Annotated in this window: 57 protein-coding genes (2 of these 57 running past the window's edge); 26 read left to right on the top strand and 31 right to left on the bottom strand. The window is 60.1% G+C overall.

Annotated elements, in window-relative coordinates; all coding sequences use genetic code 11:
* A protein-coding gene (locus tag EQV96_RS00810; RefSeq protein ID WP_095018516.1) for a LysR family transcriptional regulator crosses the window boundary here: on the bottom strand, positions 1-825 show its 5' portion. The gene continues 69 nt to the left of window position 1, outside the view; 825 of the gene's 894 nt are visible here — the first part of the coding sequence; its start codon is at positions 823-825; its stop codon lies off the left edge, out of view.
* A gap of 129 nt (positions 826-954) precedes the next feature.
* Between EQV96_RS00810 and EQV96_RS00805 the strand changes: the two genes are divergently transcribed.
* Genes EQV96_RS00805 through EQV96_RS00790 form a run of 4 tightly spaced genes read left to right on the top strand, consistent with a single transcriptional unit; the run spans position 955 to position 4,122 of the window.
* A complete protein-coding gene (locus EQV96_RS00805) occupies positions 955-1,611 on the top strand; it encodes an RraA family protein (RefSeq protein WP_240881050.1) in 657 nt (218 codons plus the stop codon).
* On the top strand, positions 1,611-2,273 hold the full coding sequence (locus EQV96_RS00800) for an RraA family protein (RefSeq protein WP_095000123.1): 663 nt from the start codon (positions 1,611-1,613) through the stop codon (positions 2,271-2,273). The genes EQV96_RS00805 and EQV96_RS00800 overlap by 1 nt, the downstream gene beginning before the upstream one ends.
* Positions 2,273-2,911, top strand: a complete 639-nt coding sequence (locus EQV96_RS00795; protein ID WP_095000122.1) for an RraA family protein — start codon at positions 2,273-2,275, stop codon at positions 2,909-2,911. The genes EQV96_RS00800 and EQV96_RS00795 overlap by 1 nt, the downstream gene beginning before the upstream one ends.
* Positions 2,908-4,122 (top strand): pyridoxal phosphate-dependent aminotransferase, encoded by a 1,215-nt coding sequence (locus EQV96_RS00790; protein WP_095024632.1) that lies wholly within the window; start codon positions 2,908-2,910, stop codon positions 4,120-4,122. Before EQV96_RS00795 ends, EQV96_RS00790 begins: the two co-directional genes overlap by 4 nt.
* Before the next feature lie 144 nt (positions 4,123-4,266).
* On the opposite strand, the gene EQV96_RS00785 is transcribed toward EQV96_RS00790, so the two are convergent.
* From EQV96_RS00785 to EQV96_RS00740, 10 genes are all read right to left on the bottom strand, one after another.
* Positions 4,267-5,736, bottom strand: a complete 1,470-nt coding sequence (locus tag EQV96_RS00785; RefSeq protein WP_240881048.1) for a TolC family protein — start codon at positions 5,734-5,736, stop codon at positions 4,267-4,269.
* Between the two features lie 31 nt (positions 5,737-5,767).
* Positions 5,768-7,810 (bottom strand): MacB family efflux pump subunit, encoded by a 2,043-nt coding sequence (locus tag EQV96_RS00780; RefSeq protein ID WP_269779718.1) that lies wholly within the window; start codon positions 7,808-7,810, stop codon positions 5,768-5,770.
* A 58-nt stretch (positions 7,811-7,868) separates the two neighbouring features.
* Positions 7,869-8,996, bottom strand: a complete 1,128-nt coding sequence (locus tag EQV96_RS00775) for an efflux RND transporter periplasmic adaptor subunit (RefSeq protein WP_240881045.1) — start codon at positions 8,994-8,996, stop codon at positions 7,869-7,871.
* Positions 8,997-9,401: 405 nt separating this feature from the next.
* A complete protein-coding gene (gene umuC, locus EQV96_RS00770; protein WP_095018511.1) occupies positions 9,402-10,682 on the bottom strand; it encodes a translesion error-prone DNA polymerase V subunit UmuC in 1,281 nt (426 codons plus the stop codon).
* Entirely contained in the window at positions 10,672-11,100 is a 429-nt protein-coding gene (umuD, locus tag EQV96_RS00765) for a translesion error-prone DNA polymerase V autoproteolytic subunit (RefSeq protein WP_095000117.1), read from the bottom strand. Before umuD ends, umuC begins: the two co-directional genes overlap by 11 nt.
* A 105-nt stretch (positions 11,101-11,205) precedes the next feature.
* Positions 11,206-11,700 (bottom strand): GNAT family N-acetyltransferase, encoded by a 495-nt coding sequence (locus EQV96_RS00760; RefSeq protein WP_176464967.1) that lies wholly within the window; start codon positions 11,698-11,700, stop codon positions 11,206-11,208.
* A gap of 11 nt (positions 11,701-11,711) precedes the next feature.
* Entirely contained in the window at positions 11,712-12,149 is a 438-nt protein-coding gene (locus EQV96_RS00755) for a GNAT family N-acetyltransferase (protein ID WP_095018509.1), read from the bottom strand.
* Between the two features lie 4 nt (positions 12,150-12,153).
* The gene (locus tag EQV96_RS00750; protein ID WP_240881043.1) at positions 12,154-12,417 is read right to left on the bottom strand and encodes a hypothetical protein; all 264 of its coding nucleotides are present in this window, start codon (positions 12,415-12,417) and stop codon (positions 12,154-12,156) included.
* Positions 12,418-12,462: 45 nt separating this feature from the next.
* Positions 12,463-12,858 carry a GFA family protein gene (locus tag EQV96_RS00745; protein ID WP_095000114.1) on the bottom strand — a complete coding sequence of 132 codons (396 nt, stop codon included), beginning with the start codon at positions 12,856-12,858 and terminating at the stop codon, positions 12,463-12,465.
* Entirely contained in the window at positions 12,858-13,505 is a 648-nt protein-coding gene (locus tag EQV96_RS00740) for a class I SAM-dependent methyltransferase (RefSeq protein ID WP_240881041.1), read from the bottom strand. The genes EQV96_RS00745 and EQV96_RS00740 overlap by 1 nt, the downstream gene beginning before the upstream one ends.
* A gap of 146 nt (positions 13,506-13,651) precedes the next feature.
* On the opposite strand from EQV96_RS00740, the gene EQV96_RS00735 reads away from it, so the two are divergent.
* The 3 genes from EQV96_RS00735 to EQV96_RS00725 are packed head-to-tail and all read left to right on the top strand — an operon-like array spanning position 13,652 to position 17,437.
* Positions 13,652-15,070 carry an FAD-linked oxidase C-terminal domain-containing protein gene (locus EQV96_RS00735; RefSeq protein ID WP_095018507.1) on the top strand — a complete coding sequence of 473 codons (1,419 nt, stop codon included), beginning with the start codon at positions 13,652-13,654 and terminating at the stop codon, positions 15,068-15,070.
* 52 nt (positions 15,071-15,122) lie between these two features.
* Positions 15,123-16,061 (top strand): LysR family transcriptional regulator, encoded by a 939-nt coding sequence (locus tag EQV96_RS00730; RefSeq protein WP_095000111.1) that lies wholly within the window; start codon positions 15,123-15,125, stop codon positions 16,059-16,061.
* Positions 16,062-16,108: 47 nt separating this feature from the next.
* Positions 16,109-17,437, top strand: coding sequence for an MFS transporter (locus EQV96_RS00725; RefSeq protein ID WP_095023344.1), 1,329 nt, complete (start codon positions 16,109-16,111; stop codon positions 17,435-17,437).
* Between the two features lie 9 nt (positions 17,438-17,446).
* Here the strand turns inward: EQV96_RS00725 and EQV96_RS00720 are convergent, their stop codons facing one another.
* Together EQV96_RS00720 and EQV96_RS00715 are read right to left on the bottom strand one after the other, a co-directional pair.
* Positions 17,447-18,475 carry an LLM class oxidoreductase gene (locus tag EQV96_RS00720; RefSeq protein WP_095023343.1) on the bottom strand — a complete coding sequence of 343 codons (1,029 nt, stop codon included), beginning with the start codon at positions 18,473-18,475 and terminating at the stop codon, positions 17,447-17,449.
* 14 nt (positions 18,476-18,489) lie between these two features.
* Positions 18,490-19,113 carry a glutathione S-transferase family protein gene (locus EQV96_RS00715; RefSeq protein WP_346769606.1) on the bottom strand — a complete coding sequence of 208 codons (624 nt, stop codon included), beginning with the start codon at positions 19,111-19,113 and terminating at the stop codon, positions 18,490-18,492.
* Positions 19,114-19,252: 139 nt separating this feature from the next.
* On the opposite strand from EQV96_RS00715, the gene EQV96_RS00710 reads away from it, so the two are divergent.
* Positions 19,253-20,140 carry a LysR substrate-binding domain-containing protein gene (locus EQV96_RS00710; protein WP_095024626.1) on the top strand — a complete coding sequence of 296 codons (888 nt, stop codon included), beginning with the start codon at positions 19,253-19,255 and terminating at the stop codon, positions 20,138-20,140.
* On the opposite strand, the gene EQV96_RS00705 is transcribed toward EQV96_RS00710, so the two are convergent.
* From EQV96_RS00705 to EQV96_RS00695, 3 genes are all read right to left on the bottom strand, one after another.
* The gene (locus tag EQV96_RS00705; protein WP_095000106.1) at positions 20,115-20,609 is read right to left on the bottom strand and encodes an ATP-binding protein; all 495 of its coding nucleotides are present in this window, start codon (positions 20,607-20,609) and stop codon (positions 20,115-20,117) included. The two genes, EQV96_RS00710 and EQV96_RS00705, sit on opposite strands and share 26 nt — an antisense overlap.
* A 159-nt stretch (positions 20,610-20,768) precedes the next feature.
* Entirely contained in the window at positions 20,769-21,959 is a 1,191-nt protein-coding gene (locus EQV96_RS00700; RefSeq protein WP_240881037.1) for a collagen-like triple helix repeat-containing protein, read from the bottom strand.
* Between the two features lie 280 nt (positions 21,960-22,239).
* Positions 22,240-23,085 (bottom strand): SDR family oxidoreductase, encoded by an 846-nt coding sequence (locus tag EQV96_RS00695; RefSeq protein WP_150628863.1) that lies wholly within the window; start codon positions 23,083-23,085, stop codon positions 22,240-22,242.
* Between the two features lie 155 nt (positions 23,086-23,240).
* Here EQV96_RS00695 and EQV96_RS00690 point away from each other — a divergent pair, with 155 nt between their 5' ends.
* On the top strand, positions 23,241-24,146 hold the full coding sequence (locus tag EQV96_RS00690) for a LysR family transcriptional regulator (protein WP_095000103.1): 906 nt from the start codon (positions 23,241-23,243) through the stop codon (positions 24,144-24,146).
* A 62-nt stretch (positions 24,147-24,208) separates the two neighbouring features.
* Here the strand turns inward: EQV96_RS00690 and EQV96_RS00685 are convergent, their stop codons facing one another.
* The gene (locus tag EQV96_RS00685) at positions 24,209-24,904 is read right to left on the bottom strand and encodes a tRNA (adenine(22)-N(1))-methyltransferase TrmK (protein ID WP_095020067.1); all 696 of its coding nucleotides are present in this window, start codon (positions 24,902-24,904) and stop codon (positions 24,209-24,211) included.
* Positions 24,905-25,142: 238 nt separating this feature from the next.
* Between EQV96_RS00685 and EQV96_RS00680 the strand changes: the two genes are divergently transcribed.
* The 4 genes from EQV96_RS00680 to arsH are packed head-to-tail and all read left to right on the top strand — an operon-like array spanning position 25,143 to position 27,983.
* Positions 25,143-25,490 (top strand): metalloregulator ArsR/SmtB family transcription factor, encoded by a 348-nt coding sequence (locus tag EQV96_RS00680; protein WP_095000102.1) that lies wholly within the window; start codon positions 25,143-25,145, stop codon positions 25,488-25,490.
* Positions 25,491-25,498: 8 nt separating this feature from the next.
* On the top strand, positions 25,499-26,782 hold the full coding sequence (locus EQV96_RS00675; protein ID WP_095023340.1) for an arsenic transporter: 1,284 nt from the start codon (positions 25,499-25,501) through the stop codon (positions 26,780-26,782).
* Between the two features lie 23 nt (positions 26,783-26,805).
* The gene (locus EQV96_RS00670) at positions 26,806-27,276 is read left to right on the top strand and encodes an arsenate reductase ArsC (protein WP_095024624.1); all 471 of its coding nucleotides are present in this window, start codon (positions 26,806-26,808) and stop codon (positions 27,274-27,276) included.
* An 11-nt stretch (positions 27,277-27,287) separates the two neighbouring features.
* Positions 27,288-27,983: an arsenical resistance protein ArsH gene (arsH, locus tag EQV96_RS00665; RefSeq protein WP_095000099.1), complete on the top strand. Its 696-nt coding sequence runs from the start codon at positions 27,288-27,290 to the stop codon at positions 27,981-27,983.
* A gap of 56 nt (positions 27,984-28,039) precedes the next feature.
* Here the strand turns inward: arsH and EQV96_RS00660 are convergent, their stop codons facing one another.
* The 3 genes from EQV96_RS00660 to EQV96_RS00650 form a co-directional block, all read right to left on the bottom strand.
* Positions 28,040-28,348, bottom strand: coding sequence for an AzlD domain-containing protein (locus EQV96_RS00660; RefSeq protein WP_095000098.1), 309 nt, complete (start codon positions 28,346-28,348; stop codon positions 28,040-28,042).
* Complete coding sequence (locus EQV96_RS00655; protein WP_095000613.1) at positions 28,345-29,055, bottom strand: AzlC family ABC transporter permease; 711 nt, start codon at positions 29,053-29,055, stop codon at positions 28,345-28,347. Before EQV96_RS00655 ends, EQV96_RS00660 begins: the two co-directional genes overlap by 4 nt.
* A gap of 102 nt (positions 29,056-29,157) precedes the next feature.
* Positions 29,158-29,508, bottom strand: coding sequence for a DUF2834 domain-containing protein (locus tag EQV96_RS00650; RefSeq protein WP_095018497.1), 351 nt, complete (start codon positions 29,506-29,508; stop codon positions 29,158-29,160).
* 114 nt (positions 29,509-29,622) lie between these two features.
* Between EQV96_RS00650 and EQV96_RS00645 the strand changes: the two genes are divergently transcribed.
* Positions 29,623-30,429 carry a helix-turn-helix domain-containing protein gene (locus EQV96_RS00645; RefSeq protein ID WP_240043282.1) on the top strand — a complete coding sequence of 269 codons (807 nt, stop codon included), beginning with the start codon at positions 29,623-29,625 and terminating at the stop codon, positions 30,427-30,429.
* A 7-nt stretch (positions 30,430-30,436) separates the two neighbouring features.
* Here the strand turns inward: EQV96_RS00645 and EQV96_RS00640 are convergent, their stop codons facing one another.
* Positions 30,437-30,967 carry a glyoxalase superfamily protein gene (locus EQV96_RS00640; RefSeq protein WP_095000095.1) on the bottom strand — a complete coding sequence of 177 codons (531 nt, stop codon included), beginning with the start codon at positions 30,965-30,967 and terminating at the stop codon, positions 30,437-30,439.
* A 226-nt stretch (positions 30,968-31,193) separates the two neighbouring features.
* Between EQV96_RS00640 and EQV96_RS00635 the strand changes: the two genes are divergently transcribed.
* The 5 genes from EQV96_RS00635 (at position 31,194) to EQV96_RS00615 (ending at position 37,185) form a co-directional block, all read left to right on the top strand.
* Entirely contained in the window at positions 31,194-31,634 is a 441-nt protein-coding gene (locus tag EQV96_RS00635) for an EamA family transporter (RefSeq protein WP_095000612.1), read from the top strand.
* A 128-nt stretch (positions 31,635-31,762) separates the two neighbouring features.
* Complete coding sequence (gene alr / locus EQV96_RS00630) at positions 31,763-32,992, top strand: alanine racemase (protein ID WP_095018494.1); 1,230 nt, start codon at positions 31,763-31,765, stop codon at positions 32,990-32,992.
* Positions 32,993-33,181: 189 nt separating this feature from the next.
* Complete coding sequence (locus EQV96_RS00625; RefSeq protein WP_095000093.1) at positions 33,182-33,694, top strand: sigma-70 family RNA polymerase sigma factor; 513 nt, start codon at positions 33,182-33,184, stop codon at positions 33,692-33,694.
* Positions 33,691-34,662, top strand: a complete 972-nt coding sequence (locus tag EQV96_RS00620) for a DUF4880 domain-containing protein (protein WP_240881035.1) — start codon at positions 33,691-33,693, stop codon at positions 34,660-34,662. Before EQV96_RS00625 ends, EQV96_RS00620 begins: the two co-directional genes overlap by 4 nt.
* 111 nt (positions 34,663-34,773) lie before the next feature.
* Positions 34,774-37,185 carry a TonB-dependent siderophore receptor gene (locus EQV96_RS00615; RefSeq protein ID WP_095038890.1) on the top strand — a complete coding sequence of 804 codons (2,412 nt, stop codon included), beginning with the start codon at positions 34,774-34,776 and terminating at the stop codon, positions 37,183-37,185.
* Between the two features lie 45 nt (positions 37,186-37,230).
* On the opposite strand, the gene nikR is transcribed toward EQV96_RS00615, so the two are convergent.
* Positions 37,231-37,638 (bottom strand): nickel-responsive transcriptional regulator NikR, encoded by a 408-nt coding sequence (gene nikR, locus EQV96_RS00610; RefSeq protein ID WP_095000090.1) that lies wholly within the window; start codon positions 37,636-37,638, stop codon positions 37,231-37,233.
* Between the two features lie 90 nt (positions 37,639-37,728).
* On the opposite strand from nikR, the gene nikA reads away from it, so the two are divergent.
* From nikA to EQV96_RS00585, 5 genes are read left to right on the top strand one after another with little or no spacing between them, the layout of a single operon-like run.
* Positions 37,729-39,303, top strand: a complete 1,575-nt coding sequence (nikA, locus tag EQV96_RS00605) for a nickel ABC transporter substrate-binding protein (RefSeq protein ID WP_095000089.1) — start codon at positions 37,729-37,731, stop codon at positions 39,301-39,303.
* Positions 39,304-39,306: 3 nt separating this feature from the next.
* The gene (nikB, locus tag EQV96_RS00600) at positions 39,307-40,248 is read left to right on the top strand and encodes a nickel ABC transporter permease subunit NikB (RefSeq protein ID WP_095000088.1); all 942 of its coding nucleotides are present in this window, start codon (positions 39,307-39,309) and stop codon (positions 40,246-40,248) included.
* Positions 40,245-41,090 (top strand): nickel ABC transporter permease subunit NikC, encoded by an 846-nt coding sequence (nikC, locus tag EQV96_RS00595; protein WP_240881031.1) that lies wholly within the window; start codon positions 40,245-40,247, stop codon positions 41,088-41,090. Before nikB ends, nikC begins: the two co-directional genes overlap by 4 nt.
* Positions 41,087-41,860, top strand: coding sequence for an ATP-binding cassette domain-containing protein (locus EQV96_RS00590; RefSeq protein WP_095024618.1), 774 nt, complete (start codon positions 41,087-41,089; stop codon positions 41,858-41,860). Before nikC ends, EQV96_RS00590 begins: the two co-directional genes overlap by 4 nt.
* On the top strand, positions 41,857-42,642 hold the full coding sequence (locus EQV96_RS00585) for an ATP-binding cassette domain-containing protein (RefSeq protein WP_095000085.1): 786 nt from the start codon (positions 41,857-41,859) through the stop codon (positions 42,640-42,642). Before EQV96_RS00590 ends, EQV96_RS00585 begins: the two co-directional genes overlap by 4 nt.
* Before the next feature lie 162 nt (positions 42,643-42,804).
* Here EQV96_RS00585 and EQV96_RS00580 read toward each other — a convergent pair whose 3' ends face one another.
* On the bottom strand, positions 42,805-43,899 hold the full coding sequence (locus EQV96_RS00580) for a polyamine ABC transporter substrate-binding protein (RefSeq protein ID WP_240881029.1): 1,095 nt from the start codon (positions 43,897-43,899) through the stop codon (positions 42,805-42,807).
* The gene (locus EQV96_RS00575; protein WP_095018489.1) at positions 43,896-44,720 is read right to left on the bottom strand and encodes a carbon-nitrogen hydrolase family protein; all 825 of its coding nucleotides are present in this window, start codon (positions 44,718-44,720) and stop codon (positions 43,896-43,898) included. Before EQV96_RS00575 ends, EQV96_RS00580 begins: the two co-directional genes overlap by 4 nt.
* Before the next feature lie 93 nt (positions 44,721-44,813).
* On the opposite strand from EQV96_RS00575, the gene EQV96_RS00570 reads away from it, so the two are divergent.
* Positions 44,814-45,596 carry a helix-turn-helix transcriptional regulator gene (locus EQV96_RS00570; RefSeq protein ID WP_095000082.1) on the top strand — a complete coding sequence of 261 codons (783 nt, stop codon included), beginning with the start codon at positions 44,814-44,816 and terminating at the stop codon, positions 45,594-45,596.
* Between the two features lie 103 nt (positions 45,597-45,699).
* Entirely contained in the window at positions 45,700-47,439 is a 1,740-nt protein-coding gene (locus EQV96_RS00565; RefSeq protein WP_240881027.1) for a dipeptidase, read from the top strand.
* Positions 47,440-47,516: 77 nt separating this feature from the next.
* Here the strand turns inward: EQV96_RS00565 and EQV96_RS00560 are convergent, their stop codons facing one another.
* The 7 genes from EQV96_RS00560 to EQV96_RS00530 form a co-directional block, all read right to left on the bottom strand.
* On the bottom strand, positions 47,517-48,617 hold the full coding sequence (locus tag EQV96_RS00560; protein WP_240881025.1) for a P1 family peptidase: 1,101 nt from the start codon (positions 48,615-48,617) through the stop codon (positions 47,517-47,519).
* A gap of 88 nt (positions 48,618-48,705) precedes the next feature.
* A complete protein-coding gene (locus EQV96_RS00555) occupies positions 48,706-49,806 on the bottom strand; it encodes a polyamine ABC transporter substrate-binding protein (protein ID WP_095000079.1) in 1,101 nt (366 codons plus the stop codon).
* Positions 49,807-50,075: 269 nt separating this feature from the next.
* Positions 50,076-51,662 carry a FadD3 family acyl-CoA ligase gene (locus EQV96_RS00550; protein WP_095019854.1) on the bottom strand — a complete coding sequence of 529 codons (1,587 nt, stop codon included), beginning with the start codon at positions 51,660-51,662 and terminating at the stop codon, positions 50,076-50,078.
* Between the two features lie 19 nt (positions 51,663-51,681).
* The gene (locus EQV96_RS00545) at positions 51,682-52,713 is read right to left on the bottom strand and encodes a ferredoxin--NADP reductase (RefSeq protein WP_095018485.1); all 1,032 of its coding nucleotides are present in this window, start codon (positions 52,711-52,713) and stop codon (positions 51,682-51,684) included.
* 1 nt (position 52,714) lies between these two features.
* Entirely contained in the window at positions 52,715-53,476 is a 762-nt protein-coding gene (locus EQV96_RS00540; protein ID WP_095032527.1) for an SDR family oxidoreductase, read from the bottom strand.
* Positions 53,473-55,194, bottom strand: a complete 1,722-nt coding sequence (locus EQV96_RS00535; RefSeq protein ID WP_240881024.1) for an FAD-binding protein — start codon at positions 55,192-55,194, stop codon at positions 53,473-53,475. The genes EQV96_RS00540 and EQV96_RS00535 overlap by 4 nt, the downstream gene beginning before the upstream one ends.
* A protein-coding gene (locus EQV96_RS00530) for an FAD-binding protein (protein ID WP_095019852.1) crosses the window boundary here: on the bottom strand, positions 55,191-56,016 show its final stretch. It continues 920 nt past the right edge of the window; only the last 826 of its 1,746 coding nucleotides appear in the window; the start codon falls outside the window, past its right edge — the gene reads right to left on this strand; its stop codon occupies positions 55,191-55,193. Before EQV96_RS00530 ends, EQV96_RS00535 begins: the two co-directional genes overlap by 4 nt.

Raw genomic sequence — 56,016 nt, 5'->3', positions numbered from 1 at the left:
CACGGCAGTGGTCACCACGTTGAGCTTTTCGCTCAGTGCACGGAATACCACATTGGCGGGAGCCAGCTTTTTCAAGGACGCAGGCACCAGCGCAATGCCCTGGCCATAGCTGACAAAGGCGATTTGCGAGGCCACGGAACGCACTTCGTGCAACACCCGCGGGGAAAAACCGCTTGCCCGGCAGGTGGCAATCAGATTGTCGAAATACACCGGGCTGACCTTGCGCGAAAACATCACCAGAGGCTCATTGGACAGGCTGGCCAGGCTGATGCGCGTGCGCGCTGCCAGCGGGTGATCACTGGGCAGGGCCAGCATCAGGCGGTCCTCCAGCAGCGGCAGTGACTGGATTGAGTCCCCCAGATCACCGTCCAGACGGGCAAACGCCAGATCAATATCCCCCGCCTCCAGCGCCGGCACCGCTTCGACGCTGTCAATTTCCCGCACCGAGACGGTCAAGTGCGGGTAATCCTCCTTCAACCGCTCGATCAGGCCCGGCAGTACATCAAACATGGCCGTGGAAATTGCGCCAATGGTCAGCATCCCCGACTGCCCCGCCAGCGCTTCATCCACGGCCAGCTCCAGACGCTCCAACTGCTCGGCGAACTTGCGTACGGCCGGCAGAATTGCCGCCCCCACCGGCGTCAGCTTGGCACCGCGCCGCGAGCGCTCGAACAGTTTGACCTTGAGCGCTTGCTCCAGCACCTGGATCTGCTCGCTCAGCGGCGGCTGGGACATGCCTAGGCGCTTGGCGGCGCGGCCGAAGTTCTGCTCTTCGGCGACGGCCAGAAAGAGCCAGAGGTGACGGATCAGACGGAAATTGATCATGGTTTTTCCATAGGTTTAACGTATCCAAAGCTTACGTGAACAGGAATATACCTATCAAACAGCCTCGCCGACACTGAGCACCTACACCACCACTGAGGCTGCGCGATGACGCTCAAAAGCACGACCGACATGACTGTACTCCAGCGTCTGGCGGCACTGGACAGTAATACCGTGTCCGATGCGCTGGATTTTCTTGGTCTGGCAGGGGCCACTGTGGGGCTGCGGCCGCTGTGGAACTGCCCGCCGATCGTTGGCCGTGCCAGTACCGTACTGTTGGCCGCAAAGACCGACACGGTGCCCAGCGCCCACCTGATCACCCCGGTGGTCGAACACATCAACACGGATGATCGGGTGCTGGTGATCGCCGGCGGTATCGAGGGCATCTCTTGCTGGGGCGATATCCTTGCCAATGCGGCGCTCGCCAAACAGGTGCGAGGCACCATCATTGACGGTTGCAGCCGCGATATTGATGGCAGTGCGGCAATCGGTTATCCGGTTTACGGCCGTGGCGTCACCATGATCAGTGCGCGCAATCGCGTGATGCAGATAGCGGCCGCCGTGACCATCGAAGTCGCCGGGGTCAATGTCAGCGAAGACGACTATGTGATCGCCGACAACTGCGGCACGGTGTTTGTGCCCCAGGCCCATATCGCTCAGGTCGTCGATCTTGGCGAACGTATCGCCCGGCGTCAGCAAGTCATGCTCGACGCAGTACGCAGCGGTCGCTCCGTAGCCGAAGTCATGCATGACAGCCAGTTTGAAGCCATCCGCACGGAGCACGTCTGATGAACCCTGAAGATCAAGCACTGGTCGCCCTGTTTGAGGGCCTGGACACGCCGGGGGTTTCCGATGCCCTGGACAAGCTCGGCCTGCCCGGCCAATGCCTGGGCGTGATGCCGCTGGGCAACTACAGCACGGTTATTGTCGGGCCGGCATTCACAGTGCAGTACGTCCCGGCCAGCGTGCCTGCCGGGACCGTGGGCGACTTTATCGAGCAAGTTCTGCCCGGTGACGTAGTGGTGATCGACAATGCCGGGCGCACCGACTGCACCGTATGGGGCGACATCATGACCCAGTACGCCGGCAGCCGAAACATCGCTGCCACGGTTATCGACGGTGTTTGCCGTGACGTGAACAAGGCGCTGGGAGACGGTTATCCGATCTTCAGCAAGGGCCGCTTTATGCGCACCGGCAAGGACCGTGTCCAGGTGCAGTCGATCAACCAGCCCGTTTCCATTGGCACCGCCCGCGTCTGTGCCCGTGACATCGTGGTGGCCGACGCCAATGGCGTAGTGATCGTACCCCGCGCCCATGCCGCACAAGTGGCCGCCTGTGCGCGGCAGATTGAAACCGTCGAAGCGCAAATCCGTACCTTGATCAGTCAAGGCCAGACCCTTGCAAGCGCCCGCGCTGCACTGGGCTACCACAGCCTGCAGAGGAAAGCCTGATGAGCACACTCGCCCTGCCCCTGAACTACCACGAACGGGCCAGAATCCTCGGCAGTTCGACCCTGTATGAGGCATCGCACCTGGCCTGTGCCGTGGACAGCGGCATCCGCCCGATCTGGGATGGCGCCTTTATCGCCGCGCCGGCGTACCCGCTGCAATGCGCTCCTGGCGATAACCTGGCCCTGCACCTGGCCCTTGAACAAGTGCCCCGCGGCAGTGTGCTGGTAGTGGGTACCGGTAATTTTATTGCCGGTTACTGGGGCGAAGTCCTTACCGTTGCGGCACAGGCAGCCGGTGTGGTCGGCCTGGTCATCGACGGCGGGGTACGTGATATCGCGGCCTTGAAGGCGCGCCGGTTTCCGGTATTTGCCCGCGGCATCTCGGTCAGAGGCACCGTCAAGGCCAGCGCCACCTCGGTAGGTCAGGCTTTCAATTTCAACGGCGCAGAGGTGGCGCCGGGGGATCTGCTGGTGGCTGACGATGATGGTGTGATCATCATCCCCAAGGCACATGCCGCACGTACCTTCGCCGAAGGCGAATCCCGTGCCGACAAGGAAGCTCATATGATGCAGGCTCTGACTGAAGGCCGCTCCACGCTCGAACTGATGAACCTGACTCACTGGAGACACCGCCCATGAGCAGCGATATCCAGCGGCTCAACCGGCACCTGGCAAGCGCCCTGCCCTCGGCCACCTATCGGATCATCGACCGTGTTGCAGAGCGCCGCGCCCAAGGCGCCACGATCATTTCACTGTGCGCTGGCGAACCGGACTTCGATACGCCCGAGCCTGTGCGCGACGCTGCAATCCGCGCCATAGGCCAGGGCCACACCCGCTACACCCAGGTCGCTGGCGCACGTTCACTGCGAGAAGCGGTGGCGGCCAAATTCCGTGGTGAAAACGGCCTGGATGTCGGCTGGCAGGACACCCTGGTCTGCAACGGTGGCAAACAGGTGATCTACAATGCCCTGGCCGCGACCCTCAATGAGGGAGATCAGGTCATCATACCGGCGCCTTACTGGGTCAGTTATCCCGAGATGGTTCAGTTATGCGGCGCACAAAGCTGCTTCGTGACCTGCCACGCAGCGTCCGGTTTCAAGCTGACCGCAGCGGCACTGGCAGCGGCAATCACCCCGCAAACGCGCTGGCTGATCCTCAACTCGCCCTCCAACCCGACGGGGGCGGTGTACAGCCGCGACGAACTGGCGGCACTGGCCGATGTGCTGCTGGCCCATCCTCATGTATTGATCCTGGCGGATGATATCTACGAACACCTGATCTTCGATGGTCAGCTGTTCCATACCCTGGCCCAGGTTGAACCACGCCTGGCAGCGCGCACCCTGACCATGAACGGCGTGTCCAAGGCCTACGCCATGACCGGCTGGCGTATCGGTTTTGCCACAGGCCCGCGCTGGCTGTTGCAAGCCATGGAAACATTGCAAGGCCAGCAGACTTCGGGAGCCGGCTCAATCTCGCAGCAGGCCGCTCTCGCCGCTCTGGAAGGCCCCAAGGACTTTATCCACAGCAGCCGTATCGCGTTCCAGAAGCGCCGCGATCTGATGGTCGACCAGCTCAATAGCATACCGGGCCTTGAATGCACCAGCCCGGCAGGCGCCTTCTACGCGTTCGCCTGCTGCGCCGGACTGATCGGCCGCACCTCGCCCGCAGGCAGGGTGCTGTCCACCGATGAAGACGTGGCCCTGGCCCTGCTCGACGAAGCCGGTGTAGCCGTGGTGCATGGCAGCGCCTTTGGCCTGGGGCCCTATATCCGTATTGCCTATGCCCTGGATGACGCCGTGTTGCGCCGGGCCTGCGAGGCGATCAGGAGGTTTTGCATGGCTGTGCGTTGACGTGCAGCAGGATTGGCCGGCCCCGGAAAACATTAAATTCAATTAAACGCATGGCTTGATTTGAAACTCACACATCAACCAGGCCTGCGAGCACTTAACGCACACAGCCGGCAAATAAACCTGAAGCACCTGACCAGGTACCTTTCATCGCAAGGCATCAGCGCATCCATCACCGCAGCCGCCACCGATAGACTGATGAAACTTGACCATGGCAATCAACCGATCAGTGCGACTCTTACCCAGTCGCAGTTCGATACTGCGCTTCGCATCCTGTTGATCCAGCCATTCTTTTATATTCGACTGCCCAAGGCGATAGCGTATTTCAGCAATGCGCTCTGCCCGGGATGAAGATTCATGGGCACGGGCCAGGTAGAGCCCCTCATCGGTGAGCTGTTTATAGGCCGACAGTGCGTTCTCAACATCCTGCAGCGCATCAAGCAACTGTTTTTTGTATAACTCGATACTCTCCTGGTACGTTGCTTCGGCGATTTCAACTTGCAACTTGCCTTTATTGAACTCAAAAAACGGAAGCAGTAAATCTGCCGTAAAAAAACCCACCGGATTTCGCAGAATATTTGACAGTTCGCGTGTCCCTCCTCCAGTGATACCTGCCGTAAGATTCACTGCCGGATAGAGGTTTCTTTGCTGGATCTCAATATTGCTGAAATGAGCGCGCAACCTGAGTTCAGCAGCCCTCATGTCGGGTCGCTGGCTCAGAATGTGGGCAGGTATCTCCGACCGTAGCGCTGTAGACGGTTGAGTCGGAACTGGACGAATCTTGATCGTGTCATCCCATCCCATAGGCGACGCCAATAAAACCAACAAGGCATTGCGGCTTTCTTCACGCTGTTGAAGCCGCCCTGTTTTATCGGCCAGCAGTACACTTAACTGTTGCTCTGCCTGAATCGACTGAAGACGCCCCTCCTGCCCAACGGATTCACCCAGGCGTGCCAGCTCAAGGATTGAACGGGCGCTGGCAATGCTGGTGTCGTTAATTTCAATGCTTTCATTCAAAAACGCTAATCGCCAGTACAGCTCCATTGTTGTACCGATCAGTTGCATCGCGATGTGCTCACGATCCTCCCGGGTCGCCATGGCTTCCCAGGCCGAGATATCGCGAGCCTTTGCAAGACGCCCCCATAAATCCAGCTCGTAGCTCAAGGAGAATGTGCTGGTAAAAGCCTTTTGTTCCGAACTTCCTCTGTTCAGTTCCTTGCTACTGCTCAGTTTGAATCCACTTGATACACCTGGTGTTAAATTCGTCCTGACAATACCCGCTTGTGCCTCTGCCTTTTTGACCCTGTATGCAGCCGCTGCCAGGTTATTATTATTGCGCAGTACACGTTCCACCAGAGCGTCCAGGTCAGGGTCCTGAAATGAGCGCCACCAATGCTGTGTCTGCTTTATATCTTTACCCTCAGGTAATGCATTACGCCATTTTGCAGGCAGCGCCAGTTGTGATTTGACAGCGTTCACATCGGGCAGATGAGTGCTACAACCTGCCAACAGCATCACGCTACAAAACACAGCAGGGTAATATCTAGTAATCACAATGATATTCTCAAGAACATTGGAGCGCAGTGTTGACTGCGTCCAGCAAGGCATCGACTTCATGTTGAATGATTACGATGGCAAACCCATTGACTTACGCCCGGGACAAAGCCTCGACAGGATCCAGCCTGGCGGCATTTCGAGCAGGTATATAACCAAATACAAGACCAATAACGGTAGAACTTGCAAACGCTACCATGAACGACCAATAAGAAAATTTAAGCGGAAAATCAGTTTGTAATCCGCCTAAAATTTCCCCGGCAAGCAGGGCTAGCAAAAACCCAAAACCACCGCCAAATATGCACAGCAAACAGGATTCGCTGAGAAACTGCTGCATGATATCTCGTCGACGGGCACCGAACGCCATACGAACGCCTACTTCATAGGTTCGCTCTGCTACTGAGTAAAGCATCATATTCATCAAGCCAATTCCTCCAACCAGGAGAGAAATCGATGCGACCGATATGCTCAGCACGTTCAAGACTCTGGTAGCACTGGTCACCGACCGGAGTATTGAGTCTGCAGAACTTGTGAAAAAGTCTTTGCTGCCGCGTTTGAGTTCCAAAAGACGATTGATATTACTTTCGGCCAGTTCGTTTGAAATCCCGTCAGCCACGCGCACTACAATGCTCTCAAGAAATGGCTGGCCCGAAATACGTGACATCAACGTGGTATAAGGCATATACATCTGCAGAACAGGCGCCTCACCAAATGAAGACGGTGTATTCTTGATAACCGCTATGACGATTGCCGGCATCGGGCCTACCAATATGACTTTTCCAATCGGGTCCTCCCAGCTCGGGAAAAGTCTTTTGCGCATATTTTCATCAATGACTGCAACTTGCGCCTGCCGTTTAACATCATCACTGGAAAAAAAAGTACCTTGCGCAAATACCTCGCCTCTCACCCTGGCAAACGCTTCACCGACACCCAATACCTGAGCTGAAAGGTTGGCGTTTTTTGATGTAATGGTGGCTGTCGCAGAGGTGACCGGGGAGATGCTGTCAACGTAGGGAAGTGATCGCAGATAGTCCACATCAGATTCACTCAGCGCTTTGTTTGAACCCTTGTAGATATCACCCCAGTCCTTTCCGGAGTAAATATCGATGGTGTCAGCACCCAGGGCGCTGATCTCTTGAACTATACGGTCGCGCGCCCCCTCACCCAGGGCAATAACCGATGAAACCGCAGCAATGCCGATGACGATTCCCAGTACCGTCAATCCCGCATGCAAGGGCTTTCTGACCAGCCACGAAAAAGCAATTTTAATTGCCTCCACCCAGCCTGACAGCATGTTTATCGAGGAGCCCTGTGCAGGTTTCAACCCGGGCCCCCCTCGCGGCCCTGCCGTTGACGAGGCAGGGTGATTGCCTGTATCCGAAGAGATGCATCCATCCTGAATATGAATCAGCCGCTGCGCATATGAAGCGATGTCATTATTGTGCGTAACAATAATGACGGTATGCCCTTTTGCATTCAGTTCACATAAGGCGGCCATCACCTCCTCACCGCTCTTGGTATCCAGCGCACCGGTCGGCTCATCGGCCAATATGATGTCGCCGCCATTCATCAGTGCACGCGCAATGCTGACACGCTGTTGCTGCCCACCTGACAACTGTCCCGGAAAGAAGTGCAAGCGGTCACTCAACCCAAGACTGCTCAACAGCATTTGCGCGCGTGCACGCAGTGTTTTCTTCTCCCCTTCGACATAAAGGCCTGGAGACAAAACGTTTTCTTCAGCATTCAGGTGGCCCAGCAAATGGTAGCGCTGGAATACGAATCCGAAAGTGCCTCTGCGCAAATCTGCCAACTCATTATTCGTCAGACGGGTCACACTCCGCCCGTGCAGGATGTATTGCCCTTGCGAAGGCGGGACAAGGCACCCCAGAATATTGAGAAGGGTCGACTTTCCCGAGCCCGATGTCCCGACAATTGCAACCATCTCACCTGCACGGATATTCAGGTTGACGTCTCGTAAAGCCTCTGTAGATGAATGACCATTGAAATAGCTCCTGCTGACATTTATCAATTGGATTAATGGCGCGGATAAGCTCAGGTTTTCCTCTGGCAGGTTGCCAGGCTTTACGGCATCCTTCGTGGGCCGAGTTCGAAACTTTATTTTCCTGAGACATTCCATACACTACCCGACAAATAAATATTAACAATGACTCCCACAGCACAACATCAATCAACGCCTATTCGATAATGACATTGTCGCCTAGCTCAAGCCCCGACTTAACCTGCACATGCGTATTGTTTCGCAGACCGATCGCAATGGATCTTGCAACCACTTCTTTCTGCTCCGTCAATATACGCACTTCATAAAGATTGCCCGCAGACTGCTTTTTTCCGAGAGCGGCCAAAGGAATTGCCATCACCTGGCCAACGCTTTCCTGAGTGATTTTAACGTTGGCTGTCATCAAAGGCTTGAGCAGACGATCAGGGTTATCAACTTCAAACGTAGCATTGTAGTAAACAGGAACATTGGACGTTGCATTGGGCTTTGAGAGTTCTTTGCTGTCAGTAACGACGGACTCCGGCAGAAGTTCAACGGCAAGAATGTTCGATTCGAAAGACAGCTCCGGTGCACCGGTCACGGTAAAAACAACCTTTTGCCCCTCCTGCACTCGTACAATATCCGACTCGGATATTCTGGCCTTGACTGTCATCCTGTCCATATTGCCCATAATCAGAATGGTCGGTGATGTCTGGGCGGACACAATTGTCTGGCCCTCCTTAGTCACAATAGCGATGATTTCGCCATCGGCAGGCGCCTTGATTTTCGTATACCCGAGATTAGCCACTGCGCTATCCATCTCGATTTGAGCCAAATGAATCTGGCTTTTTAGAACGAAGACTTCAGCCCGGGCATTTTCCAGCTCCACCTCGGCTTGCTCAAGGTCTCTTTTTGCGCTGGCATCTGCCTGGTACAGCGCTTGCTGGCGGGTAAATACCCTCTCTGCGCGCTGGCGCGCTTTTTCCCTGGCCTTTTGCTGTGCCAGTACAAGATCGCGGCTGGCTTTCGCCTTGCTCAAGGCATTTTCCTGAAGCTCCGGATCAATCTCCACTAATACCTGGCCTTTTTTGACCTTGTCACCCAGTCGCACATGGATTGTTTTAACTTGACCATTAACCTGCGCGCCGACATCGACCAAGCCCGTTGCGACTATCGGGCCTGTTGCCAAAACCAGACTTTCCATGTCGATTTTCGTTACTGGCGCAACGATATGGCTCACTTCATCAGACCGATCAAACAACCCATAAAATGCAAAAGAAGATAATGCGACCAGCCCGACAACAAAAACAATCCATTTAAATCGCATAAGTGAGCAACCAATACAATGCAACTGTGTTTATCATCTTTAATCCTGACCTTGCCTGATAGCAGGCACGTACCGGCATCTGCTTTTTTGACTTTTCTTGATAGTCTTGATAGCCCGCCACTCTTGCAATTAAAACCAGTGCCTGTTCGGCAATGGGTATAACAGGGCAACACCATTAGTACAGCATCAGTACTAACATTCAACTGCCAGGAGCAAGCGCAAGAATAACCCCACTATTAATTCAGGGTTTTCCTACCTTGATTTTTTTGAGTCTTCAACAAGCAAACCAGCAGCACACGACAGCCCAGTGTTCTGAGCAGGCCATATGTTTGAACTTCACACACCGGATCTCCACTTTGCGCGTACAGTTCATTGCCCACAGTTCTGCACAATCAACGGCCGTATTTATCGGCACGAAACCTGCCAAAGCTGATCCACCCGCGTCGTATAACTCTGGCTCATCATCTCCCGGCGCATCCCCCAGTCGGGTTTGCCCGGCACGCTGGCGGCCCGTAACGTGCCCCTGCCCCAGCGGCCATTGATGGCATCCAGTACCGCCATCACCCGTGAAGCTTCTGCCGGTTGATTGACGGCAAACAGATCGTCGGAAAACTCCCCCGGCTGGCGCAGGTCGAGCAACAACACTTCGGCCTTGCTGTATCTGAAACCGGGCTGAAACACATGCTCCAGAGCATCCACCGCTGCTCTGGTGAGTAACCGCACATCATCGGTAGGATAGGGCAAGGTCACCACCACGCCCTTGGCGTACTTCGCCTCGTCCGGGTTGAACATGCCGGTACGAATGCTGACCCGGACTTTTTGGCAGTACGACTTTTGTGCCCTGAGTTTTTCCGAGGCACGCATCATATAGGTGGCTACGGCCTCCTTGATCGGTGCCAGCTCGGTCAGGCGCTTGCCAAACATACGGCTGCAGCAGATCTCCTGCTTGGGCGGGTCGGGCTCGTCCAGGGCCAGGCAGGATGTACCGTTCAATTCACGGGCCGTTTTTTCGATCACCACGCTGAATTTTTTGCGCAGCGACCACGGGTCCGCTTTGGCCAGATCCATCGCTGTGCGAATCCCCATACCTTCAAGATGCGCGGTCATGCGTCGGCCAACGCCCCAGACCTCCGACACCGCGGTATTGCGCAGTACCCAGTCACGTTCATGATCGCCACACAGGTTCACCACGCCCCCCGTGTGGGCCTGCAAGCGCTTGGCGGTGTGATTCGCCAGCTTGGCCAGGGTCTTGGTATGCGCGATGCCGACCCCCACCGGAATGCCCGTGCATTGCAGGATGCGACTGCGCAACTGACGGCCCATGGCGGTGGCGTCAACGATACCGCTCAGGTCGGCAAAGGACTCGTCGATGCTGTAGACCTCGACAGCCGGCAACATCGCCTCGATCAGGCTCATGACACGCTCGCTCATGTCGCCATACAACGCATAGTTGGACGAGAACGCCACAATCCCCAGTTGCTCGAGCCGATCCTTGATCTGGAAATACGGCTCGCCCATTTTCACGTGAGGCTTGGCGTCATAACTGCGGGCGATCACGCAGCCGTCGTTGTTGCTCAGCACCACAATGGGCACCTTGGCCAGGTCGGGCCTGAACACACGCTCACAGCTGGCGTAAAAACTGTTGCAATCGATCAGGGCAAAAACCGGCGCAGGCTTAGTGGCCATGGCTGCGCACGGTATAGGTAATCACGCCCCAGACTGTCAGTTCATCACCTTCGAGTACATACCGGTCCGGATACTTCGGGTTTTCGGATTGCAGCACAACACTCTTGCCACGCAGGCACAGGCGTTTGCATATCGGCTCGTTATTGAGCAGCGCCACCACCACATGGCCATGCCCGGGCTCGATAGCACGGTCCACCACCGCCAGATCCCCGGAAAAAATCCCCACTCCCTGCATGCTGTCGCCGTCGATGCGCACCAGATACACATGGGGCGCACGGATACCGAGCAGTTCATCGAGGGAAATTTCCTTCTCGATATGATCCGCCGCCGGTGACGGAAACCCCGCGGGGACTTTGAAGGAGCAAAGTGGCAGGCGAACGCCATCTTCAGCAATGGGACCCAGGGAAGTGAAGCTCATGACGCACGCCTTACGATAACTGTATGAACATACAGTAAACTGCGTAGGATCATTCTGGTCAATTTTTCTGACAGATATTTCGACGAGAGGAGTGTGTAGCCGATTTCAGGGGCTGTCTGGAGTCACAACCCAGCACATCGTCTGCAACCTGATAGAGGGATGACTTGCCAAGGGTTCCCATTCATCCCTGAACCTGAACCCTTGCTTCAGGTAGAAGCTGGCAGCTCTTGCGTTGTCCGGGGCTACCTCGAGATAAACGTACTCATGCCCACCCTGCAGCGCCCGGGCCTTGACTGCGCCAACCAGCCGGGCGGCCACATCGGCGCCGCGCACGCCGGGCTCGACCCACATGCCGATCAAGTTATAGCGCCGGTTTTCGCTCACCCCGGCACCGATCATGCCCACCGCCTTGCTGTCCTCGATGGCCAGCCAGAATTGCGTCCCCGCCCCTGAATCAGCGCGCTCTTGCCACTGCTCGTCGGTGTAACTGGCCGCCGTTTGATAGCTCACGCCAAATGCCGTCGGGGCCTCCAGAAGCGCTGCCAGGCGAACCTGCTTCAACAGCATCCAGTCACTGGCTTGCGTCAATCGAATGTGCATACCCTTCCCTGCTACGTCCGTGATTTTTCAAAACGAACATCACCTTCAGGCAAATTCGCCACCGCCTGCCAGCCAAGGTGCCGATAAAAACCGCTGGCACGGCTGTTTTCAGCGGTCTCCAGCCAAATCGTGGGGTGATGCTGAAACAGAAACGCCTCGGCCTTCGCCATCAGTCTGCGACCCAGCCCGAGCCCCTCGAATTCGGCCAGGACAAATGCGGCAAAGACACAGCCATCCTCGGCATCGGCCATGGCAAACCCCACCGTAACACCCTCGACCTCGGCCACCCAGATACAGGGAGCGGCTTCCATCGCCTGACCTATGGCGTCGGGGGTAATGCCCATTTCAGTTAACTGTTGGTGAGAAAGAGGGTTCTCCCTGACGCGGGTACGGATGACAAAAATTGTCGGGATATCTGCCTGATTGGCAAGTCTTATGGCTATGTTCATAAATTCAGGGCTCCATCCCTTGCAGCTTGCGCTTCAGGCGCTTGAGGTAGCTGTTGACAATAAGTTTGTGCGCCGGCCCCACCGGCAGCAATAACGAAGAAATCCCGTCTCGGGTTCGAAACGCCAGGCGCATCAGCGGCCCCTGCCCGGCCGTCATCAGGTTCCAGGCTTGCAGCGCCGTGATCTGCACAGGCAGCAGCACCGATCTGCTGTCATGGTAATCAAGCTCGGGCAGCGGACGCAGGGTATGAACAGATGCACGGGTCACTAACGGTTATCTCCCTGATAAAAGTTAAATAATGCCACTGAAGCCCTAGCGCCCCGGCTGCCATTGCGGGTAGACCGCAAGGTCTTCATGTTCAAGCCATGGGACATCATGCTCAGCCCAGATATGGTATTGCGGGCGATCGCCCGGGTCCTCGTCCAGGGTCGCAACACGAACAATCACAGCCGCGGCTGTGTCACGTTCAGCCACAAGGTGACAACCGCACAGCGAGCAAAAGCGCCGCAGCTTGCCGGGGGAAGACTCGTAGTTGCTGAGCTTTTCCTGCCCCCTCGTCCAATGGAAGTGCTCACGCAAAACACCGGCCGTGGTGACAAACGCAGCAGCATGGGTTTTGCGGCACGACTGGCAATGACAATGGCTTACAGGCAGGTCGATACGATCAATTTCATAGCCAACGGCACCGCAGGCGCAACTTCCCTTCATCACAGGCTCCTTTGTTCAGTACGGTATTTATCGTCGCCTTGCGGCTTGCTGGCAATGATATCGAAGCGGTGCCAGGCGATGTCCCCCTGCAAACTGGCACCCGGTTGCTCGAATTCGCGCAACAGATGCAGCTCAAGATTACCGCACAGCAAGCGCGCCTGCGCTTCGGTCTGAAAGGTCATATGGGCAAGTGCCGCCCAGCCGTGCCGCTCGCCAAACAGATGGCCGACAAATACACCACCCGGTTCAAGCGCCGCAGTAACAAGCCGCCAAAGGGTTTCAAAATATTCTGGCCGACAGAACGGCAAGGCGAGACCGGCATGGATCAATCTGGATGCAGGTAACTGCGTCAGCTGTTCAAAATCGCAGGCCAGGGTCGCCAGCCGCCCACCGCTGAAACCTTGTGACAATGCAGATGTTCGCGCAATGGCGCCGGCTTCGCGGTCAATGGCCAGTACGTCCCAGCCTGCGGCCAGCAATTGCCGGGTTTCCATTCCGGCCCCACAACCCAGGTCCACGGCCTGACGTGAACCCTCATTCGCGCTGATCAGGTTCAAGGCCCTACTCAGCAAGGGCGATTGCCCGCGCTGTTCACTTGCCTGGTAATAGGCTTCCCAGTCACTCAACTCAAGTTCCTTCTTGATCATTACGCCTGTCACAGGCCATCTCAAAAACAGATGGATCCATCTGAATTCAGCACTACGAGTGTGTACCCAAGGCTGCCTAAGATAAGTCATAACTCCCTGATAATGCCGCCCGTTTTACGCGGTGCACAACAACCGGAGATTGTCTGATGACCCATCCTGCTGCCTGCGAACACCCGCCCCTGGCCGAATCCTTGCGCGAGGAGCTGGGCCAATTGCTCGGCACCCGCTTCTCCACCTCGGCCAGCGTGCGCGAGCACCACGGCAGCGATATTTCCGCACTAGACCCCATGCCGCCGGATGCCGTGGCCTATGCCAACAGCCTTGAGGATATCGTCAGTATCAGCAGCGCCTGTTATCGCCACGATACGCCGATGATCGCCTATGGCAGCGGCACCTCGCTGGAAGGCTGGCTGCAAGCCTCCCACGGTGGCGTCAGCATTGATGTCTCGGGCATGAACCAGGTGCTTGCCATTCGCGTTGACGATATGGACGCCACTGTACAACCGGGGGTGACCCGCAAACAGTTGAATGCGGCGTTGCACGGCACCGGGCTGTTTTTCCCTATCGACCCCGGGGCCGATGCGTCACTGGGCGGCATGGCGGCGACCCGTGCTTCCGGGACCAACGCCGTGCGCTACGGCACCATGCGCGAAAACGTACTGGCCATGACGGCAGTGTTGGCCGACGGCCGGGTGATCAACACCGGCGGGCGGGCGCGCAAGTCTTCCGCCGGCTATGACTTGACCCATTTACTGGTCGGCTCGGGCGGGACGCTGGCGACCATCGCCGAACTGACCGTCAAGTTGCACCCGATTCCTGAAGCCATTTCAGCTGCCGTGTGCCGCTTTCCCAGCGTGGATCTGGCCGTACGCGCCGTGATCCAGATCATCCAGCTCGGTGTGCCGGTCGCCCGCATTGAACTGCTCGATGCCTTGACCATGCGCGCCCTCAACGCCTACAGCAGCACGCAGTTGCGCGAGGCGCCGTCGCTGCTCTTTGAACTGCATGGCTCTGAAGCCGGCGTGAAAGAACAGATCGAGACCGTGCGCATGGTTGCCGATGAACATCAGGGCATGGACTTCGAGTGGGCTGTGCATCCGGAGGATCGCAGCCGTCTGTGGCAGGCCCGGCATGACGGCTACTTCGCCGCCCTCGCCCTGCGCCCCGGTTGCCGCGCCCTGACCACCGATGCCGTAGTACCGATTTCACGACTGGCCGAGTGCATTGAAGCGACGGCAGCGGACCTTGCGCAAAACGGCTTTCTCGCACCGATTTTCGGTCATGTGGGCGATGGTAACTTCCATGCCGTGATCCTGGTCGACCCGCACAACCCCGACGAAATCGAACGCGCCGAAGGCGTGGCCCATCGCCTGGCCGAGCGGGCCATTGCCCTGCAGGGCAGTTGCACCGGCGAGCACGGCATCGGCTTGACCAAACAGCACTTCATGGCCGTTGAACACGGGCAAAACGCCGTGGACGTCATGCAGTCGATCAAGGCGGCGCTCGACCCGAAACAGCTGATGAACCCCGGCAAGATATTCCCTCGAGGGCGCTCTGCAGGCTGACCCGCGGTACCATCACCGGCCCGCATATCCGAGTCCTGCAGGAAGCACCGCAATGGAAATCCGCCAGATCAAATACTTTGTCGCCGTGATCGATTGCGGCAGCCTGTCCAAAGCCGCCCGCCAGGTGCATGTGGCGCAATCGGCCTTGAGCAAGCAGATGTCGGCGCTGGAGGACGATCTGGGGGTTCAGCTGTTCCATCGCAGCCACAACGGCGTAGTCGCCAGCGAGGCCGGCAAGGTCTTCTACGAATACGCCCAGGGCATGCTCAAGCATCTGAGCGATGCCCGGGCTGCCGTCAGCAGCAGCCCCGACTCGGTCAGTGGCTCGATTATCGTGGCGCTGCCGCAAAGCGTCGCCACCCTCCTTGCCATGCCGCTGATGCGCGCCGTGGCCGCCCGTTACCCGCAGGTGGCATTCCATCTCAACGAAGAGCTGACCGGCAACGTCATGGACCAGTTACTGCACGGGCGCATTGACCTGGCCCTGTTCAGCGCCATCGACCTGCCCCCGCAAGTGTTGTTCAGCGCATTGATCGAAGAAGATTTTTACCTGATCCACCGTGCCGATGCCGCCGACGCCCCCGCTGCCGGTGAAGTTTGCCTGGCGCAGGCGCTGGCCCGGCCGCTGGTATTTCCCAGTCAGGCCCACGGTCACTGCACCCGCACGCTGGTCGAGCACGCGGTAAAACAGCACGGGCTGGCCGTGGGCGAAATCGTCATGGAGGTCAACTCCGTGCATATCCTCAAAAGCGCGGTCGAGGCCGGTATCGGTCACACCATCATGCCGTTGAACCTGGCCGTGCGTGAAATCGATGACGGTCGGCTGGTGGCCCACCGCATTGCCGCTGACGGCTTGACCCGAACCCTGGGTATCTGCAGTTGCGCTTCGATGCCCGCCAGCCATCTTAAAACCCTGATCAGTGAGTTGATCCGCGAAGTCGTGCACGCCATGTGCGCGTGCGGCGAATGGCCGGGAGGCCGTGCGCGCTGATCGGTGATTGCACACCTGCCCCTACAACAACAAAAAAGAGGCTCCAGATGAACACCCTACCGCCACCCCCTGCTGACATGCCGGACCATGCACTGCATTCGGCCTACCGCAAAACCGCCTGGCGAGTCATTCCGTTGCTGATGGTCTGTTATCTGGTCGCCTACCTGGACCGGGTCAATGTGGGCTTTGCCAAACTGCAGATGCTTGATGACCTCAAGTTCAGCGAGGCGGTGTACGGGCTCGGTGCCGGGGTGTTTTTTGTCGGCTACCTGATGTTCGAAATCCCCAGCAATATCGCCCTGCACAGGTTTGGCGCCCGGCGCTGGATCGCGCGGATCATGATGACCTGGGGCCTGTTGTCAGCGGCCATGATGTTTGTCGAAACCCCCATGAGCTTCTACCTGCTGCGCTTTTTGATCGGCATTGCCGAAGCAGGCTTTTTCCCGGGGATTATTTTCTATCTCACCACCTGGTTTCCGAGCCATCGCCGGGGCGTGATGATTTCACTGTTTATCGCCGCCCTGCCGATCTCCAGCATGCTGGGCTCGCTGATTTCCGGCTTGATCATGCAGACCCTCGATGGCGTGGCAGGGTACGCCGGCTGGCAATGGCTGTTCGTGATCGAAGGCTTGCCGGCGGTGGCCCTGGGCGCCGCCGTGTTCTTTCTGCTGCGCGACCGGATTGCCGACGCCCGCTGGCTCAGCGCCGAAGAAAAACGCGGCATGCAGGCGGCGCTGGATCGCGAAACCCGTGCCAAATCCCACCACTCCGTACGCGATGGTCTGCTCAACCCGAAAATCTGGCTGCTGGGGGCGGTGTACTTTTGCCTGGTGCTGGGCCAGTACGTGATCAGTTTCTGGATGCCGACCATTATCCGCAACAGCGGTGTCGCCGAACCCTGGGCCATTGGCGTGTTGAGTGCTATTCCCTATTCCGTGGCCGCGGTGAGCATGGTGCTGGTAGGACGCAGCAGCGACCGTGTTCGCGAGTATCGCTGGCACCTGGCAATCTGCGCCTTTATCGGCGCTGGCGGGGTGGTATTTGGCACCCTGTTCGGCGCCAGCCTGTGGCTGTCAATGATCGGCCTGACCGTCGGCACAGCAGCTATGATCAGCAGCTTGCCGGTGTTCTGGGGCATGCCTACCGCGGTGGTGGGCGGTGCAGCCGCCGCTGCGGGGATCGCGCTGATCAACTCCCTGGGCAATGTCGCCGGATTTTTCAGCACCATTGTGGTCGGCTGGTTGACGCAGTTGACCGGCAACACCCAGGCGGCAATGTACTTTATGGCCGCCGCGCTGGTGCTCGGCGGGCTGCTGGGCCTGAGTGTGTCACGCACGCGCAGTGACCCGGTTGTTGAGATCAAGGCAGTGGCCTGACAGGTGCCTTCACCATGCTGGCCCGACACGGCCCGGCCCCTGATGGGAAGGAAAATGCGGCAACACGTGCTCTGCCAGCTCCTGTATGACCTCTGCCGCAGGCCGCGCCGAAAACTGGATACCCAGGGCCGCATGGTTGACCCCTGCTGCTTGCCATTCACCCAGCAGGTCAATCAGGCCATTGCGCCCGGTGCGCAACACATAACCGCCCTGTAAAGAGGTGCGGGGATAATCGGGGTCATCAACCAGGTCGAGCCATTCATTGGTCATGTGCGGCCTGAACCCGCCGTCCGGGATCAACTGGCGCCAGGCCCGGATCTTTTCGCCCAGGCGTTGCGGCCCTGCGCGGTCGTGGGTCGATTCGGGAAAGGTCAGCCAGCCATCGGCATGCTCGCCAATCCAGGCCAGTGACTGACGGGATGAACCGGTGACCATCAGGGGGATGGCTCCCGCCACGGGCCGGGGCAGAAATTCGGCTCCGGCCATGTGCCCCAGTGCCGAATCGATAACCGGCGCACGGGCCTGCATCAGTTGGCGGAAATACGTCACGCTCTGGGCAAACCGCTCACCCCGCCGGGCGTGCTCCAGACCATAGGCGGGAAACTCAATGGCCCGGTCTCCCGAGGCGATACCCATGACCAGGCGCCCGTTCGACAACTGATCGATGGTGGCGCTGGCCTTGGCCAGATCAATGGGATGGCGCAACGAAAAGATTGCACTGCCGGTTGCCAGCGCAATTGAGCGGGTGTGAGCCGCCAGAAACGCCAGGTAGGTAAAGGGATCGAATACTTGCCCCGCATCACCGAAGGCAGGATCGAACAGCGGTACGTCGCGCACCCAGACTGCGGCAAAACCATATCGGTCGATGTCGCGAACCCGCTCGCCCTGCCCGGCCAGTACCGCCATGTCGCCCTTGTAAAAGCGCAATGGCAGAAATATCCCGAGGGTCAGCTGATTGGCCGCGAACATGCGCCGATAACCGCGGTGGCTGGCAAATGCGGGCGACGACTGGCCTGTGGCCTGATCTGTAGTGTTCATATTGATCCCCTGGTTCAAGCGCCGGTGGCGCGAGTAGGCAGAGCGATGCCGCGCTGCACGGCGGGTCTGGCGCAAATGCGCTGGTACCAGGCGCTCAGGTGCTTATAGGCGCTGAAATCGAAGTCGATGACCTGCGCAATATGGGTCCAGCCAAACTGGGCAATATCGGCAATCGAGTACTCGTCACCGGCCAGATAGGGGTGCTCGGCCAGGCGGTTGTCCAGGGTGGTAAAGGCTTCATCCATCAAGCGCCGATAGCGCGAAATGGCCTGGGGAATTTTGTCTGCGGCAAACAGCTCGAAGTGAACGCGCTGGCCCATCACAGGCCCCACGCTGGCAGCATGAAACATCAGCCACTGGATGGCTTCCCAGCGTTTGGCGGGTTCTACAGGCAAGAGCTGACCACTGATATCAGCCAGATACAGGAGGATGGCTGCCGATTCAAACAGCGTGATGCCGTTGCTTTCGTCGACCAGCACCGGGATACGCCCGTGCGGGTTGAGGCGCAAAAACGCCGGGCTGCGGTTCTCGCCCTGGTCAATGTTTACGTGCCGCAGGTGGTAGGTTAAACCGAGTTCCTCCAGGGCAATGGTGATCTTGAAACCATTGGGCGAGCTGTCGGTATACAACGTGATCATGGGGTTCATGCAGGGCGTCCGGTTAGATATAGTTTTACTAAACTTGCACAGCATCTCTAAACTCGGAACATCATCGCTTTCGCTGTGTGTCAGCGGAAACGATCATTTCTGCACACCAGATTCAGGAAAACTAAAGCCTATGGCAGCTTCACTGCCCCTTCTCGCCTTGCGAGCATTTGTCGAAGTAGGCCAGCAAGGCAGCATCAAGGCGGCCGCGCAAACGCTGAATGTCACCTCAGGTGCCGTCAGCCAGCAGATCCGCCTGCTGGAAGACCGGGTCGGCATGCCGCTGTTTACCCGCGAACGCAGCGGCTTGCGGCTTACAGAGGCTGGCGCAGCTGTGCACCCCACCCTGCAGCAAGCCTTCGGGGCAATCGAAAAAGCCATGCAGTCACTGCACGAAAGTACGACTCGCCAGACCCTGACGATCAGCACGGTGGCAACCTTTGCCGCCTCATGGCTGGTACCGCGCCTGGGACGATTCAACCGCCTGCATCCGGATATCGAGGTGCGGGTGGAGGCCACTTCCACGCTGGTGGACATGCACCGCGGGCGTGTCGATATTGCCTTGCGCCATGGGCTTGGGGTCTATCCCGGCCTGCACGTGACCCGTTTGATGGCGCCTGTGCTGATCCCCGTCGCCAGCCCCGCCCTGCTGGCTGGCAACCCGGGGCCGGCACAGCCGCAGGACTGCCTCGACTTCCCCCTGCTGCATGACGCTGACCGTGCCGACTGGCTGTTGTGGCTCAGCGCCCATGGCGTGGGCAAAGACCCGCGCGCCGAACGCGGGACAGCTTTTGAGGACGATTTTTTATTGATCCGCGCAGCCGAAGCAGGCCAGGGGCTGGCCTTGGTGCCCCAGGAGTACGCAACCGAAGAAATCGCTGCAGGCCGCCTGGTACAAGTCATGGACAAGCCCTGGCCGGCGCGCTTTGCCTACTACGCCGTAACGCGGGTGGAGGCAATGCAACGGGATGAGGTCAGGGCATTTATGCACTGGATCATGCAAGAGGCCGGGGGTAAGTAACAATCACCAGCCCCTCGTCTGCATCCGGGGAACGAAAGTAGGTGGTGATCAGATCAAACTCGGCATCCGATGCGGCAAAGTCATGCTCGGCAAGCTGGTTGCGTACATGCAGGCGCGCACGGCAGGTGTCGTCGTCCACAGCGAGATAATGCAGGCAGTGCGGCACACGCGCGGTTTCTGCCAGGCCGAGCAACCATTCACGGCCGGCAATGGTATTGGCAGGAAAATCCAGCACCACATCCACACCGGACTCCAGCAGGTCGATCACCAGAGGCCCCAGCACACCGCGAATCCTCAGGCTGTAGGCTGCGTAATCGGTTACCGAATTGATCGCACCGGGATAAAGCGATGAGAGCCATTTATCTTCGCTCAGCAATATCGCGCTGTGCTCCACCGCAAGCGTTCTGGCCAGGGTTGATTTGCCTGATGCGATCTTGCCGCACATCAGATGCAGTGTCGCAGTGACCATGGGACGCTTCCTTGAGTGCGGACATTGGATGATGCCCAGCGCTGGCAGTGAACGCAATTGCCAATAAAACCAGCCAAGGGTGAACGAAAAACAGCCCGGTCTGCACCTGAACTTCAGGGGTACAGACCGAACCGTACAACAGCGTCCGCGCGCGGCCAGTCAGTTTTTGTTTAGCAGGCCGCCAAGCAGACCACCCAGCCCGCCGGAAGCACTTGCGCCACCCGAGGTGCCGGTGTTTGTCTGGGTACCGGTCGTGCCGCCCAGGCTGCCAAGCAAGCCAGTACTGCCACCCAGTAAACCACCTGTGCCGCCGGTGTTTGTCTGAGTACCGGTTGAACCTGTGGCCGTGCCCAGCCCGCCCAGCAAACCGCCCAGCCCGCCGGTAGTTGTGCTTGTGCCGGTGCCGGTGGTTGTCGTCGGGTTCAGGTAACCGCCGGATTTATCCAGTGCCCCACCCACACCGCCTAGCACACCGCCCACCACATTGGTGAGCGGATTCTTGCCGGTATCGACTACCTTGTCACCCAGCCCGCCGACCACGCCGCCAACCTTCGTCAACAACCCGTCCACCGGCTGCCCCAACCCGGTGGTGGTGCCTACCTTGCCTGTGACGTTTTCCACCATTGAGATCACGGGGACCACGACCTTGTCATTCAAACCACCGGTAGCCTTGCCCAATTGCCCGCTGGTCACATTGGTGGTCAGTGTGTTGCCAAGCATGGTGACGGTGGTGCCGACCTTGTCCACCAGCCCGCCCGCGGTGCCGGTGACCTTGCCCACTACGCCGCCTACCAGCGGGATCTGACTGATCGGTGTGTTGTCGACCAGAGCGCTGACACCTGTGCCGAGAGACGAAACGCCTTTACCCACATCGCTGACGCCATTGGTAACACCAGCCACGGTAATGCCCAGCGAGTTTTTGTCAGTGCCCAGCGAGCCCAGGCCATTGGTCACGCCATCGGTAATGGAAGTTACGGCATTACCGGTGTTGACCACCAACCCGCCTGCTGCGCCGACCACAGGAACGGTGGTCAGGGTGGTGCCCACGCCGCTGACCAGGGTGCCGACACCGCCCAGTCCGGTGCCGACTTCACCGGCGACCTGCCCCGTGACCAGAGGCGGGGTAACTGCCGGGTTAGGCGGATTGGTTGGATTGGTTGGATCAGTCGGATCAGTTGGATCTGTCGGTGTAGTGGGATCAGTTGGCGTGGTCGGATTGGTCGGCGGCGTCGGCGTGCTTGCGCTGTCACTGCTGTGATGCCCGCCACCACCACTGTGGCAGCCCGCCAGGCTGGCGCTCATGACCAACAACAGGGCCGTGCTTGTTTTCAACCAGAGTTGGGTGTTCATAATCAGCTCCCTTGAATCTGTCATGCCTGAGTTCGAAAGCTCCCAGCACTCGCATCAGAGGGAGTTTCCATCCTGGGGAACATGACAACGCCACGGGCTCGAACCCACAACTCACTCCTTGGTATTAATACTCTCTATAAGGCTGCCGCGACTCGACTTAAGGACTAATGCTCAGGTTATAAAAAGCGCTGCATATCAACTTGCACAGGGCTTTTTCACGCAATGGCCGCAGCGCACCCTACTTAAGTGGTAAGCACAATTAACAAGACCGACCCCAGCATCAGCATTCCTTGATCTGCTCCCACAGGCGGGCGACCTGCTCGGCGCTGTCGGCCCTGATTCGGGCCAGATCCAGGGGGTAGTCCACCCCGGGATTCTCGACAAACCGCGTTGCCGTGAACTGACCATTGCTGGCCCGCAGAATATAGCCGCTGTCCTGGCACTGAGCCGAGGCCAGAAAGATCACACCGGGGGTCACCCACTGGGGCTTGAGGTTGTCCGGTTCGCCGTTAACGCCCCACATCCGGGTCTTGGCCACCGGCGCTACTGCGTTTACCAGGATGCCATCGGCGGCACCCTCCCTGCTCAGGGCATTCATGATGCCCAATTGTGCCATCTTGCCGGCGGCGTAGGCGGTCAGGCCCGGCTGGGCATAGGGCTGGTACATGGCCCGGTCCGAAGAGGTCAGCACCACCCGCGCCGCCGATGATTGGCGCAAGTGCGGCCAGGCATGTTTGCACAGCCAGATCGGGCTATACACATTGATCCCCAGCGCGCGCTCGACAAACTCAGGCTGCGCTTCTTCAATAGCCTGGTAACCGACCCAGCCCGCGTTGTGGATCACAATATCCAGCCGCCCGAACGCTTCGACGGCCGTTTCGACCAACTGCCGGCAACCCGTCTCGCTGACCAACTCACCGTGATGACCGATCACACTGTAGCCCTGGGCTGCCAGCGCTTGCGCGGCGTCATGGGCAACGGATGCATCTGCTGCTGCGCCTTGCCTGTCTGCGCCAATATCACTGATCAGCACATGGGCGCCCAGCCGTGCCAGCTCCCTGGCATAACTCAAGCCCAGGCCCCGGCCAGCACCCGTTACAATTGCGGTTTTGCCGTTAAAGTCCATAAGGATGCCCTCTTGATTGATACTTCACCGTAACAATCAAAAGGCGCGTTGTTTAATACCGTTCAACAGGCCCGTTGATACCCGCTGCCTATCAGCCCCTCTGTGAGAGCGGCGGTGTTCGCAGATAACCCCGTTCAAAGGAAGGAACACTGCACATGATCGAAACCCGACTGCTCCGTCAGTTCATCGCGGTGGCTGAGGAACTGCATTTCCACAAGGCCGCCGTGCGCCTGCACATGGCCCAGCCACCCCTGAGCCAGGCGATCAGCCGACTGGAAGACAAGCTGGGGTTAGCCCTGTTCACCCGCAGCAGGCGCGAGGTCAAGCTGACGCCCGCAGGCCAGGCCTTTTTGCAGGCGGCCTGTCGCACACTCAAGGAACTGGAACAGGGGGTGGAGTACGCCCGCCAGGTGGCGCAAGGGGTAGCCGGTGTGCTCACTGTCAGCGCGGTGTCTATCGCGTACTACGAGCCGTTGCTCAACAGCCTCAGGCAGTTTCGCCAAACCTTTCCCCAGGTCCAGCTGGTGATCAAGGAAATGCCTTCCTCCAGCCAGGCCGAGGCGCTGCTGGCTGCCGAGACCGATATCGCCTTTATGCGCAAACTGCCCTTCATCGCAGCCGACATCGAATCGCGCCTGTTGCTCGACGAGGCCATTGTCATGGCCCTGCCCCTGGATCATCCCAAGGCGCAGTCAGGGCCCATCGAGCTGCGCGATTTTGCTGACGAAGACTTTGTCTTTACTCCACAAGCCCTGGGCAGCGGCTATCACGGCCAGTTGATCGGCCTGTGCGAAAACGCCGGGTTCTACCCCAGGGTGGTTCAGGAGGCCGCACAGCTGCATACCCTGATCGGCCTGGTAAGTTGCGGTTTTGGCGTGGCCCTGGTGCCGCAATCCCTCGCCGGCTCGACGCTGCGCGACAAGGTAGCGTTCCGCCCGATCCGGCCGCTGACAGGCGCTGCCAACCCGACCATCGGCCTGTACATGAACTGGCATGCCCATAACCCGTCACCGCTGATACAGCACTTTATTGCCATGCTCGATGGCAACACTCAACCCTGAACAGGCTCAGCGAACCCCTTCAAGTACACTTGCTGGCATGACTGCGCCGCATGAGTCGAGACTCAAGCCAGCAGTTCGCTGATCCATCTGACCTGTCGGGCAATTTCCTCCACCCGGGCTTCGGGCACGGCCTGGCGCGCCAGGGCAAGATTGCTCAGAACCTTGCGTTTTTCACCCAGCATACGTTGCCACTTACCCAGAAACAGCGGGCTGCGCGCCTGCATCTGGAAGGGGCCAAAGTACAATTGCTCGGCGGTATAGCTCACCGGTCCGATGCGTTCGGCGACGATGATTTCGTAGTAAAAACGGTTTTCCCGCAGCAGTTCTTCGCAAAGGATGTGGTAGTGGTTTTCCATCAGCCATTGCCGTAAAGGCTGCTCGCCGCCGTTGGGTTGCAGGATCAGGCGCTCCCGTCCGCTCAGGTGTGCCTTGCCACTTGCAAGAATATCGCGGATGGTCTCGCCGCCCATGCCGCAGATGCTGATCGCCGTAATCTCGTCCTGCGGCCTGATCGCTGCCAGGCCACTGGCATGGCGCACGCTAATGTGTTGCTCGAAGCCGTTTTCGCGCACGGTACGCCGGGCCGCCTGAAAGGGCGTCAGGGCCACCTCGCCCGCCACGGCGGCGGCAATGGCCCCCCGACGCAGCAACGCCACCGGCAGGTAGCCGTGGTCCGAGCCGATATCGGCCAGCCGCGCACCTGCCGGCATATGGGCTGCCACGCGCTCCAGACGCATGGACAATGTGTGTTCGTTCAACTGCTGTTCCTTTTCACCACGGATGCCCGCCAGTGTGGGGGGCGGCACATGATGCGCGGTGAGCAGGCCCGGGTAAAGCACCGGCACACGCTGCCCCTGTGGGAGCGGGCTTGCTCGCGATACCGCCGGCAAGCCCGGCTCCCAGCTTTACCGGGCACGTCTTGCGGGGGATCAAGGTTGATATTACATATGGATATCCGTATATTCGAATTTCCATATGTATAGACAGAGAGTCACCATGCTCAGTCCCGCCGCACTGTTCAAATGCCTGTCCGATGAAACCCGCGCCAGGGCCACCTTGCTGATCGCCCGTGAGGGCGAGCTCTGTGTATGCGAACTGGTCTGTGCCCTGGATGAAAGCCAACCGAAAGTTTCCCGCCATCTGGCCCAGCTTCGAGGCTGCGGGTTGCTGCTCGACCGCCGCCAGGGGCAGTGGGTGTATTACCGTCTCAACCCGCAACTGCCGGACTGGGTGCGCAGCGTTCTTGAAACCACCCTGCTGGCCAACACCGAGTGGCTTGCGCACGACAGTGCCCGGCTCACTGCCATGGGCGAACGCCCGCTCAACACCACTGCCTGCTGCTGAGACGTCCGATGCTTATCGCCTTCGCAATTTTTTTGGTCACTCTGGTTCTGGTCATCTGGCAGCCCAAGGGCCTGGGGGTGGGCTGGAGTGCCTCACTGGGTGCGGTTGTGGCACTGCTTGCGGGGGCGGTATCACTGCACGATATTGCCCAAGTGTGGGCCATTGTATGGAATGCCACGGCCACTTTTATCGCCGTGATCATCATCAGCCTGTTGCTCGACGAAGCAGGTTTCTTTCAGTGGGCGGCCCTGCATGTGGCCCGCTGGGCCAAGGGTGATGGCCGGCGCCTGTTTGTGTTTACCGTGCTGCTGGGGGCCGGTGTATCGGCACTGTTTGCCAATGACGGCGCGGCACTGATCCTGACCCCCATCGTGATCTCGATACTGCTCGCCTTGCGCTTTTCTGCCGCCTCAACCCTGGCGTTTGTCATGGCCGCAGGCTTTATTGCCGATACTGCCAGCCTGCCGCTGGTGGTGTCGAACCTGGTCAATATTGTCTCGGCCGACTACTTCGGCCTGGGTTTCAGCGCCTATGCCGCGGTCATGGTACCGGTCAACTGCGTTGCAGTCGCCGCCACGCTGCTGGTGTTGTACGGGTTTTTCCGCCGCGATATTCCACGCCACTATTGTCTTGATGAGCTGCCCGAACCACGAAAGGCCATACGCGACCCGTTGACGTTTGCTGTCGGCTGGGGGGTTCTGGTCTTGCTGCTCACAGGCCTGTTTGCACTGGAACCACTGGGCATTCCAGTCAGCGCGATTGCTGCAGTGTGCGCCGCCCTGCTATTCGCTGTGGCTGCGCGCAGCCACGTCATTTCAACGCGACGGGTGTTGCGCGAAGCTCCCTGGCAGGTGGTGACGTTCTCACTGGGCATGTACCTGGTGGTGTACGGGCTGAAAAATGCCGGGCTGACCCACCACCTGACGCTGGTTCTCAATCAGTTGGCCGAGTCCGGCCTTTGGGCCGCCACCCTGGGCACCGGGGTGCTCGCCGCACTGCTGTCTTCGGTGATGAACAATATGCCCGGGGTCTTGCTCGGCGCGCTGTCAATCCAGGCCAGTGATGCCAGCGGGGTGATCCGCGAGGCGATGATCTACGCCAATGTCATCGGCTCCGACCTGGGCCCGAAAATCACCCCCATCGGCAGTCTGGCCACCCTTCTGTGGTTGCATGTGCTGGCACGCAAGGGCATTCGCATCACCTGGGGTTACTACTTCAAGGTGGGGCTGATCCTGACCCTGCCGATTCTGCTTGTCACCCTGTCTGCCCTGGCTTTGCGCCTGAGCCTTTAATACCACCGCAAAGAGCAACTACCATGCGTGTTCTGTTTATGTGTACCGCCAATAGCTGTCGCAGCATTCTGTCCGAAGCCATGTTCAACCATCTGGCGCCGCCAGGGTTCCAGGCCATCAGTGCGGGCAGTTTTCCCCGGGGGCAGGTGTTGCCCCGCAGCCTGCTCACCCTGCAAGAAGCCGGTATCGGCATAGACGGCCTGAGCAGCAAGGGCAATGACGCCTACGAAGACAACCCGCCGGATATTGTCATCACCGTCTGCGACAAGGCCGCCGCTGAGGCGTGCCCGGTGTATTTCGGCCCGGCCATCAAAGCCCACTGGGGGTTGGCAGACCCTTCAGAGGTCAAGGGTGACGAGGCGACCGTAACCGCCGCGTTCCACGCCACCCTGGCGCATATCGAAACGCGCTGCCGGGCCTTTTTCGCCCTGCCCTTTACCCGGCTTGAGCCCGCGGCACTTAAACGCGAACTCGACCGTATCAGCACCCTGTAACCGGAGCCACCATGAGCGACACACTGCCCAATCTCGACACCACATTGATTTCTGCCAAAACCGTGCAACCCGCTAGCCCGCACAAACCACGCATCCTGTTGTTATACGGTTCGACGCGGGAACGCTCGTTCAGCCGCCTGCTGGTAGAGGAAGCGGCCAGATTGCTCGAACACTTTGGCGCCCAGACTCGGATCTTCAATCCCTCGGGCCTGCCGCTGCCCGATGACGCCCCGAATGATCACCCCAAAGTCCAGGAACTGCTGGAACTGATGCAGTGGTCTGAAGGGCAAGTGTGGTGCTCGCCGGAACGGCATGGCGCGATGTCAGCTGTGTTCAAGGCGCAAATCGACTGGGTGCCTCTGGCATTGGGCGCGGTACGCCCGACTCAGGGCAAAACCCTCGCGGTGATGCAGGTGTGCGGCGGCTCCCAGTCATTTAATGTGGTCAACCAGTTACGCGTGCTGGGTCGCTGGATGCGCATGTTCACCATCCCCAACCAATCTTCGGTGCCCAAGGCCTATCTGGAGTTTGACCAGCACAACCGCATGAAACCGTCTGCGCTGTATGACCGCGTGGTCGATGTCATGGAGGAACTGGTGAAGTTCACCGTATTGCTGCGCGATCGCCCGGACCTGGTTGACCGGTATTCCGAACGCAAGGAGTCGGCGCAAGAACTGAGCCAGCGGGTCAATCAGCGCTCAATTTGAACAGTGGCTGTTGTTGAAGAAGTCGACGCGCGCCTCGACTTCTTCAACCTGGTCATTTACAGATGCCTGAACACCGCAGCCGCGATCACCCCTGCGGCAATTGCCGGCAGCGGCTTCTTGAGCAGCAGCATCACTGCTGCGGTGGTCAGCAAGGCCAGCCGTGCGCCGTTATCGCCGTTGAGGGCCAGGGGCGCGAGCAAGGCGACCAGCACCGAGCCCGACATGGCGCTGATAAATTGCTGCACCCGGTAGTTGATGGGCACGAAGGACATCACGAAAACGCCCCCCAAACGCGTAATCAACGTGACCACAGCCATAATCAGAACAATGATGAAGGTGCCGTAACCGGCGGTATCGATGCTCATTTTTTCTTCTCCATCCACACCGCACCCAACACCCCGCCCGCCAATGCGCCGACCACCACATGGCTGTTTTCAGGCAAATAGCGGTACGCCAACAGCGACGAGGCGCCCGCCACGCACCAGATAATCAGCATGCGCAGGTTTTTTTGCCCGCCGATTACCATCGCCAGCAGAAAACAGCCCATCACCATGTCCAGGCCCAGGCTGACCGGGTCCTCAATTGCGCTGCCGAAGTACACGCCCAGCCAACTGCCCAGCACCCAGGCCGCCCACAGGGCTATGCCACCGCCCAGGATCAGGCCGATGCCCGATTTGCCGCTGTTGAATGCCTGCATCGACATTGCCCAGTTGGCATCCGAGATCACCATCATCACCCCGTAGCGCTTGGCCGCAGGCAGCTCGCGCAGCCAGGGATACAAGGTCGCACCCATCAGCAGATGGCGGGCATTGATGGCAAACACCGTGACGATCAGGGGCACAACCGGGACCTGCGCCCCCCAGAGATCAAGGGCACCAAACTGCGAGGCCCCGGCAAATACCAAAGCGCTCATCAACAAACTGGCGCTGTTGTCCAGACCGGTCTGCGCGGCAGCCAGACCGAAGGCCACACCGAACACCACCACAAACATGGAAATGGGCAACAGCTGCTTGAAACCATCCCCTACCTCGGCCCAGTTCAGCTCGACCACGCTTTTATCACTGCTCGACAACACACCACCCCTTCTGCGCTACGCCACACTGTTTTTATGCCCGCATTATGCGGGGCTGAATCTAATGCACAACAGTGCGCAGGTGTGAAAGGTGTCGCAATGTCAGGGTTGGCGCGGCGTTTTCAGACAGGCCCGGCTATTTGTGCCCGGGTTGCGTACGAACCCCTCGACCACGATATACAGCAGCGGGCCGATGGCGACGAAGACCGCGGTCAGCAGCAGGTACGGCAGCACACTGGCCAGCGAGCGGCCTTTACCGCGTGCATCGCGGTACATCCACACGCAAGCCAGCGCCGCCATCAGGTACAGGTCGATCACCACTTGAGCCGTGTCCGGGCTGGCCATCAGTTCCAGTCCGAAAGCTGCAAGGGACTGGTGGGCGGTCAACATCGTGAAGATTGTGTAAGCAGAGAACCCGAGCAACGCGGCAAGGGCGAGACAGGATTTTTTCATTAGCATTTCCGAATCGACGAAGTGGACAAGGCTCCAGTTAGTGATACTTTTCCCCCACCGGCAATGACCTCACAGGTCATGGACTCAGCCTTTTGCCCCTGCCAGAGTTTATGGATGAACAACCTGACCTTTCCCCGCATCAACACCCCGACAACCGCTGGCCCGCAGCTGCGTCTGCTGCGCCGTCAGGCCGGTATGAGCCAGCTGGAGCTGGCCTTGATCACGGGTATTTCCCAACGCCATTTGAGCTGCATCGAAACCGGGCGCGCCAAACCCGGCCCCGGCACCTTGCATAACCTGCTGATGGCCCTCGAGGTACCGCTGGAGCAGTGCAACAGCCTGTTTCTGGCCTCGGGTTATGCGCCGCGCTACGAGACAACGCCGCTCTCTTCGCCGGCCATGGAGGCCGTACGTGAGGCCATCAGCCATGTGTTGCACGCCAACAACCCCGCCCCGGCGATTGTGTTGGGCAGCCACTGGCAGGTGCTGGATGCCAACGCCAGCACCGCAGCCCTGTTCAGCCTGGTCGGACTGCCCGCAGACGCGGCCCGGGACTTGAACCTGCTGACCACACTGCTGCAACCCGGCGGCCTGGGTGATTACCTGATCAACCCCGAAGAAATAAGAACCCTGGCCTGGCAACGGGCGACACGCGAGGCCCTGTCCAACCCCGTACTGGCCAGTCTTATGCAAACCCTCAGCGCCCCGGACACCCTCGCGGCCCTGCCCCGGGAACTGCCGCCACTGGTCTTGACCCGCATTGCCTGCGCCCATGGCGAGCTGAACTTCATGTCCACCTTCACCACATTCGGCATGCCGCTCGATATCACCGTAACCTCAATGCGTATCGAGCATCTGATCCCGGCGGATGCACAAACCTGGCAGATCATGACAGCGGCTTATGAGCGCTCACGGGGCTGAAAATCCGTCAGTCCTGGCAAAAACGGATGCGGTTGCCAAACGGGTCATGAACCTCCAGCACCCGCCCCCAGCCCTGCTGGACAATTTGCGGGCGGCCATAACCATAGCGCTTGGCCATTAGCTCATCGTGCAGCAGCTCGATATTGTCCATGGGTACGAATACCGTGGAGCCGGGGCTGGCATCGCCATGATGCTCGGAAAGATGCAGTTGCAAGCCGCTGCGGCTGATGCCCAGATAGAGCGGCAAACCTGCTTCGAAGCGGTGCTCGAACTCAACGCTGAAACCCAGGAAATCCAGATAGAACTCCCGGGCCTTGGCCTCATCAAACATCCGCAATATCGGAATCGGCCTGTCGAAGCTAATTGCCGGCGCAGCACTCTGCACAGGCAGCCGTGCGCTGGCCGTATTCCAGTCCTTGTAACCCAGTTGCCTGGCAACCAGTTCAAGGGCGATGGCATGGGTGACTTCCAGATTGCGCGCCTGCAGCGAGGTTCGCAGGCTCTTGGCCATCTGTTTGGCTTGCTCGATTGACAGCATCAGTGCTCCCGGGGGCGAAGGCTTTTGGTGCTCGCGTTGCCAAACCTCGACCGTCAAGAGAGAGGGGAAAAGGCAGATAATCATGCTTTCACCTTCCCATGGGGAGCGAGCGGCGGGCAGCATCGGCCAGTGCCGATAGTACACAAGCCCTGCACCGGGTTACAGCCTCAACGCCCCTGCATGACATATGCTTGAAAGCACCTTTAGCGATCACTCAGGCAAACCCATGGGCTCGACTTTCTATTCAAGCTGGACATTCTGGGCATTACTTTCGGCGGTGTTCGCTGCCATGACGGCGATTTTCGGCAAAATTGGCATTACCGGCATCAACTCCGATTTCGCCACCTTACTGCGTACCGTCGTCGTGCTGGTGAGCCTGGCACTGATCCTCTACGCAACCGGCCAGTATCAGTCGCTGGGCTCGATTTCGGCGCGCAGCTATGTGTTTCTGGTGCTCTCGGGGCTGGCCACCGGGGCCTCGTGGATCTGCTATTACCGAGCCCTGCAACTGGGCCAGGCGTCACTGGTGGCGCCGGTGGACAAACTCAGCGTGGTGATCGTGGCCGTGCTGGGCGTGACGCTGCTGGGTGAAAAGCTCGATATTCGCCAATGGGCGGGGATCAGCCTGATTACCGTGGGTGTGGTGTTGCTGGCGTGGCGGCGATAGGTGCCCTTTGGCACCACGACACTTTCAGACAGATACGCGGCCCGGGGAGTGACTTTTCCTGCAAGCCAATCCTAGTATTGCCGCGCGTCACCCTGCCGCAAAAAAAATAACGTATGGAAACTCAGCAAATGCCCTTCACCCGTACCCTTCTTGCCCTGTCTTTGGGCATGGCTTTAATGCACAACCCGGCCTTCGCCGCCCCGCCGCTGTCGATGGTCGATGGCGTTGCCCAGGTCAATACACAGGACAGCAACGCCTGGGTCGAGATCAACAGAGCCGCGTTCGTCCACAACATTGGCGTGTTGCAAGCGACTGTGGGCGACAAATCGAAAATCTGCGCCGTGCTCAAGGCCGATGCCTACGGCCACGGCATCGGCCTGCTGATGCCTTCAATCATCGCTACCGGTGTGCCTTGCGTTGGCGTGGCGAGCAATGAAGAGGCTCGCGTGGTACGTGAAAGCGGCTTCAAGGGCCAACTGATCCGTGTGCGTACGGCAGCACTCAGCGAGCTGGAAGCGGCGCTGCCGTACAATATGGAAGAGTTGGTAGGCAACCTTGATTTCGCCGTCAAGGCCAGCCTGATTGCCGAAAAACACGGCCGTCCGCTGGTGGTGCACCTGGGCCTGAACTCCAGCGGCATGAGCCGCAACGGCGTGGAAATGACCACCGCCGAGGGCCGCCGCGACGCGGTCGCCATCACCAAGGTGCCGAACCTGGAAGTGCGCGCGATCATGACCCACTTCGCGGTAGAAGACGCCGACGATGTGCGTGCAGGGCTCAAGGCGTTCAACGAGCAGGCGCAATGGCTGATCAATGTTGCAGAACTCGATCGCAGCAAAATCACCCTGCATGCGGCCAACTCGTTCGCCACCCTGGAAGTGCCGGAATCGCATCTGGACATGGTTCGCCCGGGCGGTGCGTTGTTCGGCGACACGGTGCCGTCGCACACCGACTACAAGCGCGTGATGCAATTCAAGTCCCATGTCGCCTCGGTCAACAGCTACCCCAAGGGCAACACCGTGGGCTATGACCGCACCTGGACGCTGGGGCGCGACTCGAAACTGGCCAATGTCACCGTGGGTTACTCCGACGGTTACCGCCGTGCCTTTACCAACAAGGGTATCGTGCTGATCAACGGCCATCGCGTGCCGGTGGTGGGCAAGGTGTCGATGAATACGCTGATGGTCGATGTTACTGACGCGCCGGATGTCAAAAGCGGCGACGAAGTGGTGTTGTTCGGGCAACAGGGCAAGGCCGAAATCAGCCAGGCGGAAGTTGAAGACATCAACGGTGCATTGCTGGCCGACCTGTATACGGTGTGGGGCAACTCCAACCCGAAGGTCCTGGTCGAGAAGTAGGGCCTGCATAGAGCTTGTAGAGACTCTGTTGCAGGTCAAGCCCTAGTGTGGGAGCGAGCCTGCTCGCGAACGACTTCGCGAGCAGGCTCGCTCCCACATCTGACACAGCGCGAAACATTCCCGAGCATACGTTAATGAGAAGCGCTATCATTGCGATCCTTGTCAGTGTCTGCTCCGGGATTGCAATCGATGCTCACGTCCTCCCCTTCCTCACGCCGTGCCGTGGGTGAACTCTATGTTCAGCATCACGGCTGGGTGGTGCAGTTGCTGCGCCGCAAGCTGGGCAATCAGGAGCAGGCTCTGGATCTGGCCCAGGACACGTTTGTGCGCATGCTGCGTACCGACACACCCGCGCCGCTGCGCGAACCCCGGGCCTATCTCACCACCATTGCCAGCCGCCTGTGCGGCCAATACTTCCGTCGTCAGGCGCTGGAGCGGGCCTATATGGAGTCCCTGGCGCTCCTGGAGCCGCAGCTTGTGCCCTCCCCGGAATCTCGCCTGCTGGTGTTGGAGGCACTGGACGCCGTCGGCCAGGTGCTCGATGGCCTGGGCGCAAAAGTGCGGGAGATTTTTTTACTGTCGCAACTGGACGGCCTGACCTACCCGCAGATCGCCGAACGCATGGGCCTGACCGTCAACGTGGTGCAAAAAGCCATGCTCAAGGCTTACCGACACTGCTACAGCGCGGTCTACACCGGGTGAGTCTGTTCGAGCCCACCAACACCCAGCGCCTCGACCAGGATGTGGTCGAGCAAGCCTTGCAGTGGATGGTCACCGTGCAATCGGGCGTCAGCACCGAGGCCGAGCTTCTGGCCTGCCAGCATTGGCGCGCGCAATCCGCGCAACATGAACTGGCCTGGCAGCGCCTCACCGGGCTTAATACCGACATTCGCGACAGCACCCGCATGCTGCCTGCCGCCGGTGCCCGGACGTTGCTGCGCTCGCGCAATGCCCCGGGCAGACGCACGCTGCTCAAGGGCTTTGCCGGCCTGGGCGTGATGCTGGCCACCGGCTATGGGGTGCGGGAACGGGTGCTGCTGCCAGAGCTGTTCAGTGACTATCGCACCGCCACCGGCGAGCGGCGCCAGTTAACTCTGGCAGAGGGTGTCGACCTGACCCTCGACACCCACACCGCCCTCGATACCCGCACCACCGCCGCTGGCACGGAACTGTTCCTGAGCCTGGGCCGCGTGCTGGTCAGCGCTGGCGATATCAGGCTCAGCACCGCCAATGGCCAGGTGCTGCCCGCGCCCCGCTCACGCCTGGTGATCAGCCACAACCTGCCGTGGCAGGCAGGCACCCAGGTCCAGGTGCTGAGCGGCAGTGCATCGATCAAGCTGGCACGGGGCGACAGCTTGAGTCTGGATGCCGGCCAGCAGGTAACGTTCGACAGCCAGACAGACAGCACACCGCGCCCGGTCACGGTCGGTGCCGATGCCTGGGTCAACGGCCTGCTGATCGCCGAACGCATGCCACTGGGCCAGGTGATTGCCCAGCTCAACCTCTACCGCCGTGGCGTGGTGCGCTGCGACCCGCAAGTCGCGGCATTGCGGGTGTCGGGATCGTTCTCCATCGACCGCCCCGATGCCAGCCTCGACCTGCTCACGCGGGTGCTGCCAATCCGCGTGCAGCGAGTGTTTGGCTACTGGGCCAACGTGGTCGCGGCCTGAAAATAATTATTTTCAATACCGCCGGCAGTTTTTCTTATCTGGTGCATCAAGTTCAGGGAAGACGCTGATTAACAGCGCAACGCCGACCCTTTTCACACATGGACAGTCTTTATGCACAGCCGACTTACCCCCCTCGCCGGTGCCTTGCGCACCTTTGTATTCGGTTTATCCATTGCCACGGCCAGCCAAGGCGCATTCGCAGCCTCAGGCAGCGAGCATGCCTACAGCATTGCGCCGGGCAGCCTGGACGCGGTGCTGGGCAGTTTTGGCCAACAGTCCGGGGTGATGATCGCGGTGGATTCGAGCCTGACAACCGGTATGCGCAGCAGTGGCTTGAGCGGCAACTTTGCCGTCGACGAAGGCCTGCAACGGCTGCTCGCCCCGCTGGGCCTGCAGGCGATCACTGACGGCGACGGTTACCGGGTTGTTGCCAGACCAGCGCAAGGCAACGGTGAACTGCAATTGCAGGCCACCCAGGTTACCTCCAACCAGCTTGGGACCATCACCGAAGGCAGCGGCTCGTATACCCCCGGCACCATCGCCACGGCCACACGCATGGTACTGACGCCACGGCAAACGCCGCAGTCGATCACCGTGATTACCCGCCAGCATATGGATGATTTCGGCCTCAACTCCATCGACGAGGTGATGCGCCATACCCCTGGCATCACCGTCTCGACCTTCGACAGCGAGCGCACCAACTACTATGCCCGCGGTTTCTCGGTGGAGAACTTCCAGTACGACGGCATTCCCACCCTGCGCAACTCGGCGTACTCCTCGGGCCAGACCCTGAGTGACATGGCCATCTACGACCGCGTGGAAATCCTCAAGGGCGCCACGGGCCTCTTGACCGGTGCCGGAGCCCCGGGGGCAACGATCAACCTGATCCGCAAAAAACCGACCCGCGAATTCAAGGCCAGCATCGATGTCGGTGCCGGCAGTTGGGATAACTACCGCACCCAGGTTGACGTCAGCGGCCCGCTGACCGACAGCGGCAACATTCGCGGCCGTGCCGTGGCGGCCTACCAGGACAAGCACTCGTTCATGGACCGCTATGAGCGCAAGACCGGGGTCTATTTCGGCACCCTCGAAGCCGACCTTAGCGATGACACCCTCCTGACCCTGGGCTTTGATTACCAGAACAACGACCCCCACGCCTCGGGCTGGTCGGGCAGCCGCCCGCTGTTCGACCGCAACGGCGAGCGTATCGACGTCAAGCGCTCGTACAACAACGGCGCCAACTGGAGCCGTTGGGAGCAGACCACCCAGAGCGTGTTCGCGACCCTGGAGCACAGCTTCGCCAACGGCTGGGTCGGCAAGGGCCAATTGACCCATCAGGTCAACAGCTACGATGCGCCGCTGGGTTCGGTCATGAGCGGCCCCTTCCCGGCCACCGGCCTGTCGTCGATCTATGCCAACAAATTCACCGGGAACACCCGCACCGACGCCGCCGATGCCTACTTCAGCGGCCCCTTCAGCCTGGCTGGCCGCGAGCATGAACTGGTGATCGGCGCATCGGCCTCCAGCGCCCACTGGCAAGGCAAGGACTACGGCAACCCGACCTTCCTCAGCGCCAACGTCATTGATTTCTGGAACTTCGACGGCAAGACCACCGAGCCGGACTGGGGCGCACCGACCCAATACAACGACACCACCACACGCCAGACCGCAGGCTACATCAGCGCACGCTTCAACCTGACCGACGACCTTAACCTGCTGTTGGGCACACGGCTGGCCAACTACTGGCTGACCGGGGATTACCACACCACCGAGACCGGCCGCCTCGTGCCTTACGTGGGTGTTACCTACGACCTGAACGACAACTTCACCGCGTATGCCAGCTATACCGACATTTTCATGCCGCAAACCTACAACCGCGATCGCAACAACAAAGTGCTTGAGCCCGATGAAGGCAAAAACTACGAAGTGGGAATCAAGGGCGAGTTTTATGGCGGCAGGTTGAACACCAGCCTGGCCTATTTCGAGGTACATGAAAGCAACCGCGCCGAACCGGACGCCGAGTACAACGCCGATCCGACCAACCCGTCGATCCTCTATGCATCAGTCGGCACCAAGGCCAAGGCCAAGGGCTTCGAAGCCGAGATGTCCGGCGAACTGGCACCGGGCTGGCAGGCCCAGGCCGGCTTTACTCACAAGGTCATTCGCGGCAGCGACGACGAAAAAATCTCGACCTGGGAGCCCGAAGACCAGTTGAGCCTCTACACCACCTATAAATTCAAGGGGCCGCTGGACCGCTTGACCATCGGTGGCGGCGCGCGCTGGCAGAACCGCAGCTGGCAGAACATCTACAACCGCGCCAAGGACCAGTACCAGGACTTCAGCCAGGACGCTTACTGGCTGGTCGATGCAATGGCCAGGTACCAGGTCAGCGAGCACCTGTCCACCACACTCAACGTCAACAACCTGTTCGACAAGCAGTACTACACCAATATCGGCTTCTACAACACGGCGTATTACGGTGACCCGCGCAATGTAATGGTCAATACCCGCTGGGATTTCTAAGGCGCATTCTTTGCGCCCGCTGGACACTCAAGCACTGACCCAGCGCTACTCGAGATCTCCCAATGGAATAATCTGCGCGCTGCCATGGCGCACTCCGCGCTCGGCCATCACCTGGCGCGTCAGTTGCGCCACCTCGCCGACCGTGCCCTTGAGCACCGAGACTTCCATGCACTTGCCCTGGTCCAGATGCACATGCAGCGTCGACAGGGTCAGGTCATGGTGCTCGTGAAAGGCCGTGTTCAGACGCTTGGACAGCTCCCGGGTGGCGTGGTCATAGACGTAACTCAAGGTTGCCACGCAGGCACTTTGCGGGTCGCCCTGCTCCGGTTCCAGCAGGCCGGCGCGCAACAGATCGCGGATGGCCTCGGAGCGCCCCTGGTAGCCGTGGGTGCCAACGCGCTCATCAATTTCGGCCAATAAAGCATCGTCCAGCGAAATAGTGACCCTCTGCATCTAATCGGCCTCGCAGTTATGAACTTTTGACATAGACTTCATACCCAGCATCTGATCAGGCCACTGGCCATCAACTGAGGGAGAAGCAGTGTGAAGCAGTCATGGACTAAAAAACAGCTGACCTTATGGATGATTGGAGCCTGCCTGAGCGCAGGCTTGTCGACTGCATGGGCGGGCGATGCGGCCCCCACACTGACCTACTCGTGGCCAACCAATGCCGGGCCGCTGGACCCTCGCGGCTATTCGCCGAACCAGATGTATGCCCAGGCCATGGTCTATGAACCGCTGGTGCGCTACACCGCCCAAGGCACTCTGGAACCCTGGCTGGCCACGTCATGGACAGTGTCAGCAGATGGCAAGACCTACACCTTCACCCTGCGCGACGGTGTGACCTTCAGTGACGGCAGTTCGTTCAACGCAGCCGCAGCCAAGGCCAACCTCGACGCGGTGCTCGCCAACAGCAAGCGCCATCAGTGGATGGAGCTGGTCTCCACCCTGGAGCGTGTCGAAGCACCGGACGAGCACACCCTGGTGCTGGTGCTTAAACACCCCTACTACCCGACCCTGATGGAACTGGCGCAGGTTCGCCCGTTGCGCTTTGCCGCCCCCGAGGCAAAGCCCGGCGTGCCGGTGGGCACCGGCCCCTGGGTACTGACGCAAACCCGCCGTGGCGAGTTCGACCGCTTCGAGCGCAACCCGCACTACTGGGGGCCCAAACCGGGCTATGGTTCGGTACTGGTGAAAGTCATCTCCGACCCGGACAGCCGCGCCATTGCCCTGCAAACCGGTGAAATCGATCTGATTCAGGGTGCCGACGGCGAAATCTCCCCCGGCACCTTTGTGCGCCTGCGCGATTCGGGTTTCAAAACGGCCATATCCGCACCGCTGGCCACCCGTACCGTGGCAATGAATACCGGCCTGGCTCCGACCAATGAACTGGCCGTGCGCCAGGCGATCAATCAGGCCGTGGACAAGGACACTATCATTGCCAAGGTGCTGCATGGCCAGGAGCCGCGGGCCGATGCGCTGTTCGCCAGCAACATGCCGTATGCCGACCTGGGCCTCAAGGCACTGCCCTACGACCCCGAACAGGCCAAAAAAAACCTGGAAGCGGCAGGCTGGAAAGTCCCTGAAGGCAAACGCATTCGTGAAAAAAACGGCCAGCCGCTAAGTATCGAACTGGTGTTTCTGGGCCCCAGTGCCCTGCAAAAAAACCTCGCCGAAATCATTCAGGGCGAACTGGCCAAGGTCGGCATCGACGTCAAGTTGCGCGCCGAAGAAGACGGTGCCCTGGTGCAGCGCCAGCGCGAGGGCAAGTTCGGCATGATCTTCGCCGATACCTGGGGCGCTCCCTATGACCCGCACTCGTTTGTCAGCTCCATGCGCTACGCCGGACACGCCGACTACATGGCCCAGCTCGGCCTGCCGATGAAGGCGGCCATCGACCGGAAAATCGCCGAAGTACTGGGCGAAACCGACGAGGGCAAGCGCGCTGACGATTACCGCGAGATCCTCACCACACTGCACGATCAGGCCGTGTACCTGCCGATCTCACACCTGACGGCCATCAGTGTCAGCGGAAAAAACGTCGACAATGTTCAATTCGGCAGCACGCTGTTTGATGTGCCGTTCGAAGTGATGCACCCCACCACAGGGAAGCCATAAACCATGCTGCGCTATATTATCCTGCGGCTTGTGCTGCTGATCCCGGTGCTGCTGGGGGTGTCACTGATCGTCTTTGTCCTGCTGCACCTGGGCAATGGCGACCCGGCCCTGGACTACCTGCGCCTGTCGCAGATCCCTCCAACCGACGCCGCGCTGGCCGAGGCACGCCACGCACTGGGCCTGGACCGGCCACTGCCCGAGCAGTACCTCACCTGGCTGTGGAACGCCGTGCACCTGGACTTCGGCACCTCCTATATCACCGGGCGCCCGGTGCTCGATGACATCCTCTATTACCTGCCCGCCACCCTTCAGCTGGGTGGTCTGGCGCTGCTTGCCACGCTGGTAATGAGCATTCCGCTGGGTCTGGCGGCGGCCCGCTGGAAAGGTCGCTGGCCCGACCAGGTGGTGCGTTTCATCACCTTTATCGGTGTTTCCATGCCCAATTTCTGGTTGGCTTTTTTGCTGATTGCATTGTTCTCGCTGTGGCTGGGCTGGCTGCCGCCGATGGGCCGTGGTGGTCCGCAGCATCTGCTGATGCCGGTTCTGGCGATTGCCCTGATGTCGATGTCGATCAACGCCCGCCTGCTGCGCGCCAGCCTGCTGGATGTGCGTGAGCATCGACACGTGTTTTATGCCCGGGCCCGTGGCCTGAACGAAAAGCGTGTATGGCGCGACCATATCCTGCGCAATGCCTGGATGCCGCTGGTAACCGCTACCGGCATGCACATTGGCGAGTTGCTCGGGGGTGCCCTGGTGATCGAAACCATCTTCGCCTGGCCCGGCGTTGGCCGCTTCGCGGTCAGCGCCGTGCTCAACCGCGACTTCCCGGTGATGCAATGCTTCACCCTGCTGCTGACCACACTGCTGGTGCTGTGCAATCTGGTGGTGGACATCTGCTACGCCTGGCTAGACCCGCGCACACGTTTCTCGGGGGTGATGGCATGAGCGCAATAGCGGCGGTCTATACCGGCAAAAAATACGGCGCGCGCATCGGCTACGGGCTGGTCGCCCTGCTGTTGCTGATGGCGCTGTTCGGCCTCTGGCTGGCGCCTTACGACGCCACCCTGGTGAATCTGGACGAGCGTCTGCTGCCCGCCAGTACCAGCCATTGGCTGGGCACCGACCACCTGGGGCGCGACGTGCTCTCGCGCCTGATCGTTGGTACGCAACTGTCCCTGGGCAGCGTGGTGCTGGTGCTGGGTCTGGTACTGGTGCTGGGCGTGGTGATTGGCGGTATCGCCGGGATAGTCGGCGGCAAGCTCGACATGTTCCTGATGCGCCTGTGCGACATGTTCCTGACCTTCCCCACCCTGGTGCTGGCGTTTTTCCTGATCGCCTTGCTGGGTACCGGCCTGACCAATGTGATCATCGCCATTGCGCTGTCCCACTGGGCCTGGTATGCGCGGATGGTTCGCGGCATGGTGCTGGCCCAGCGTAACCGGGATTATGTGCTGGCTTCACGACTGGCCGGTGCCTCGCGCCTGACCCGGCTGCGCCAGCATGTGATGCCCAACGTCGTGGGGCAACTGCTGGTGCTGGCGTCGATGGACATTGGCCACATGATGCTGCACGTCTCGGGCTTGTCCTTTCTGGGTCTGGGCGTCAGCCCGCCAACCCCCGAGTGGGGCGTGATGATCAACGATGCCAAGGAGTTTATCTGGACCCAGCCGCAGTTGCTGCTGTGGCCGGGCCTGATGATCTTTATCTCGGTGATGGCCTTCAACCTGCTGGGCGACGCCTTGCGCGACCGCCTTGACCCCAGCGTACTGGCGGAGATCAAGGAATGAAACACACATTGGTGATTCGCGACCTGACCCTCAAACACCGGCAACGCACCCTGGTCGACCGGGCCGAACTGACCCTCAGGGCCGGCCAGGTGCATGCGCTGGTCGGTGCCAGCGGTTCAGGAAAATCGCTAACCAGCCTGGGCATCCTCGACTTGTTGCCTCCTGGCGTACACAGCAGCGGCGCCACCCTGTTGCTGGATGGCCAGGTGGTGGATGCTGCGCAATTACGTGGGCGCGAAGTGGCATTGGTGCTGCAGAACCCGCGCAGCGCCTTCAACCCGGTACGCTCACTGCGCCAGCATGCCCTTGAAACCCTCCAGACCCGCGACCTGCAAGGTGCCGAGGCCGAGCAGCTGATTCAGAGCACCTTGCAGGAAGTGGGCCTGCACGATGCTCAACGGGTGCTCGACTCATTTGCCTTTCAACTGAGCGGCGGCATGCTGCAACGGATGATGATCGCCCTGGCCCTGCTCGCCGACAGCCGTTTTTTGCTGGCTGACGAACCTACCAGCGATCTGGATGTTGTGGCGCAGGCACGTTTTCTCGACCTGCTGGAACGGCTGGTAGCGCAGCGCAACCTTGGCGTGCTGCTGATCACCCATGACATGGGCGTGGTGGCGCGCTGCGCCGATCAGGTCAGCGTCATGGCCCACGGCCGTATTGTCGAACAGGCCGATGTTCACCGGCTGTTCAATTCACCGCAAAGCCAGGAAGCACGCACGCTGCTGGCAGCACACCACTCATTGACAATGGAGAGCTGCGCGCCATGAGTTTTATTCAGGTACGCGACCTTGAGCACGGTTACAGCGCTGGCGGGCTGTTCAGCAAACGGCATCGGGTACAGGTGCTGAGCGGCTTGAATCTGGACCTGCACGAAGGTCAAAGCCTTGGCCTGCTGGGAGGTAGCGGCAGCGGTAAAAGCACCTTGGCACGCCTGCTGATGGGGCTGGAAAGCGCCGACCAGGGCAGCATTGTGTTCAAGGGTCAGCCTCCATTTTTACAGCGTGTGCAGATGGTCTTTCAGGATGCCCTCAGCGCTTTCAATCCCCAGCGCAGCATTGGCTGGAGCATTGCCGAGCCTTTGCGCCATCTTTCAGACATGGACGCCTCGGCGTGCAGGGCCCGGGTTGAGCAATTGCTCCAGCAAGTCCAGCTTGAGGCCCGTGACATCGACAAGCTCCCGGCACAACTGAGCGGCGGGCAACTGCAGCGCGCCGGTATTGCCCGGGCCATGGCGATCGGCCCGCAGCTGATTATCCTCGACGAAGCCCTGTCCAACCTTGACCGGGTGCTGCAAGTGCAGATTCTGGATTTGCTCGCACAGGTACGGCGCGAGTCGGGCACCGGTTTTTTGCTGATCACCCATGACCTGAGCCTGGTGCAGCGTTTTTGCCAACGGGTGGTAGTACTGGCAGACGGCAAGCTGGTGGAAGACCTGCCGGTCACGGCGCAGATGCGCTTTACTCACCCGGCTGCGCGAACCTTGCAGGAGGCGGTGTTGCCGGCGATGCCCAGGGCCAGGAGCGTTCGTGAGCCGCAGTTGCAGGCCTGAAACGGCTAACACCCACAAACCGTAGCAGTTGCCTCGTTCCTTCGACAGCGGCTACAGGAAACTGCAACTGTGGGAGCGAGCCTGCTCGCGAAGGTCGTTCGCGAGCAGGCTCGCTCCCACAATAGGGCTTGACCTGTAACAGAGTATCGACAAAGTTTTGCTTCACGTTCCGCTTTTAACCTTGCTCCACACCCGCGTGCGCACCCGTTCAAGCTTGAGCGGCAACGGCTCCAGCGGGAACAAAGTGGTCATGACTTTCTCGTCAGGGTAGATATCCGGGTTGTCGCGCAACGACGGGTCCATCAGTGGCCTGGCGTCCTGGTTCGCATTGGGATATTTGAGGTAGGTCGAAGTCCGGGCTATCACCTGCGGGCGCAGCATGTAGTCGATAAAGGCCAGCCCCTGCTGCGGGTTGGGCGCGTCGTTGAGCAACACCAGGCTCTCAACCCAGATCGGCGCCCCTTCACGGGGGATGCTGTAGCGGATGTTGCGCCCATTGCCGGCCACCTGCGAGGCGGTTTTGGCGTCTTGCACCCCGCCTGCCCAACCCAGCACCACGCAGACGTTGCCATTGGCCAGGTCGGTAATGAATTTCGACGAGTCAAAATAGCGGATATAAGGACGTAACGTCAGCAGCAACGCTTCGGCCTTGGCATAGTCCCGGGGGTCGCTGCTGTTGTGTGGCAAGCCGAGGTAGTGCAACGCAATTGGAATGATTTCACCGGGGGCATCGAGCATGGCTACACCGCACTGGCTCAATTTGCTCAGGTTCTCGGGCTTGAAGATCAGGTCCCAGGAATCCACCGGCGCATCCGGCCCAAGTATCGCCCTGACCTTGTCGACGTCATAACCCACCCCGGTAGTGCCCCACAAATACGGCACGGCATAACGATTGCCGGGGTCATTGCTCTGCATCTTGGCAAGGATGGCCGGGTCCAGGTGTGCGAGGTTGGGCAACTGCCCCCGATCGAGTTCCTTGAGCACCCCGGCCTTGATCAGGTTGGGTAGCAGGTCACCGGTGGCCACAACCACGTCATACCCGCTGCGACCGGCCATCAGCTTGCTTTGCATCACATCGCTGTTGTCGAACACGTCGTACATCGAGGCTGTGCCGGTTTCGGCCTGGAAGTTTTTCATCGTGTCCGGAGCGATAAAGTCGTACCAGTTGTAGATATTCACCTGAGGTTCGGCGGCGTGAACCAGGCTGCAACCCAATAGCGCAGCCAGGGCAATAACCGTCGTGTTTTTAGTCTTCATTGGCTGGCTCCGATCAACAGTTCGCGACGCCCATCCGGGTGTTCGAGCTGTTCACCCGACAGCAGCAAGCGACGATCCTTGAGGTAGTCGTAGTCTCGCCGGGCAGCCTTGAGCTGATCCAGATCCAGCGCTACAACATGGCGAATCTCATCGCGCCCGGCCTCGAGCAACACCCGCCCGAACGGATCGACCGCCATGCTGCCACCCGCGAACACCAGCCCGTCATCCCCGCTACCGACGCGATTGACCATCACCGCAAACGCCTGGTTCTCCTGGGCACGGGCCATGATCGAGGTACGATGCACCGGGCCGTAGGGGTCCATATTGCCGTTGGTGACAATGATCAGTTCAGCCCCCAGTTGCGCCAGTGCTCGGCCGGTTTCCGGCAGTTCAATGTCATAACAGATCAGCAGGCCAACCCGCACACCCTGCCAAAGCACGGTGGTAAAACGGTCGCCGGGGGTAAAGTCGCCGCGTTCACTTGGCCACAAATGGGTCTTGCGGTACTGCAAGGCGATCCCCTCGGGCGTGACCAGTACCGAGGTGTTATAGAAGGTGCCGTGATGATTTTCCGCCAGCCCCACCACCACACTGACTCCACGTTCGCGTACGGCCTGCAATACCGCACCCAGGGTCGGGCCGGTCAATGGCTCCGCCACCTGCGCCAGTTGCTGGCCGCCGACAAAGCCGGTCAGGTGGGTCTCCGGGAATACCAGCAGCGCAGTATCGTCAGCGCAGCTGGCGATGGCGCTCAATGTACGCGACAGGTTATAAGCGGTGTCGCCGTCACGGCCTGCCAGTTGCACCAGTTCAATGTTCATCTCGGATCCTTGCAGGGTGGGATGAGCCGAGTATGGTGCGCGGCACCGCGCCAATAAATGACTTCGATGGGGTAACACCCGGTGGGTAGTGAGATGAATCTGACCTTGCAGGATGTGGCCTGGCATGACGCGATGGGCCGCGTGATCGAAACCCTGGACCGGCCCAATTTCTGGACTGCGCTGGTACGTTTGCTGGGCCGCTATGTACCCGTGGACAACTGGGTGGTGCTGATCTACAGCGCTGGCAAGCCACAGGTTCTGGCCGAGTCCCCCGGTGCAGACGGTGGCATGGATTCGCTGTTCCAGGACTACCTCAAGGGGCTTTACCTGCTGGACCCGTTTTATATCGCCAACCGTGAAGCACCGCAAAGCGGCTTGTTCCGCCTGCAGGACGTGGCCCCCGAATGCTTTGAACAGACCGACTACTACCAGCGTTATTTCCGCCTGAATATCGTTACCGACGAGGTGCATATCAATGTGCAACTCGACAATCAACGCACCCTGAGCCTGTCACTGGGCAGCCAGTGCCGTTTCAGCCTGGAACAGAGTGCATTGCTGGGGTTGGTGCAGCCGTGGGTGGCCGCCTTGATGCGCCAGCGCCTGGTTTTTGAGCGCGACCCCAAGGAGGCACCGGAGCTCACGCCCAACTGGCAAAGCCGCCTTGAAGCGGCTGCCGAGCAGTTGACCTCGCCGTTGACCGCACGCGAAATGGAAGTCGCCCTGTTGCTGCTAAGTGGTTGTTCGAACAAGGAAATCGCCCGAAAACTGGCAATTTCTGCGGAGACCGTCAAGGTCCATCGCAAGCACATGTACGGCAAGTTGGGAATCAAGTCACAGTCCGAACTGTTCTCGCTGTTTTTGCAGGCTCAAGAATAAAAAGCGCTTAACGTGGCAGCGCCTCGCAGTGTAAGTTTGGAAATGTTTTGTTTCACTTACTTCATGTTTCCATCCAACGACCTGTACAGGAACGCCCTGCAAAATGGACTTTTCACTTAAACAACTGGCCGCTGCAACCATGATGATGGCCAGCCTCGCTGCGTTCAGCACTGCAGCCCACGCCACCATCACCCCGCAACAGAGTGCTGTCATCCTCAAGACGTTCAGCGACACCCATGTCACTGACTTCCGTCAGTTTCTGGGGGCGTTGGCCAAGAGTGAGCTGGCGCAAAAAGATAATCTCGGCCCGACCATCAGCGCCTTTCTCGACAACAAGGCACTGGCCCCCGAGCAACAGAACGAGATCTATCGCCTGCTGGGCCTGTATACCCGGCTCAAATACGGCAAGGCGGCTACCGACACCCTGCGTGAACTGGTGGCCATCCCCACCGTCAACCTGGACGACGTACCCCAGTACGAGAACCCGCAATTTCTCAAGATCGCCGACAAGATCAAGGATCTGGCCAAGGCCTTTAACCTGAACTTTCGCAATATCGACAACCGTGTCTATGAAGTCTCCCTCGAAGGCAGTGGCGATGAAGTGGTCGGTATTCATGCCCACGCCGACGTAGTGCCGGTAACCCCGGAAAACTGGGTACTCAAGGACGGCACCCAACTCGACCCGTTCAAGGTCACACTGATCGGTGACCGTATGTACGGGCGCGGTACGGAGGATGACAAAAACGGCATCGTGGTGGCGATGTACGCCATGAAAGTCATCAAGGAAGAACAACTGCCACTGGCCAGGAACTTCAAGTTGCTGATCGACACCACCGAAGAAACCAGCGGTGATGCCATTCCTTATTACTTCGAACACAACCCGGTGCCCAACTACAACCTGGCGCTGGATGGCGGCTACCCGGTGGTGATTGCCGAAAAAGGCTACGGCACCGTTATGGCCACCTTTGCCCGGCGCAAGGGCGAAGGCCAGGGCGCCGAAATCGCCTCGCTGACCGGCGGCATGGCGACCAACCAGATCCCGTCGACGTCGGTAGCAACCCTGGTGACCGACAAACCCGCCGAGCTGGCGGCCAGCCTGAACAAGGCCGGTGCAGAATATGCCAAACGCAATGGCGGTGATTTCGAGGTCAATGCCAAGGTGGTTGGCAAGGATGTCGTGCTGACCGTAACCGGGGTTTCTGCCCACTCCTCAGAGCCCGAGTCGGGGGTCAACCCGGTGGCACGGATGCTCGACTTTATCAGTAGCGTCGACGGCCCTATCGCCCTCAAGCACAACCACATTACCGACGCAGCGCACTATGCTGCCGACAACTGGGGCCTGGACTACAAGGGCGGCAAGCTGGGGGTCGGTTTTGCCGATGACTTTATGGGGCCGCTGACCACCTCACTGACCTTTGTGGGGCTGGACGACAAAGCGCTCAAGCTGGCGGTCAACCTGCGCGTGCCCAAGGGCAAGTCGCCGGAGGCGCTGAAAGCGCAGATTGCCGAGAAGCTGACAGCCTGGAGCAAGAGTCAGCAGGTACCGGTGAGTTTCGAGTACTCGATTGCCGAGCCGATGTACCGTAACCCCGAGGGTGAGTGGGTCAAGGCGCTGTTGGCGGTAGCCAGCGAAAACCTGGGCATGGAGCACACGTACGGTACTTCGGCGGGTGCAACCTCGGTGCATGAACTGCCTAATGGCGTGCAATTCGGCCTGGCCATGCCGGATGTGAAATACACCGGGCATACCGATAACGAATTCAAGACCGTGGAGCAGTTCATGCTGGACCTGCAGATCGTCACCGAGATGATGGCCCGGGTGGGGCAGTTGCCGAAACTGTAAGGGCAAATCCCCGTAGCAGCTGCCGAGGAACGCAGCCTCGTTCCTACGGCAGCTGCTACGCAAGGTTGAGGCAGCCCTCAGGAGGCTTTCCAGCCCACCTGCTGCAACGCTGCCAGCAACCGTTCGGGCTTGAGCGCCAGCACGGTATTGCCACATCCGCTCAGGTCATCCGCACCGAGCATGGCATTGAGTATCGCCTCCTCTACCGCATCCGCAGCCGCCACAAACAGCGCCGAGATGTAATCGTTGTTGACCATCTGCAATGCCGTGGTCGGCTCACCCGGGTGGCCGAAGTTGGCCACCGGCAAATTGCTGTTGCCCACCGCAAAGGCAATAAAAATATCACCGCTGGAGTCTTCAGTGCCGCCGCCCACTCGCGCCAGCCCGACACTGGCACGCTGCGCCAGACGGGTACACTGGTGCGGCAACAACGGCGCATCGGTGGCGATGGTTATCACGATCGAACCCATGCCCGGCACGCCCACATTTTTCTCGCTCTTAAACGGGGACGGTACGTCATCCAGCACGGTCCCCACCGGGTAACCCCCCACCCGCAAGGCTTCGCGCACACCATAGTTGGCTTGCACCAGCGCACCGACGGTCCAGCCCCCCTGCTCCGGGCTCAACACTCGCGAGGATGTGCCAATGCCACCCTTGAACTCGTGACAGATCATCCCTGTGCCACCGCCCACATTGCCCTCCTGCACAGGGCCTGTCCTGGCATCCTGCAGGGCAAGTTGCACATGCTCGGCCGTGACATGCTGACCCCAGATATCGTTCAGCGTGCCGTCGTAGGTTTCCAGCACCACCGGCATGCACCAGTAGGTGTGCTGCTTGCCCAGCTCACGTTCGGCTGCCACCAGCGCATCGCGCACCACGCCAACACTGTGGGTATTGGTATAGGCAATCGGCGAGGTCAGCAAACCGGCTTCGCGAATCCACTCCAGCCCCGTGGCGTCGCCGTTGCCATTGAGCACATGCACGCCGGCGAAGCAGGGTTGCAGGTGGGTGGCTCCCGCACGCGGCTCAATCACGGTGACACCGGAATGGATGGAAACATCGCCGTTTTCAACGTTGAGGGTGTGATGACCCACTCGCACACCCGGTACGTCGGTGATGGCGTTGTACGCCCCCGGGGTGCCCGAACCGATGGTGATGCCAAGCTCACGGATACGCATGGTGCTTTCTCGTCGTTCGATTAAGTGCAGCCAGTGTAAGAACCTGGCCGGCACTTGACGATAACCCCCATGCACTACCTCCGAGGGGTTACTTGTCCGACTTGATACTGGTCCACACCCGGGTGCGCACGCGCTCCATTTTTTGCGGCAACGGTTGCACCACATACAGCGACTTGAGCGCCTCGCTGGTCGGGGTCAGGTTGGGGTTACCGGTGATGTCCTTGTTGATCAGTGCCAGCGAGTCCTTGTTGGCATTGGGGTAACCCAGAAAATCACTGATCCCGGCAATGACCTTGGGCTCCAGCAGGTGGTTGAGAAATTCGTGGGCCTCTTCGACATTTTTTGCACTTTTAGGGATGGCGAAGGTGTCAAACCAGATCGGTGCGCCCTCCTTGGGCAAGCGCCAGTCCACCACCACGCCGTTGCCCGACTCTTTGGCGCGGTTGCCAAACTGGTAGAAGCTGCCGGAATAACCAATGGCCACGCAGATGTCACCATTGGCGATATCCGTCATGTACTTGGCCGAGTTGAAGTAGGTCACGTAGGGGCGGACCTTGAGCATCAGCGCCTTGGCTTTTTCATAATCGGCGGGGTTCTGGCTGTTGGGGTCCAGCCCTAGATAGTGCAGGGCCAAGGGCAGGATTTCCGAAGGTGAATCGAGCATCGCCACGCCGCAGGATTTGAGTTTGGCCATGTTTTCGGGTTTGAACACCAGGTCCCAGCTGTCCACCGGCGCATCCTCACCCAGCGCAGCCTTGACCTTGGCCGGGTTGAAACCGATCAGCACCGTACCGTACATGTAGGGCACAGCGTACTGATTGCCAGGGTCATTGGTGTCCAGCAGCTTGAGCAGCGCCGGGTCCTGGTGCTGCCAGTTGGGCAGCTTGCTCTTGTCCAGCTTCTGGAACACCCCGGCCTTGATCTGGGTATCGAGGAACTGGTTGGACGGCACCACCAGGTCATAGCCCGAATTGCCGGTGAGGAGTTTGGCTTCCAGGGCTTCGTTGGTGTCGAAGGAGTCCCAGGTGACCTTGATGCCGGTCTGTCTGGCGAAGTCCTTGGGCACGGACGGCAGGATATAGTCCGCCCAGTTATACACCCGCAGCTCGCGCTGTTCGGCCTGTACGGCACTGGCCAGCAGCGTCAGCCCACAAACAGTGGCGCTCATCAAGCGTTTCAGAGTGTCCATGGCTCAGTTCCCCGGATTCGGCGTGAGATCGATCGTTGTTATGTTCTGTACACGGCAGCGGCCTGCAAAAGGCCAAGGGCAAGGACGAAGTGGTTTGTTGTTATTGAGTGACGGGGTTGATTCTTGCCGAGAGCCCGGCGCGATCACAGAGGGAGGCAGGCCAAAAGGGGACAGTTATGGCCATTGTCGATGTCCGGTTCTATGTCCGGAAAAGCCCCCCTCACCCCGGCCCTGGAGGCCAGAGTGAGGGCGAGCGCACAGGTGGCCCGTTACATGAATCCCGCCCGCAACTCATTCTTCGCCACCTTGTTCGACGCATTCACCGGCAGCGCGTCATGGAAGCGCACCACACGCGGTACCTTGTAATTGGCCATATGTTCACGCGCCCACTGGATCAATCCTGCCTCATCCAGTTGCACACCATGACGCAACACCACGCACGCACACCCTACCTCGCCCATACGCGCGTCGGGTATACCGATTACCGCCACCTGGGCAATGCCCGGATGCTCCATCAGACCGGCTTCTATCTCAGCCGGGTAACAGTTGAAACCACCGACGATAAACATGTCTTTAAGCCGGTCGGTGATGCGCAGATTGCCCGCGGCATCCTGCTGGCCTATATCCCCGGTGTGCAACCAGCCTTCACTGTCGATGGTTTCAGCGGTGGCCTGCGGGTCTTCAAAGTAGCCCTGCATCACATGAAAACCGCGCAGGCAGATCTCCCCCGTGCTGCCCGCCGGTAAAGCCCGGTTTTGCGGGTCACGAATGCTCACCTCGGTGCCCGGAATCGCCCGGCCACTGGTGCTGGCGATGATCGTCGCCGAGTCAGCAGGGTCGCAAATAGTGGCCAAGCCGCCGCATTCGGTCAGGCCATAGGCCGTGGTCACCACCGCAAAGCCCAGTTCGCTGCGCATGCGCTCGATCAGGATCGGCGGCACCGTCGCCGCGCCGGTCACGGCAATGCGCAGGCTCGACAGGTCGGTTTCCGCCAGCTTGGGATGGGCCAGCATCGACAGGTACAGGGTCGGCGGCCCCGGCAACACGGTGATGCGCTCTGCGGCAATGCGCTGGAACACCGCTTCGGCGTCGAACACCGGGTGCGGCAGGATGGTCGCCCCCGCCAGCAAGCAGGTCAGCCACCCCGCCTTGTAGCCAAAGGCATGAAAAAACGGGTTGATCACCAGATAACGGTCACCGGCCTGTAAACCGATCACCGACACGTATTCGCTAAAGGCCCGAATCGTTTGACCATGGGCGCTCATCACGCCCTTGGGCTTGCCGGTGGTACCGGAGGTAAACAGCAGGTCGCTGAGGTCATCGCTATTCACGCTGGCTGCACGCAACAGCGCGGCAGACTCGCTGGTGGCCGCGCCAATGGCCACAAAACCGTCCCAGTCCAGGCCGGCGGAACTGGCCGCCGTGGTTTCGCCCAGCAACACCAGGCACTTGAGGCTGGCCGGTCGATAGGGCGCGAGCAAAGCCAGGTAATCGGTGCCCAGAAAACTCGGCTGCACAAACAGCAGACGGCTGCCGCTGCGCAGCAAGATATCGGCCGCTTCAGGGCCTTTCATCCGGGTGTTGATCGGCACCATGACCGCCCCCGCGCAATGAATGCCCAGCGCGGCAATGATCCAGTCCCGGCCGTTGGGTGCCCAGATCGCTACCCGATCGCCCTTGCCAATGCCCTGAGCCATCAGGCTGCGGGTTACGCCCAGGGCCAGGCGCGGCAGTTCGCTGTAGTCGATGCATTGGCCATGTTCTTCAATGGCCGTGCGCCCGGCATGCTGCACCGAGGCGTTGAACAGCAGTTGCGGGATCGAGCGCGGCAGGCTCTGTTGCAGGCTGGAAGTCATCGGTCACTCGTCTGGCAGGTTATTCGGGAAAGCACACGCGCAGCTGTTCGCTGCTGGGCACCGATTGGCACGCCAGCACCCAGCCGTCATTGAGTTCTTGTGGGTCCAGGGCATCATTGCGCAGCATTTCGACACTGCCGCGCTCAACCGTACACATGCAGGTTGCGCAGGAACCCACCAGGCAGGAGCTGGGCGGTTTCAGGCCGGCGCGATGCATGGCATTGAGCAGGGTTTCGCCTTCTGCACAGGGCACTTCGTACTCCTCCCCGTCCAGGCGCACCGACAGCTGGCTGCCGATCACATCGGTGTTGACCGGTGCCGGAGCGGCCACACTGCCCTCTTCCGGCAGCGAGACAAAACGCTCGACGTGGATGTGCCCGTGCTCCATGCCGATGTCGTGCAAGGCGCTGACGGCCGCATCCATAAACGGGCCGGGGCCACAGATATAAGCCTGGGCATGCACAAAAGGCTGTGCCATCTGCGCCAGTTGTGCCACCGCCGGTATGCCCTGGACCGAGTCCAGCCAGTGGATCACTTGCAATCGTTGCGGGTGGGCGCTGGCCAGGGCTTTAAGCTCGGCGGCAAAGATCACCGACGCTTCATCGCGATTGGCGTAAATCAGCAGGATCCGGCCTGTGCCGGCAATCAGCGCCGATCGCAGGATCGACAGCACCGGTGTGACCCCGCTACCACCGCCAAACAGCACAAAGTCATTGTCAAAATGCCGCGGTACAAATACCCCGGCCGGCGCCAGCACTTCCAGCTGGTCGCCCTCACGCAACTGCTCACACAGCCAGTTGGAGGCACGACCGTCACGTACTTGCTTGATGGTGACGCGCAGGGGCTCGTCCTCCAGCGGGGTGCTGGAGAGCGAATAACAGCGCGGCAACCAGCCGCCTTCAAAGGGCACGCGCAGGGTCAGAAACTGCCCTGACTTATAGGTGAACTGCTCACGCAAGGCCGCAGGGACATCGAACACCAGGGAACGGGAGTCCGCGGTTTCAGTCACAATTTGCGCTACGCGCAGGGAGAAATACGCCGGTTGGCTCATATCAGATACTCATCACAAACTGGCCGCTGTCGATCCGCAGCTCGATACCACTGATAGCGCGGGACTCGTCACTGGCCAAAAACAGCACGCTGGCGGCGACATCTTCGGGCAGGCACATGCGTCCCATGGGGTCGGCATCGATGGTCAGGCTCCACGGGTCGAGCCCGGCGGGCAAGCCCGCGGTGGTCATCGGTGTGAGGATGCCGTCAGGGTGCAGGGAATTGCAGCGAATGCGGTATTTGCGCCGACGGCACAACACCGCCACGGTACGCGACAGGGCGGCGACGGCGCCTTTGGAGGCGCTGTAGGCAACGTAATCATCGCGTCCGGCCACCGCCGCAATCGAAGACATGTTGATAATGGAGCCGCCCTCGCTTTCCTTCATCAGGCTTATGGCGGCGCGACAACCCAGGAAGACACTGTCGGAGTTGATGCGCTGCACCCGTTGCCAATCACTATAGGCGGTATTTTCAATATCGCCCTTGAGCAGGATCCCGGCGTTGTTGAACAGGATATCCAGCCGCCCGTGGTGCTCGCGAACGGTGTCGATCACCCGCGCCCAATCTGCTTCGCTGCCCGCGTCATGCTCAATAAACAATGCTTGCGCACCGATCTCTTCAGCCAGGGCCAGGCCACCCGCCACATCGATATCGCTGATCACCACACGGGCACCTTCACGGGCGAGCAGCAGCGCCGTTGCCCTGCCCACGCCACTGGCCCCACCGGTAATCAACGCCACCTTGCCTGCAACACGTGCGCTCATAAGGTCACCCTTGCACTGTCTGTGGGAGCGAGCCTGCTCGCGATTGTTGTGCCAGGCTCGTTCCTGCCTGAGGCGGCAAGGCCGGCACGGCGCCCCGAAAACACGCAGTCGGCCAGGGACAAGCCACTGATATACAGGTGCGACGCCACACCGATGGCGGTGCGCCCGGCGCTGAACAGGCCGGCAATCGGCTGGCCATCGGTATCGAGTACAGCGCCGTTGCTTTCATCAACTTTAAGCCCGCCCAGGGTCAGCGCCCCCAGCGGAAAGATCGGGTTACCGACGCTGATATCGCAAGCGTAAAACGGCCCCTTATCCAACACCTGGCGGCTGCCTTCAGACTTGCCGAAAGCATCCGGCCCATCGCCCCGGGCACCGGCGTTGTAAGCGCGCAGGGCACCACTCAGCTCCCCCGCCTGCATGCCGCAAACGCTGGCCAACCGGTCCGGGTTGTCACCCTTGCGCACCTTGAGCAGCATCAAGGCCAGTGCCGGCAGGCTCTGGAACCACCAATAGCCACCGAACAGCGCCTGACGGATTGCCTGTTTGCGCAAACGCGCATCCAGCACCAGCCACGCCTGCCCGCCCTGCTCATCGCACAGCGGCTGGCCAAGGGTGGCGCCGTAGACTTCTTCGTTGCAAAAACGCTGGCCATTGCTGTTGACCACAATGCCCTTGGGCCAGCAGTGCGGCGGGTTGATAAAGCGCCAGGCCGACACCCGGCTCAACCGCTCGCTTCGGGCCCCCACCGACTGCCCCAGCAGCAGACCGCTGCCATCGCAACCGGTAGCGCCCACCTTGAAATTGCGCCTGAAGTTGGGCGCATGATCGCGAATCAGCCCGCGGTTGAAGATAAAGCCCCCGGTGCTGAGGATAACCGCGCGGCGCGCCCGGATCAGCAACGGCTGGCCATGGTCACGCTCCAGCTGGCTAACTTTGAGGCGCAGGCGGTCGCAGTAACCGGGGGCGAAGTTTTGCAGGCGCTCGGCCCGTGCCGCCAGGCGTGCATGCAAGCGCGCTTCGCGGCTGCCCTCGGGCAGGCTGCAGAACTCGGCACCCACCACCCGCCCGCTGGCATCCACCACCAGCCGACGTGCCGCCGATTGCAACAGCGGCTGCACCCCGGCCCGCAGACACGCGGCTTTGAGGTGTCCATACAGCACCGCGCCACACTGGCCCTTGCCCACCGTACGATGGCCGCGGGGGGCCGGGGGCCGGGTGCCGGCATGGGAAGGCACCAGCTCATTGCCCGAGTAATACAAAAAATGGCCATCGGACGGGTAAGAGGTCTTCCCTCCCGGCGGTACGCTATGGGCATAACGCGCGCCGTGGCTTTCAAGCCAGTCAAGATTGCTGACACTGTCATCGCAGAATTTTTGCAGGGTTGCGTCGCTGACCACGCCCTGGGTTTCGTGCTTGAGGTAGTCAAACATCGCTTGGGTGCTGTCGGTGTAACCCGCGGCCTGTTGATGCCGGGTGCCGCCACCGGCGTAAACCACACCACCACTTTTGGCACTGGCGCCGCCGCCGGTAAAGCGGTCGGCCACGATCACCCTGGCGCCATTGCTGCTGGCCTCCAGTGCGGCGCAGGCACCCGCCGCCCCCCAACCGATGACCAGCACGTCACAGGTGTCATGCCAGTCCCCTGCACTCAGGCGCTCGGCCTGCAAGGGCGCGAGAATTTTGCTGTTGCTGGACGTATGCTGCGCTCGGCTCATGACAGTGCCCGCACCTTGCTGCTGGCCGTAGCCGGCACGCTGCTGGCGATATGATTGGCGGCGATATAACCAAAGGTCATGGCCGGGCCCAGGGTGCCACCGGCGCCCGGGTAGCTGGTGCCCATCACCGATGCCGAGCAATTGCCGATCGCATACAGGCCGGGGATCGGCTGGCCGTCCTCACGCACCACCTGGGCATGCTGGTTGGTCAGTAACCCGCCCTTGGTACCGATATCACCGGCATCCAGGCGCATGGCGTAGTACGGCCCCTTGCGCAACGGCGCCAGGCACGGGTTGGGTTTGATATTACTGTCGCCGTAGTAGCGATCGAAGACGTTGCCGCCGCGATCGAAGTCCAGGTCGACACCCGTTTGGGCGTAGCCGTTGACCTTCTGCACGGTGCTGTCCAGCCCCTGCGCATCCACGCCGATCTGCATGGCCAGGGCTTCAAGGCTGTCGGCCTTCCAGTACACGGTGTTGAGCCACTCCTTGCGCAGCCGGCTGTCGGGCATCACCTGGGCCGGCATCAACGGGCCCATGGCGTAGTGGAAGCGAAAGTGCCCGTCGAAGATCACCCACGAAGGCACTGATCGGCCATCAGTCTTGCGATTGTCCTGATACATGGCGTCGACGAACTCCAGGTACGGCGCCGCTTCGTTGACGAAGCGCTGACCCAGGCTGTTGACCACAATAGCCCCCGGGAACGCCCGTTCGGCAAACACCCCGCGGGGTTTTTCTTCGCCGGGTACGGCAATGGTCGGCGCCCACCAGGCCCAGTCCATCAGCGCGGTGGCCGCGCCAATGTGCATGCCGGCCTCAAGC

Origin of the sequence: Pseudomonas sp. TMW22080 (assembly GCF_022496745.1) — a bacterium.
Taxonomy (GTDB): Bacteria; Pseudomonadota; Gammaproteobacteria; order Pseudomonadales; family Pseudomonadaceae; genus Aquipseudomonas; species Aquipseudomonas bubulae.
The sequence above is the reverse complement of the archived record's forward strand: the minus strand, read 5'-3'. Positions and strand labels throughout refer to the sequence as shown.

Excerpts from the sequence above, each read along its gene's own strand:
- EQV96_RS00805 (WP_240881050.1), top strand. The coding sequence starts at position 955 with ATGACTGTACTCCAGCGTCTGGCGGCACTGGACAGTAATACCGTGTCC.
- EQV96_RS00800 (WP_095000123.1), top strand. The coding sequence starts at position 1,611 with ATGAACCCTGAAGATCAAGCACTGGTCGCCCTGTTTGAGGGCCTGGAC.
- EQV96_RS00795 (WP_095000122.1), top strand. The coding sequence starts at position 2,273 with ATGAGCACACTCGCCCTGCCCCTGAACTACCACGAACGGGCCAGAATC.
- EQV96_RS00790 (WP_095024632.1), top strand. The coding sequence starts at position 2,908 with ATGAGCAGCGATATCCAGCGGCTCAACCGGCACCTGGCAAGCGCCCTG.
- EQV96_RS00785 (WP_240881048.1), bottom strand. The coding sequence starts at position 5,736 with ATGAAGTCGATGCCTTGCTGGACGCAGTCAACACTGCGCTCCAATGTT.
- EQV96_RS00780 (WP_269779718.1), bottom strand. The coding sequence starts at position 7,810 with ATGGAATGTCTCAGGAAAATAAAGTTTCGAACTCGGCCCACGAAGGAT.
- EQV96_RS00775 (WP_240881045.1), bottom strand. The coding sequence starts at position 8,996 with ATGCGATTTAAATGGATTGTTTTTGTTGTCGGGCTGGTCGCATTATCT.
- umuC (WP_095018511.1), bottom strand. The coding sequence starts at position 10,682 with ATGGCCACTAAGCCTGCGCCGGTTTTTGCCCTGATCGATTGCAACAGT.
- umuD (WP_095000117.1), bottom strand. The coding sequence starts at position 11,100 with ATGAGCTTCACTTCCCTGGGTCCCATTGCTGAAGATGGCGTTCGCCTG.
- EQV96_RS00760 (WP_176464967.1), bottom strand. The coding sequence starts at position 11,700 with ATGCACATTCGATTGACGCAAGCCAGTGACTGGATGCTGTTGAAGCAG.
- EQV96_RS00755 (WP_095018509.1), bottom strand. The coding sequence starts at position 12,149 with ATGAACATAGCCATAAGACTTGCCAATCAGGCAGATATCCCGACAATT.
- EQV96_RS00745 (WP_095000114.1), bottom strand. The coding sequence starts at position 12,858 with ATGAAGGGAAGTTGCGCCTGCGGTGCCGTTGGCTATGAAATTGATCGT.
- EQV96_RS00740 (WP_240881041.1), bottom strand. The coding sequence starts at position 13,505 with ATGATCAAGAAGGAACTTGAGTTGAGTGACTGGGAAGCCTATTACCAG.
- EQV96_RS00735 (WP_095018507.1), top strand. The coding sequence starts at position 13,652 with ATGACCCATCCTGCTGCCTGCGAACACCCGCCCCTGGCCGAATCCTTG.
- EQV96_RS00730 (WP_095000111.1), top strand. The coding sequence starts at position 15,123 with ATGGAAATCCGCCAGATCAAATACTTTGTCGCCGTGATCGATTGCGGC.
- EQV96_RS00725 (WP_095023344.1), top strand. The coding sequence starts at position 16,109 with ATGAACACCCTACCGCCACCCCCTGCTGACATGCCGGACCATGCACTG.
- EQV96_RS00720 (WP_095023343.1), bottom strand. The coding sequence starts at position 18,475 with ATGAACACTACAGATCAGGCCACAGGCCAGTCGTCGCCCGCATTTGCC.
- EQV96_RS00715 (WP_346769606.1), bottom strand. The coding sequence starts at position 19,113 with ATGATCACGTTGTATACCGACAGCTCGCCCAATGGTTTCAAGATCACC.
- EQV96_RS00710 (WP_095024626.1), top strand. The coding sequence starts at position 19,253 with ATGGCAGCTTCACTGCCCCTTCTCGCCTTGCGAGCATTTGTCGAAGTA.
- EQV96_RS00705 (WP_095000106.1), bottom strand. The coding sequence starts at position 20,609 with ATGGTCACTGCGACACTGCATCTGATGTGCGGCAAGATCGCATCAGGC.
- EQV96_RS00700 (WP_240881037.1), bottom strand. The coding sequence starts at position 21,959 with ATGAACACCCAACTCTGGTTGAAAACAAGCACGGCCCTGTTGTTGGTC.
- EQV96_RS00695 (WP_150628863.1), bottom strand. The coding sequence starts at position 23,085 with ATGGACTTTAACGGCAAAACCGCAATTGTAACGGGTGCTGGCCGGGGC.
- EQV96_RS00690 (WP_095000103.1), top strand. The coding sequence starts at position 23,241 with ATGATCGAAACCCGACTGCTCCGTCAGTTCATCGCGGTGGCTGAGGAA.
- EQV96_RS00680 (WP_095000102.1), top strand. The coding sequence starts at position 25,143 with ATGCTCAGTCCCGCCGCACTGTTCAAATGCCTGTCCGATGAAACCCGC.
- EQV96_RS00675 (WP_095023340.1), top strand. The coding sequence starts at position 25,499 with ATGCTTATCGCCTTCGCAATTTTTTTGGTCACTCTGGTTCTGGTCATC.
- EQV96_RS00670 (WP_095024624.1), top strand. The coding sequence starts at position 26,806 with ATGCGTGTTCTGTTTATGTGTACCGCCAATAGCTGTCGCAGCATTCTG.
- arsH (WP_095000099.1), top strand. The coding sequence starts at position 27,288 with ATGAGCGACACACTGCCCAATCTCGACACCACATTGATTTCTGCCAAA.
- EQV96_RS00660 (WP_095000098.1), bottom strand. The coding sequence starts at position 28,348 with ATGAGCATCGATACCGCCGGTTACGGCACCTTCATCATTGTTCTGATT.
- EQV96_RS00650 (WP_095018497.1), bottom strand. The coding sequence starts at position 29,508 with ATGAAAAAATCCTGTCTCGCCCTTGCCGCGTTGCTCGGGTTCTCTGCT.
- EQV96_RS00645 (WP_240043282.1), top strand. The coding sequence starts at position 29,623 with ATGAACAACCTGACCTTTCCCCGCATCAACACCCCGACAACCGCTGGC.
- EQV96_RS00640 (WP_095000095.1), bottom strand. The coding sequence starts at position 30,967 with ATGCTGTCAATCGAGCAAGCCAAACAGATGGCCAAGAGCCTGCGAACC.
- EQV96_RS00635 (WP_095000612.1), top strand. The coding sequence starts at position 31,194 with ATGGGCTCGACTTTCTATTCAAGCTGGACATTCTGGGCATTACTTTCG.
- alr (WP_095018494.1), top strand. The coding sequence starts at position 31,763 with ATGCCCTTCACCCGTACCCTTCTTGCCCTGTCTTTGGGCATGGCTTTA.
- EQV96_RS00625 (WP_095000093.1), top strand. The coding sequence starts at position 33,182 with ATGCTCACGTCCTCCCCTTCCTCACGCCGTGCCGTGGGTGAACTCTAT.
- EQV96_RS00615 (WP_095038890.1), top strand. The coding sequence starts at position 34,774 with ATGCACAGCCGACTTACCCCCCTCGCCGGTGCCTTGCGCACCTTTGTA.
- nikR (WP_095000090.1), bottom strand. The coding sequence starts at position 37,638 with ATGCAGAGGGTCACTATTTCGCTGGACGATGCTTTATTGGCCGAAATT.
- nikB (WP_095000088.1), top strand. The coding sequence starts at position 39,307 with ATGCTGCGCTATATTATCCTGCGGCTTGTGCTGCTGATCCCGGTGCTG.
- nikC (WP_240881031.1), top strand. The coding sequence starts at position 40,245 with ATGAGCGCAATAGCGGCGGTCTATACCGGCAAAAAATACGGCGCGCGC.
- EQV96_RS00590 (WP_095024618.1), top strand. The coding sequence starts at position 41,087 with ATGAAACACACATTGGTGATTCGCGACCTGACCCTCAAACACCGGCAA.
- EQV96_RS00585 (WP_095000085.1), top strand. The coding sequence starts at position 41,857 with ATGAGTTTTATTCAGGTACGCGACCTTGAGCACGGTTACAGCGCTGGC.
- EQV96_RS00580 (WP_240881029.1), bottom strand. The coding sequence starts at position 43,899 with ATGAAGACTAAAAACACGACGGTTATTGCCCTGGCTGCGCTATTGGGT.
- EQV96_RS00575 (WP_095018489.1), bottom strand. The coding sequence starts at position 44,720 with ATGAACATTGAACTGGTGCAACTGGCAGGCCGTGACGGCGACACCGCT.
- EQV96_RS00570 (WP_095000082.1), top strand. The coding sequence starts at position 44,814 with ATGAATCTGACCTTGCAGGATGTGGCCTGGCATGACGCGATGGGCCGC.
- EQV96_RS00565 (WP_240881027.1), top strand. The coding sequence starts at position 45,700 with ATGGACTTTTCACTTAAACAACTGGCCGCTGCAACCATGATGATGGCC.
- EQV96_RS00560 (WP_240881025.1), bottom strand. The coding sequence starts at position 48,617 with ATGCGTATCCGTGAGCTTGGCATCACCATCGGTTCGGGCACCCCGGGG.
- EQV96_RS00555 (WP_095000079.1), bottom strand. The coding sequence starts at position 49,806 with ATGGACACTCTGAAACGCTTGATGAGCGCCACTGTTTGTGGGCTGACG.
- EQV96_RS00550 (WP_095019854.1), bottom strand. The coding sequence starts at position 51,662 with ATGACTTCCAGCCTGCAACAGAGCCTGCCGCGCTCGATCCCGCAACTG.
- EQV96_RS00545 (WP_095018485.1), bottom strand. The coding sequence starts at position 52,713 with ATGAGCCAACCGGCGTATTTCTCCCTGCGCGTAGCGCAAATTGTGACT.
- EQV96_RS00540 (WP_095032527.1), bottom strand. The coding sequence starts at position 53,476 with ATGAGCGCACGTGTTGCAGGCAAGGTGGCGTTGATTACCGGTGGGGCC.
- EQV96_RS00535 (WP_240881024.1), bottom strand. The coding sequence starts at position 55,194 with ATGAGCCGAGCGCAGCATACGTCCAGCAACAGCAAAATTCTCGCGCCC.